This is a genomic window from Cryobacterium sp. Y11 (assembly GCF_002929535.1).
Lineage (GTDB): Bacteria > Actinomycetota > Actinomycetes > Actinomycetales > Microbacteriaceae > Cryobacterium.
The window spans coordinates 11356-52625 of record NZ_PJJO01000044.1 but is presented as its reverse complement, the minus strand read 5'-3'; the positions used below and the strand labels follow the sequence as shown (position 1 = coordinate 52625).

Genomic DNA, 41270 nt, shown 5'->3' with positions numbered 1-41270 from the left:
CTGATCGTAGTGCCCTGGACGCTGCAGGGACCGACCCGGCGTGGCGGGAGCATCTCGCCGAACGGTATGAGTATTTGGCGATCCGCCTCGACGAGCGCGGCGCGAGTGTCGCTGCCGAGCAGCCCGTCTGGGCGGCGCAGCTGGGCGACGTCCCGGCGGACAGCACTCGCCGCGACGCGTGGGTCAAGCTCGCCGCGGAAGTCGATGTGTTCCGCGACCGGTATAAGGTCGACCCGGCAGAGGCGCAGGCGATCCCGGTGGCGTATCGGGAGCGTGCGGTCGGCGCTGAACTCGCTGCCCGCGTGACGGCGCTGCATAAGTCGCAGGCTCTCAGCACGCGGCCGACCGCGACGGGTGACGACCGGCAGCGTGCGGCAGCAGAGGCTGCCGCGGCCGCGCAGAAAGCGCGTGACGTCGTCACGGCGCGGACGGTCAGCCCCGCTGCCCCGCAGATAACCAAGCCCCGCACGGCGCTCGACGTCATGCGGGAGGCGAACCGGGCTAAAGCCCAGGCGCAGCAAGACGCACAACGTAAGGCCGGGCTAAACGTCACGAGTCGCCCAAACACCCGCGCCGATCAGGCGACGCCGCGGCCCGAAGATTCGCGCACCCGCAACGACGACCGTGAGCGTTAGCCGATCGGTGGGTACCTCAGCGCGCAGGATTTGGACTGAGATACCGGCATAGGCCGGGATGGCGAACAACGCCTCATACCCCATCAGAGCCACAACGATCGGGCTGGTGGAGGCCATATTTTGAGTCAGCGTTAATATCGTCGCTCACTATCGGTTAGCCTGACCCTGTGCGCGAGAGTCAGCTAACAAGGGAGTCAGTCGATGAAGAAGCTTCACATAACGATAGCCATTGCGGCGGTGAGCGTATTGACGCTCGCTGGTTGCACCAGTGGAGAATCGGCCGAACCCGTCCTCGAAATCACCGAACCGACCCTCGGGAGCGTTCCGGCGGGTGTCCTTGATGGGCACACGCTCACCTTCGCCGGCGACGGTGGCAGCACGCAGGACGGCATGATGTCGGCCTGGTTCAACCCCTTCGCAGCGACGTCCGGCGCGACCTTCAACCAAGACGCACCGCAGACGATGGCGAAGATCGAATCGCAGGTCGACTCGGGAAACATTCAGTGGGATTTCGTCTCGAGCTACGGTGATCAAATCGAGCGCGAATGTGGCGTGCTCTTTGAAAAACTCGACATGTCGAAGCTTGATGTCTCCGCGATCCCAGAATCAATTCCCTTGCTTGAATGCGGTGTGCCTTCCATCGTGTACGGCGTCGCGATCACCTACAACACCGAGACCTTCGGCGAGGACGGTCCGGAGACCTGGGACGACTTCTTCGACGTTGACAAGTTCCCAGGCAACCGCACTGTCTACAACGGCGACGGCAATATTGACGCCCCAGTTGTGCAGGGCGCGGCCATTGCCACCGGTTGGGACCCGAGCACCCCGTTCACCGCCGAGTGGGCAAACAAGGGCCTCGACAAGATTCAAGAAATCGCTGACTCTATCGTCTTCTACAACACTGGTGCCTCCGCGCAGCAGTTGCTCGAGTCGGGTGAAGCTGTGATGGGCGCAGTCTGGACCGGGCGCATTCTCGCCGCCGAGCAGAATGGCGCCCCACTCGCTACCAACTGGGTCGATTGGATCTCGGTGATTGACTACTTTGCGATCGTCAAGAGCACGGAGAACCTCGAAGCTGCTTACTACGCCATCAACTATGCGCTCGGCGCGGAGCAGCAGGCCGGTTTCACTGAGGCCACCGGCTACTCGCCCGCGAACATGAACTCGAAGCCCAAAATTGAGGAATTGACCGAGTCATACCTCGTGACCGCACCGGATAAGGCTGACGAGACAGTGCCCGTTGCGACCGAGTTCTGGGCCGACGCCGACACCGTCTCGCCGCTGCAGGACCGCTGGAGCTCCATCATCGCCGGTGCCTAGGGCGCATCTGCCACCTCACGCATAAGTTGGTCCTCGTTCGCTCACAATCGTCTTGCGGGCGAGGACTAGCATCCCAGCCCTGTTCAATGACGAAGAGAAAACGATGCCAGCCCGTACTGATACTTCCCAGTTCTCGACACTGAGCACCAGGGCGATTGCGGTTCAGTCCGAAAGCGAACCCAAGAAACGTCAATGGGTTTCACGGGACACCCGTCGACTCATGTTGGCGCTACTACCGGCCTTCCTAGTGCTCGCCGTCTTCTATTTCTACCCGATGCTTACCGTGCTGGTGGCATCCTTCACAGACCCTAAACCCGGCTTACAGAACTTCGAATGGTTCTTTAGCCAGTCGGTCAACGTCGGCGTGCTCTGGCGCACCATCTACATCAGTTTCTGGGTCATGGCCATTTGCGTTGTTGTGGCCTATCCCTTCGCTTATTTCATGACCATGGTCAAGCCTTCTACCCGCAGTCTGCTTATGCTGATGGTGCTCATCCCATTCCTCACCAGTACCGTTGTGCGTACCTTCGCCTGGGTACTACTGCTGCAGGATAGCGGGCCGATTGGGTCGTTCCTATCGCTGTTTGGGGTTGAGTCACTCGGCATAATGCGTACGCCAACGGCCGTGCTCATCGGAATGGCGCAGGTGTTGCTTCCCTTCGTGGTGTTGCCGATGTTCTCGACCATGTCCCAGATTGACCGACGCCTCCTCACCGCTGCTGAAAGCCTCGGAGCGAAGCGTGTAAAAGCATTCGTCACCGTGTATCTTCCGCTTTCATTGCCCGGCGTGGCCGCGGGGGCACTACTCTGCTTCGTCATGGCGCTCGGGTTCTATATCACCCCCGCGATGCTCGGAAGCTCGCGTGAAACCTTCCTTTCCACCCTGATCCAGGGGCAGGTTCAAGGCCTCGGACAGTGGGGACACGGCGCTGTGATCGCACTCATGCTGCTGGTTGTAACGCTGGCCATTCTGGGAGTTTCCGCGCTTCTGGGCCGCGCGCGCGGCAGTGCGGTCTCGGACATGGTTGGAGGGAGCAAGGCATGAACGAATCAAAATCATCAACACGCATCGTTCTCAGCATCTTTGCGGTCATCACCTCGATTTGGTTGGTCGCCCCCATGTTTGCTGTGGTGCCGATCTCGTTTGCCGAAAACGCAAGTTTTCAGTTCCCGCCGCAGGGCTTCTCCACTCGCTGGTATGAGTCCTTCTTTAGCGACCCGAGTTGGTTGCGGGCCCTCGGGAACTCAGCGCTCATCGGGTTGCTCGCCGCTATTGTTGCAGTGCCGCTGGGCACCATAGCCGCACTCGCAATCAGCCGTTCTACGAGCAGACTCGCGAATGTGGCGCAGATGCTGATGCTCACCCCGATGATCGTGCCAGTAATCATCGCGGGTGCCGGTGTCTACACGTTCTTTCTCCAGACCGACCTAGTTGGCACAATATTCGGATTCGTCTTCGTGCACGTGTGCCTGGCTCTTCCGCTGGTGATGATCGCGGTGAACGCGAGCTTGGCCGGCTACGACAGGTCACTCGAACTTGCTGCCGCCAGCCTGGGCGCAAACCCCCTGCGCACCTTCTTCACGGTGACCGTTCCCCTAATTGCGCCCGGAGTTGCTGCAGGCTCGGTATTCGCCTTCGTCACTAGCTTCGATGAAGTGATCGTGTCGCAGTTCATGGTGAGCCCCGCATTGCAGACCCTACCGATCGTCATGTACTCGAGTGTGACGCGTTCCACCGATCCAACTATCGCAGCGGTGGCCACGCTCATCCTGGTTTCGGTGCTCATCGGTTTCTGTTTCTACCGCTTCGTCGTCGTGCCACTCTCTCAGCGCCGCGGAGCTAAGGCGTAATGACTGCGCCCACGCCAACTGGCATCACAGGCACTACCCAGGACTCCGGTCACGGTGAAGGAGAAATTGTGAAAGATTCGAACATTTTGAGCCTGCGCGGACTAACTAAGCGGTACGGGGACGCGGTGGCGCTCAACAACGTTAATCTCGACATCCGGCGTGGTGAGTACCTGACCTTCCTGGGCCCGTCGGGATCTGGGAAGACCACGACCTTGAATCTCATCGCTGGCTTCATCGAGCCGACTGAAGGGAGCATGCTGCTTGAGAACAAGCCGCTTGAGAAACTTCAAGCGCACGAACGCAACCTGGGCGTGGTGTTCCAGCACTATGCGCTCTTCCCCCACATGACAGTGCGGGCCAACGTGGAATACCCGCTCAAGCAGCGCAAAATGTCCAAGTCTGACCGGAAGAAGGCGGTGGACAAGGCGCTCGAAGTGGTGCGGCTCGAAGGGTACGAGGATCGGTACCCGCGGCAACTCTCGGGCGGTCAGCAGCAGCGCGTGGCTCTGGCGCGTGCAGTGGTGTACACCCCCCCGATTCTGTTAATGGATGAGCCTCTCGGTGCCCTGGACAAGAAACTCCGCGAGTGGCTCCAGCTCGAGCTTCGTCGCATCCACCGCGAACTTGGCAGCACCTTCATTTACGTGACGCACGACCAAGAGGAAGCGCTGGTGCTTTCCGACCGGATTGCAGTGTTCAATGAGGGGGAAATTGAGCAGATCGGCACACCCCGGGAACTCTACGATGCACCAGTCGCCCTGTTTGTCGGGCGTTTCATCGGTGAGTCCAGCATATTCAAGGGAATCTACGCCGATGGCAAGGTGAAAGCGGCCGATTATGAGCTTCAGGTGGAAGGATCCATTTCTACGGATCGTGCTGCGGTGCTTATACGCCCGGAGAACATGCAGATCTCGCACCCAGGTGGCGGTGACTTCACCGAGTCCGCGGTCAACCGGATCGCGGGTGAGATCCAGGACATGGTTTATCTGGGCCCCGCGCGCAGATACAGCGTGATCACCCCACTTGGGGAAGCAATTGTTCGCGTGCCGGAGCGTGTTGCCGCCGCTGCACAGATCGGCGACAAGGTATTGGTTGGTTGGGATCCGGCGGACGCGGTGCTCCTGGTGGACACCGAACCGGCCGAACAAGTTAAATGACTGTTCGGACCAACTTCATGGAGCACAACATGATCAACGGTAATGTGTCGCACTGGTGGACCCAGATTGGAATTCCAACACCGCGTCCCGCGTTGGACGGGAGTCTTGAAGTCGACGTGGCGATCGTGGGTGGCGGGTACACGGGCCTGTGGACGGCGTACTACCTCAAAAAGGCCCGTCCGGATCTGCGAATTGCCATTCTCGAGAGCCGTTTCTGCGGTTTCGGCGCCTCGGGAAGAAACGGCGGTTGGCTCACCAATACGGTGACCGGCGGTCGACTGCAGTACGTGAAATCCCACGGGCGAGATGCCGCTGAACGATTCCAGCTTGCAATGAATGACACCGTCGATGAGGTGATTGCCGTCGCGAAGCGAGAGGGGATCGACGCCGGTATCGTCAAGGGCGGTAACCTCGAGGTGGCGTACGCGCCAGCGCAGCTCAGACGTCTAAAGGCCATGTACGACTCGGAGCAGACTTGGCGCGGAACCGACTGGACCTGGCTGAGCGCAGAGGAATCCATGGCTCGCGTGAACGTGGCAGGCACGCTCGCCGGGATGTGGCATCCGCACACGGCCAGGATCCACCCGGCACAGCTGGCGAGGGGACTTTCGCGCATCGTGGAAGACCTCGGTGTTCGGATCTTTGAGGGGACTCATGTTTCGGAGATTCGTCCGCGGGAGGCCGTGACGGAACGCGGCACGGTACGCGCCGAGTCGATCGTCCGTGCCACCGAGGGGTTCACTGCGGGGATCAAGGGTCTGCGACGAGAGTTGCTACCCATGAACTCCTCGATGATCGTCTCGGAGCCGCTGAGCGTCGAGCGGTGGAAAGCCATTGGTTGGGCAGGGCGCGAAGCCCTGGGCGATATAGCGCACATGTACATGTACGCGCAGCGCACCGCTGATGACCGCATTGCCTTTGGCGGGCGGGGGGTGCCCTACCGCTGGGCGTCGCAGACCGATAAGGACGGCTACACGCAGCCGGTGACGGCCGGGACTCTACGCGATCTGATGGTGCGTTTCTTCCCTGTCTTGCACGATGTTGAGATTGACCACCTGTGGTCGGGAACGCTCGGCGTGCCGCGCGACTGGGCTTCTAGTGTTGGTTACGACCCCGTGACAGGGCTCGGCCACGCCGGCGGCTATGTGGGTACCGGGGTGTCGAACACAAATCTCGCGGGGCGCACCCTTCGTGACCTCATCTTGGGTGAGCAAACGGAGCTCACCGACCTCCCGTGGGTGGACCACTATGTGCGGAAATGGGAGCCGGAGCCGTTGCGTTGGATCGCGACCAAAGTGATTTACGGCGCCTACGGCGCTGCCGACCGTCACGAATACCGGGGCAAGCCACGCACCTCGAAGCTTGCGACTCTCGCGGATATCGTATCGGGACGCATCCACCAGCGTTAACGGCAGAAGGGGTCTCCTGACCGATCCTTGGGGAGTGTCTCATAACAGTGCGCCTGGCCGGCGATGTGGGAGGCGTGCCTTCACGACGTCGGCCGGTTCGCGATGAAGCGATGTTCGATCAGCTCCGTGGAACCGCGGACGGGTCAGACGAGCGCGCCGAGTTAGCCGCTCACCGCCATCGCCGCCAAACGGCCGCAGCGCAGAAGAAAAATCAATCAGAGTGTCTCAATGACTTGACGGGCGCCGCCGTAGACGCGGTGTGCGGCGGCGTCCCAGAGGGTTTGCCAGCCGTCTTTACCGAATGCGTCGATGGCTTGGGCTCGGGATTGGAAGTAGGCGTTGAGGATGATGCCTATGGAACCGTAGTACGAGTAGACGGAGGGTAGTTCGGGCCAGCGCACGATGTTGGCGCTTTCGTCGAGCCGCCGCGTCCTTCGTGATCGCGCCTGCGATGCGCTGGAGTGTCCGAAACGGTAAAGTATGCGGCTACAAAATAGTAAGGTATGAACACCCGAAACAGTAAAGTATGAGGCCCCGAAATGGTAATCTAGGCTGATGGACTACTCGCCGCGCATCGTTGATGCCGAACTGACTGCACTGCTCGATGGGCTTCCCGCCGTAGCCCTCGACGGGCCAAAAGCTGTCGGTAAGACGGCCACGGCCTCGCGCAGGGCCGCATCTGTCATCCAACTCGACGACCCAGACCAACTCGCATTGCTTCAGGCTGACCGGGAGCGGATAGCTCGGTTGCCCAGGCCTGTCCTCCTGGATGAATGGCAGATGTATCCAACGATTTGGGACACCGTTCGTCGGGGCGTTGACCACGATTCGCAGCCCGGTCAGTACATATTGGCGGGAAGCGCGAGCCCGGCGATGGCCCCCGCGCACTCCGGTGCCGGCCGCATCGTGCACCTGCGAATGAGGCCCATGGCGTTCTCTGAACGGCAGCTCATCCCGCCAACCGTGTCAATGAGGGATCTCCTCTCAGACGTGCCAGCAGCGATAGCGGGTGACAGTTCGTTGACGCTCGTGGACTACGCGTCCGAGATAACGCGGTCCGGGTTTCCGGCGATTCGACTCCAGACGGAGTCGAATGGAGCGGCGACACTCGACGGCTATCTTGCGGCAGTCGTTGAACACGATTTTCCCGAGGCCGGCTATACGGTCAGGCGGCCAGCAGCACTTCGAGCGTGGCTGGCGGCCTATGCCGCAGCCAGCTCCACGACGGCCAGTTACGACAGCATCATCCGTGCGGCGACTCCGGGCGAGGCGGCCAAGCCTTCAAAAGCCACGGCGCAGGATTACCGGGAAGTGCTCACGAAACTGTGGCTGTTGGATCAGGTTCCCGGCTGGCTCCCGAGCCGGAATCGCCTCGCCGGGCTGGGGCAAGCGCCCAAACACCAGCTGGCCGACCCCGCATTGGCCGCGCGCCTGCTGCGCGTGTCAGCGGATGCCCTCATCAGTACGGCCGATATTGGCCCGGCTGAGCTGCGGGATGGGCCGATGCTCGGCGCTCTGTTTGAATCCCTGGTCACGCTCAGCGCGCGCGTCTACGCGCAAGCCGCTGGGGCATCCGTTCATCATTTGCGCACCCACCGCGGAGACCGTGAAGTAGATCTCATCATCGAGCGACCGGACGGTCGTGTGGTGGCGCTTGAGGTCAAGCTGTCGGGGACCGTTGAGGACAAGGACACCCGGCATCTGCGATGGCTGGCCGGTGAAATCGGCCCCGACCTCGTCGATGCGGCGGTCATCACCACGGGAAAAGTGGCGTACCGGCGAGCCGACGGCATTGCAGTCATTCCGCTGGCGCTGCTCGGCCCGTGAGAACCGGGCGGCAGAGGGCGGCATGGCCCTGAGCAGAGCTCGCCACGAAAGCGGGTAGATCGTCGCTTGAGCCGGCGGCAGCTCGAGAACCGGGCCGCGTCGTTGCCCAAGCTGATCACCGAGACCCCGCAGAAGCGGGTCGACGCCGAGACGACGATCACCGAGGTAGATGCGCGTGTTGGTGACTCAGGTCATGCCGTCGACCGCACAATAAGCTCCGGTGGGAGGCGCTCGCTTTCGACCACTTCCTTGTCGAGCAGCAACAGGAGCTTGTCGAAACCCAAACGTCCCATCTCGACCATGGGCGAGCGCACAGTCGTAAGGCTGACTGCTTCTGCAATGGGAGTGTCGTTATAGCCGACCACCGCGATGTCTTCTGGCACTACAACGCCGAGTTTCTGCAGTGCTCCGATCGCGCCAATTGCTGCAAAGTCATTGACGGCAAACACCGCTTCGGGGCGGACGGGGGCTGCCATAAGCTCGGCAACGGCGCGTTGCCCGGCCGGCGCGTCGAATCCCGTGTAGTAGACGTCAACATCCGAGCCGCCGATGCCATGTTCCTCCAGCACGTCAAGAAAGCCAGCAACGCGGTCGACCGTGGTCGAGGCGTACCGTGCCCCCGCTATCACGGCGAATCGCCGCCGCCCGGTTGAGAGGAAATGTGAGGCTGCTAGCCGTCCGCCGGTAACGTCATCGCAGGTGACGGAAACGTGGCCTGCTTTCCGACGCGAAACAAGCGTGAGGGGCACACCGCGTGCCGCGAGTTGGTCGAGAAACGGCGAGTCGATGTGCGCGTCACCAAAAATCAGTCCGTCCACGCGGCGAGCTAGGAGCGACTCGGTTCGCGAACGCTGACGGGTGGGATCGTCGAGGGAGTTAGCGACCACCGTCATCCGTCCGCGCGTCTCGGCCGCCGCGTCGATGCCTTCGTAGATAGTGGCAAGCACGTAATCCTGCAGGCGCGGAACGATCACCCCAATGAGGTCGGAGCGCGAAGTTCGCAGGGAGGCCGCATGTGGATTGCGGGTGTAACCGCGCGCGCTGGCCAGTTCATGGACGCGGCGAATGGTTTCGGGGGATGCCCACTTGGAGTCTGTGCCCGGTTCGGCGTTGATGATTCGCGAGACAGTCGAGACGTTGAGTCCCAGTTCCCCGGCGAGGGTTTTTAGCGTGGCGGGCTCCGTGGCGTTCATGGTGAAGCTCCGATTCTCTGCAGCGAAGAAGGCAACAGGCTTGATGAGGTGTTGCGTGAACGGCATTCCCTGGAATAGTATCAACACACCATTAGGCATACGTTTGCGGCATACGTTTGTGTACCTACTTAAATGGCGGTCCCGGCAGCATTGCCTGGCCGAATTATGTCTGGTTACGAGGGAGTAGCAGCGAAGTGGCACACATTGCAGTTCTTGGCACAGGCGGTACCATCGCATCCAGGTCGCACGGGGCCGCGGGCGTGATCGCCGAGGCCAGCGCGGCTGAACTCGTCGCAGAGCTTGGCGGCGAACACGCCGTTTCACGGCGCGACATCGTTACCCTCGGCAGCTACCAACTCACGCTCAAAGATCTACGCCTTATCGCGGAAGGCGTGGCGGCGGCCGCGAACGAACCAGATGTTGACGGCATCGTTGTCACGCACGGAACTGACACCCTCGAGGAGACTGCTTTCCTGCTCGACCTCGTGCACAACTCGTCAAAACCGGTCGTGATCACGGGTGCGCAGCGCACGCCCGACTCCATAGCCCCCGACGGTCCGGACAATATCGCCGAAGCCATCGCCGTCGCCGCCGACCCCAGAATGCGCGACCTCGGGGCACTCATCTCGTTCAGCGGCACCGTGCGCACGGCACGCGGCGCCCGCAAAAGCCACACCGTTGCGGCGTCACCCTTCACCGGTGGCACCGAGGTGGCACACTTCGCTGGCGCGCGCCTCGTGCCAACCGCATCCACTCTGCACCGCACCCCCCTCGATCTTCCACCCGAGTCGTTCGACGACACAGTGGTGGACATCGTGAGTATCTACCCGGGCGCTGAATCGGTGCTTCTCACGGCTGCTCTTGAGCGCGCCGCTGCCGTGGTCATCTCGGGAACAGGCGTCGGTAACGCCGGCCCAGGCTTCGCCGAGGTGGTTCAGACCTCAGACCAACCCATCGTGCTTTCTTCCCGAGTGCCCTGGGGGCCTGTCGTACCGACATATGGGAACGGCGGAGGTATCGACCTGGTCGCAGCAGGGGCTATCCCCTCGGGCGATCTGAATCCTTACCAGTCGCGAATTCTTACCGCGCTGCTGATCTCACAGGGTCACACCGGAGCAGATTTCGCCGCACGCTTCACTCTGCACCGGTAATAAACCAACTCAAAAAACTCACCGCACCTATCGCGACAATCGGAGTCAATATGTCAAAGAAGATTTATGTCAGCATCGGAATCGATGTCGATGCCGTTGGGGGCTGGCTCGGTTCCTACGGCGGAGAAGACTCACCCGGTGACATCTCGCGGGGACTCTTTGCCGGCGAAGTCGGCGTACCGCGCCTACTCAAGCTCATGACCGACCGCGACCTGGCCACCACCTGGTTCTGGCCCGGCCACTCCATCGAAACCTTCCCTGAGCAATTCGATGCAACCGTCGCTGCAGGCCACGAGGTGGGTGTACACGGTTACAGCCACGAGAACCCCCTCGCCATGACCCGCGAACAGGAAACCGACGTACTCGACCACTGCCTCGACCTATTTGTGAGCAAAACAGGCGTCCGCCCCGAAGGGTATGTGGCCCCGTGGTGGGAATTCTCCACCGTCACCAACGAGATCCTGCTTGAGCGCGGCTTCCTCTACGACCACTCCCTCATGCACAACGACTTCACGCCCTACCGCGTGCGCGTTGGCGATAGCTGGACCAAGATTGACTACAACGCTCCCCATGCCACCGACTGGATGAAACCCCTCGTGCGCGGTGACGAGACCGACCTCATCGAGATCCCCGCCAACTGGTACCTCGATGATCTGCCTCCCATGATGTTCATCAAAGGGTCGGCCAACAGCCACGGCTTCGTGAGCCCGCGCGACATCGAACAGATGTGGAAGGACCAGTTTGACTGGGTCTATCGCGAGATGGACTATGCCGTCTTTCCCATCACGATTCACCCCGACGTCTCCGGACGTCCCCAGAACCTCCTCATGATCGAGCGTCTGATCGAGTACATGAGCAGCCACGATGGTGTGGAATTCGCCACCATGAAAGACATCGCCCGTGATTTCGACCTGAGGTTCCCGCGCTAGGCGCGGCCTCTCCACTTCAAGGAAATCCTTCTCATGACCACATCTCCCGAGATTACAGACGCCCAAAAACAGGCTAAATCCCCGCCGAAGAACCAGCCGGTAGCCCCCTGGGACGTGCCCATCACGAAGAAGACCATCACCCAGGTCTCCATCATCTGCTTCATCGCGTGGGTCGCCTCGGTGTACGACTACACCCTGTTTGGAACATTGCTCCCGGTAATCGCCGCAGACTTCGGCTGGGATGCCGGACAAGCCACCATGATCAACACGTTTGCCACAGTGGGCGTGTTTATCGTCTCGCTCGCTGTCGGCACCATTCTGGACCGCCTGGGCCGCAAGCGAGCACTCATCATTCTGATGATCGGTGGCGCAGTTGCGTCCGGTCTCACGGGGCTGGTCATTGGGGCTGTGAGCCTCATTATCGTTCGAGCCTTTTCGGGTTTCTCGATGTCAGAGGAGGTTGTCAATGCCGTGTACCTCAACGAAATCTACAAGAAGGCCAAAAGCCGCGGCTTCATGTTCAGCCTCGTGCAGTCCGGTTGGCCGGTTGGTGCACTGCTGTCGGCTGGCCTCTCGGCCATTTTGCTCCCCCTAATCGGATGGCGCTGGAGCTTTCTGTTTGCCGCTGTCCTATCGCTAATCGTGGTTGCCCTCGCTTCTCGACTCCCGGAGTCACCGACCTTCGCCGCAATGAAAGAGGTGCGCCGGCGCCGTGAAACTGGCGACATCGAGGGCGCCAAATCACTCGCTGCCGAGCACGAGCTTGAGGATGCCAGTCACTACAAGACGGGCCTGAAGGATGTTTTCACCAAGGACCTGCGGATGAATACCATCAGCCTGTCGCTCGCCTGGTTCTTCAACTGGGTTGCCATCCAGGTGTTCTCGGTGCTGGGCACGACGGTGCTCATTGAGGCGAAGGCAGTCTCGTTCGACAACGCCCTACTCATTCTTGTAGTTGCAAATGCAGTGGCATTCCTCGGCTACATCGCTCATGGCTGGGTGGGTGACCGCCTCGGCCGTAAGCTCACAGTTGCCATCGGCTGGGTGCTCGGCGGGGTCTCGTCGGTGGTCATGCTTTTCGGGCCGAGTGATGCTGCGTTTGTCATCACGTTCTACGCGATCACCCTCTTCTTCCTCACCGGACCGTACGCGGCACTGCTCTTTCACATGGGTGAGTCGTTTCCGGCCCACGTGCGCGGCATGGGTACCAACGTCGCTCACGTCATGGCCCCCGTCGGCGGCATCGCCGGTTCGTTCTTCCTCGGCGCCTTCCTGCTCGCGGGCGTTGACATGATGTGGGCCGCGTTCTTCACCGGCTCGCTGGGTCTGTTTCTCTCCGGACTATGCATGCTCGGCACACGCACAACCAACCGGTTGGGCGACCACAAGAAGTCACAGGAGCACACAGCATGAGCGTCCAACGCGACGATAATCTCGACGGCAAGGTAGCCGTCATTTCCGGCGGCGCTAGCGGCATCGGACAGGCCCTCGCCGTTGCCTACGCCAGGGCAGGCGCGCACAGCGTGATCGGTTACTTCGCCGGCGATCCGCACTCGAAGACCCAGACCGAGGAGCTGGTGGCCGCCGCCGGAGGCCGCTGCCTCACAGTTCCCGTCGATGTGCGGGACTACGAGCAGACGGAAGCCCTCGCGCAGGCAGCTGTTGATACGTTTGGCCGGCTCGACATCGCGGTCGCCGCGGCAGGTGTCCTTCGACGCACGTCCCTCTCCGAGATGACCGACACAGCCTGGGACGACATGATGGCTGTTGATCTCTCCGGTGTTATGCGGGTCTTCCGCTCGTGCTCAGCTCGGATGACCGAGGGCGGCGCCCTGGTCGCCACCTCGTCGATCGCTGGCGGTGTCTACGGCTGGGCTGAGCACTCGCACTACGCGGCCGCCAAGTCGGGCCTGTTGGGGCTCTGCCGTTCACTTGCCGTTGAGCTCGCACCACAGGGAATTCGGGTGAACACAGTCATTCCGGGCCTCATTGAAAGCCCTCAGTCGCTCGACGCCAAGAACTCTCTGGGCAAAGCGGGACTGGATGCCGCAGGGGCGGGCATTCCGCTTGGCCGGGTTGGCAACGTGGACGAGGCAGCCCGAGTTCTCCGCTTCCTCACGAGTGACGATTCCGCCTACATCACCGGTCAAGAGATCATCGTCGACGGCGGCCTCACGATTCGGTGGCCCAGCTGATGACTGGCTCGAATACCCGAGCAGGCCAGCTCGCCGGAAAAGTAGCCGTGATAACTGGAGCCGCGAGCGGCATCGGCCAGGCCATCGCCGCGCTCTATGCCTCCGAGGGCGCCACCCTAGCGCTGCTCGACCGCTCACTTGAGCGCCTCAGTGACAGCGTTGCGCTGTGCGAACAGGCGGGCACCACCGTCTCGGCGCACGTCGTGGACGTGACCGACTCCGACGCTGTTCGTCGCGTCATGGCGGCGGTCGTCACGAGGCACGGCGGCATCAATATCCTCGTCAACAGCGCGGGCGTACTCGACGAGACGCCCCTGCTCGAAATGTCAGAGGAGACCTTTGACCGCACGATAGCGGTTGACCTCAAGGGAATCTTCACCGCGTGTCGCTGGGCCGCACCGGAGATGGTGGCTGCTGGTACTGGCGGGCGAATCATTAACATCGCGTCGCAGCTCGGTCTCAAGGGTGGGGTTGGGCTCACGCACTACGCCGCGGCGAAGGCGGGTGTGATCGGATTCACTAAATCTCTCGCCCTGGAGCTCGCGCCACACGGTGTGCTCGTCAACGTCATCGCCCCGGGGCCCATTTTTACACCGCTCATTGACGGCCTCTCAGACGAGTGGAAAACCGCCAAGCAGGCGGAGCTCCCCATCGGACGATTCGGCTATGCCAACGAAGTCGCCCCAACTGCACTGCTACTCGCGAGCGACCCCGGCGGTAACCTCTACACGGGCCAGACGCTCGGGCCTAACAGCGGCGACGTGATGCCCTAACGGCGGGACGGGCGAAAGGTAACAGACATGTGCGGAGGATGCCCCGGAGGCAGCCTGATCTCCCCCCTGAGCGCTCACGTGACTCTTCGGGGCATCAAAGCGCAGGTTACCCACGAGCTCGCTCGGCGCTGCGCCCCACGTTTTAGGGTCGTCGTATTTGGCAACTCGTGGGTTGTCAGTGGCGCAACGGGTAAGCAGACAGTATGCACTTCAATCGAGGATGCGGCGTTTGCTGTTTTGGAGGGGGTGCGTGTTGCGGGGGTGCCGGCTGTGGTTGCTCAGGCGTTTATGCGCGTGGACGCCCCGCCGGTGGATTTGGGTATCTCGGGGATGCTGGTGTGCGGGCCTTGCGGCCCAACGAATCTCGCCGCGACCATCTCCACAATGCCGAGAAGCTCGCTGCCACCAAAATCTCCCGGTGTCCCGTCGTTCCCTGCCCCAGAGACGCTCACCCCGTCTGAGCTCGTCGACTGCCTACTTTGGTTTGCAGCGACCCACCCGGCTGCGATTCGTGAGTAAATATTGCCCGGCTGACCCGCTCGTCACGCAGCGATATGAAGGTGGCGAACCCAAAAGAGACGTCCCGCTCATGAGCGAGCGGCTGCTTTCCGCGCGCTGCTACTCTGAGCCGTGTTCGTGTAATTCTGCGTCGGACACCCAGGTATTGGCCAAGTCGTACCCCTCTGAAAGGCTTTTCCCTCACTGAATCCGTCGTTCTCGCGCCCACCACCCTGGCCTGGATCACCCGCCTGATCGCTTCTGACACCACCAGCCGCACTTCCAACCGGGAACTCATCGACGTGATCGACGCGGAGCTGCGGGCGCATGGGCTGAAGCCGCATCTCGTACCCAATGCCGACGGCACGAAGGCCAACCTCGTGGTCACGATCCCGGCCCACGACGGATTAACGACGGGCGGCGTGATGCTCGCCGGCCACACCGATATGGTTCCCGTGGACGGGCAGGCGCGGAGCAGCGACCCGTTCACCGCCGAGCTGCGCGAGAACCGGCTCTAGGGCCGAGGCGCCGCCGACATGAAGGCGTTTAACGGTGTCATTCTGGCGCTGTTGCCCGAATTTCTGGCCCGGCCGCTGGCGATGCCGCTCTACCTCGCCTGAACCTACGACGAAGAGGTGGGCTGCCACGGCGCCATCACCCTGCTGGCCGACCTGGCCGCGCGGGGCATCCGCCCAGACATCTGTATGGTGGGCGAGCCGACCAGCATGCGCGCGGTGTCGGCGCACAAGAGCAGCCACCTGTATCGGGTGAGTTTCACCGGGCTCGCCTCACACTCCTCCAACACATTCAATGGCGTTAACGCCATTGAATACGCGGCCAGGGCTATCGCGTTTATTCGCTCGATCGCCGACGAGCACCGAGTGAACGGCCCCTTCGATCCCAGCTTCGAGGTGCCGTACACGACCATTAATGTGGGCACAATTTCGGGCAGAGCTGCTGTGAACACGGTCGCGGAGCGCTGCGATTTTGAATGCGAATTCCGTGCGATTCCGGGAGTGTCCACCTCGGCGATTTCTTTCCGCGTCGAAGGCTTCGTGCTCGGGGAACTCCGCCCCGCGATGCGGGCCGAACAGGCAATTGCCGACGTGTCGTTCGCTCCGGTCGGCGCCGTTCCCGCCCTGAGCGCGGCCGGAACCGGCTCTGCGCTGCAGCTGGTGCACGATCTGACCGGAACCAGCTCGGAGAAAACCGTCGGCTACGGCACCGAGGGCGGGCTGTTTCAGCTGGCCGGAATCGACACACCGTGGTCTGTGGCCCGGGAAGTATCCGCCAGGGTCACACCGCCAACGAATACATCGACCTGGCGCAAATCAGCGCCTGTGACGATTTTATGCGCGCACTCGCCGGGAACCTCGCGCACCAGCACTGACCTAATCACACGCCCCTTTCGCACAGAAAGAATGTCCATGAGCAACGCGTCAGTAGTCCCCGCTGTTTCCGGCACGACCCCAATGGATGGCCCCGACCGCGTCGAAAGACGGCGACAGGCCCGCAAGGCGGTGGTGGCCGCATCCATTGGTAACGGGCTGGAATGGTTTGACGTGATCGTTTACGGCAGCTTCGCCGTGACCATCGCGAAGTTGTTCTTCCCCACGGCCGATGAGACGGCGTCGCTGCTGCTGGCCTTCGCGTCGTTTGGCGTGTCATTCATCGTGCGGCCGCTCGGTGGCATCCTGATCGGGCGTTACGCGGATCGTGCGGGGCGTAAGGCGGGCATGCTCGTGTCCATCTCGGTGATGTTCCTCGGCACGCTCCTGATCGTGCTGGCCCCACGGCCGCCACGATCATTCTCGTGGCCCGGTTACTGACGGGCTTTGCCGCGGGCGGAGAATTTGGTACCGCGACCGCGTTCCTGATCGAGTACGCCCCGCAAGGTATTCTACGGAAGTTGGCAGGTAGCCACGCAAGGCGCGGCGATTCTGCTGGCCGGGCTGTTTGGTTTTGTCCTGAACAACTACCTGAGCCAGCAGAGCCTGGAAAGCTGGCGCTGGCGCGTTCCGTTCATCTTCGCGCTGTTGATCGGGCCGGTGGGTTGGGTCATTCGCTCACGGATGCAGGACACTCCGGAATTTCTGACCATGACACCGTCGACGTCACCGCTGACGGAGACCTTCATCGCGAACGGCGGACGCCTCTGGACCAGGGTCGGGGTCGGGGTCAAGGTCGTGGCGCTCGCGTCGGTGAGCGTGTATATCGCATTGTTCATGCCCACCTACGCCATCGCCAATCTGGGCATGCCCACCGCGGCGGCATTCGTCTCCACGCTGGTGTTCGGCGTGATCATGAGCGCCGGCTCGCCATTCATCGGCAAGCTCGCCGACCGGGTGTGCCCGGCCCGAGTGATGAACTGGGTCGCCGCGGGAACACTCGTACTCGGCGTTCCCCTGTTCATACTGCTGAACCAATCGCCCAACCTTGTGACCATGATCGGCATCGAGCTGGTTCTCGGCGTGCTGGGCGCGGCATACTTCGCGCCGCTGCCGGCGATCATGTCGGCCATGTTCCCGGTGCAGATTCGCACGACGGGGCTCTCGCTCGGTTACAACATCGGCGTGACGGTGTTCGGTGGATTCGCACCGTTCATCCTCACGTTCCTGATCAGCACCACCGGGTCGCTGCTCGTGCCGGGGTACTACGTTGTGGCGATTGCGGCACTGTCGCTCGCGAGCATCGTGGTATCACGGCGGGTATTTCAGCAGCGCTAGCCGGGGCTGAGTGCCGGGAGTACGTGCAGGACTCCCGGCCATCCTCCGAACTTCCTACGTCAGGGTGGGGTGAGGCAAGTAGCTCAAGCAGGTCCGCTGCCGTCCCCTCCGACGGGCCGGGGGCCACACCGCGCCTGTGCTGCGAGAAGTTGACACCTGTGATGTCAGCAACGAACAGCCTCAGTCGTTAGGTTTCGCGCTGGAGTAGTGGACCGTTGGCATTCACACGGCCGCTTGATGTGACCAGTTTCCTACGTCAGGGTTGGGTGAGGCCAGTAGTTAACAGCAAGTCCGCCTTATGACGTCGGGCGAGAACCAGGAAACCACCACCATGTCCAGCCCGTCTTTGATCGCCGTGCGCGACGATAGTCATATGAGTAGTCCCGGACCCCGAGCCGGCGGCCCGACCTCGAGAAGGTCGTTTACCCCGACGTAGAAACTTGATCATCTGGCCGCCTGAGAGGCCGCCATCCAGAACAGCGCGGGTGGTGGGTATTTACGGGAGCAGGGGATCTATTCCTCGCAGATCACCAAATGGCGCAAGCTCCGCGACGCGGGCGTGTTGGCGGGCAAGAAGCCCGGCGACAAGATTGGCCGGTTAACTCCGGAGCAGGCCGAGATCGCACGGCTGCGCCGCAAGTTGGAGACGACGGACCGGCGTCTGGCGAGAACGGAGGTCGTCTTAACAATTATGGGAAAAACACACGAGCTGTTGGAAGATCTTTCCAAAAGCTCGCGGGACGAACCCCCGCACACGAAGCCTTTATGGTCGCCTACCGGTAGATCACGACCGCCAGCTGGTCCACCCGCGACGCCGACGAAATCGTCGGCGTCGCGGGGGCCACGGCGACTCGGAAACCCACCGTTCCTCTGCCTGTTCCGGCGCCTGCGGTGGTGCCGGCGAACAAGCTGAACCGGGTGGACCGGGCCCGGACTCTGGACCTGGTGAATTCGTCCAATTTTGTTGATTTACCGCCGATCCAGATCTACGCGCAGCTGCTCGATCAGGGCGGGCATCTGGCGTCTATCTCAACGATTTACCGGATCCTGACCGAGAACAAGCAGGTCAAGGAACGCCGAAGGTTGGCCCGCCACCCGCCACCCGGCACGGGCGATCCTCGAATTGGCCGCGACGGGACCTGGTCTCGTGCTCAGCTGTTATGCCGATGTCGGCATAAGTCGTGAGAGATCACAGACCGCCAACTTGCTTTTTCTGCCTAAAGTTTCTGTTCCTTCAACAGTTAGAGACCGGGGCGGAGAGTGGCGTACGGTTGTTAAGGCGCTCCAAAAAAATCCGCGGATACGTCAGTACAGTGCTCTTATCACGAGTGCATTACCTTCCGCTACATGTGCTGAAGTCGGGTCAGTCGCTCCGAACCAGTTCTACGGACAGCTCGTGGAGCTGGCGGGACAAGTCCGCGGCGCGGCCTGCCAGCTGAGAGCGGGTCGGGCGGTCGTTGGCGTGTTCCAGCGCGGAGGCGATAGCCGGCGCATCGGCGTCGACCACGTCGAGGTCAAAAACTACGCGGTCGGCACGGTGCCAGGTGGAGAACATCTCGATGGGCACACCATTTTCGTCAAGACTCGTACCTTCGAGCAGTAGCAGCGGCTCCCCAACACTGATCTGCAATAGCTGCGCCAGGCTCTCCGTGGCGGCTACAGCGCGCACCTGCCGGCGGCCAGAGACGAACGACACGCCCAGGCGAGATCGCAGAACGGTGTGCAGCGAGGCATCCGTCAGCTCGACGGCCGTGAGGCCGGCACCAATCGACAGGGGCAGCCAGGTGTGAATGACCGCGAGGGGGCCGGTGCCGGAAGATCTCAGGCGTCGAATACCCACGACCTCAGCGCCGCCCAGCGCCGCTGATGCAGCAGCATTCTGCTCGGGCGCCAGTGTGAGCACGGCCGTGAAGACGTCAGCGCCCTCGGCCGAGATCTGGGTAGACAGGCCCGACATGCGCTGCACGAGTCGATGGTGCTCACTGCGCGGCGACACCACGCTGCCGCGCCCGCGCCCGCGTTGCACGAGGCCTTCAGCGCTGAGCGCGGCGAGTGCCTGACGCACGACCGAGCGGGAAACGGAGAACCGTTCCTGCAACTCCGCCTCGGTCGGCAACTGCGACCCGGGCGGCAGTTCCCCCTTGACGATATGGGAACGGATGATTGCCCCCACCTGGCTGTGCAGCGGACTGCCGTTGGCGGCATTGATCGCCCCGGCGGGCACTTCATCTAGCCACATCACTCCATCGTAGGGCGCAGGGTGCCATCGCCCCGGCCGCGCGGTTCTGCGCGGACCGGGCATCCGCTCGGCTGGCCATGACGGTTAGGCGGCCTGCGCGGCCCGCCACACGTGGTCCCACCCGGGCGCGAGCGCTGCGGCGCGTTCCAGCGACAGCACGAGGCTGGCCTCGCGGGCGATTCCCTGACCGGCGATGTCGAACGCGGTGCCGTGGTCAACCGACACGCGCACGACCGGCAGCCCGACCGTGATGTTCACGCCGTCGTCACCGTAGACGGCCTTAAAGGGTGCGTGACCCTGGTCGTGGTAGCAGACCACGGCGAGGTTGTACTTTCCGCGAATGGTCGCGGGAATCAGGGCGTCCCCGGGCAGGGGGCCAACGACGTTGAGCCCACGAGCCCTGGCCTCGGCGACGGCCGGTGCCAAAACGTCGGCATCTTCATTTCCAAAGAGCCGATTTTCGCCCGCGTGCGGGTTGAGGCCGGCGAGCCCAATCAACTCATCGGGCTTTCCCATGGATTTGGCGAAGGCGCCAGCCAGTTCTAGCACCGAAAGGGTGCGCTCGATCGTGATGTTCTCGATCGCCTGGCGCATCGACACGTGCGTGGTGAGGTGAAAGAAGTACAGGTCCCCGGCCGAGAGCACGAGGGAGAAATTCTTCACCCCGAACTCGTGAGCGAGCAGCTCGGTGTGGCCGGGCCAGTTGTGCCCACCGGCGTGCATCGCAGCTTTGTTCAGCGGCGCCGTCACGATTCCCTGCACCTCGCCCGCGCGGGCGAGCCGGCAGGCCTCCACCACGAAACGGTAGGAGGCATCGCCGGCCGCAGCACTGAGCACGCCCTGCTCGACGTGTTCGAGCGACGGGCCGGTCTGCAACAGCTCAATTGTTCCGGGCTCGTTACGGGCGTCGGCCACATTAGCGATCACGCGAATCGCCGCCTGGTCGCCGCCCACATTGAGTACGCCGCGGCGCATCGCCGCCTCATCGCCGATTACGACGGGAACGCACCGGGTGCGAACGTCGTCGTGACCGAGCAGTGACTTGGCAGTAATCTCGGGACCGATTCCGGCCACGTCTCCAATGGTGACCGCAAGGATGGGAAGCGTCATGGGTGTTCTCCTATGTTCGGGCTGATAGAGGGGCTGAGCACGTGGTCGGCCAAGAGTTCGGGAAGGATGTCCGCAATCGACGAGGCGACACCGAAGCCGCCAGCCTTGGTGACGACAGTGAGGCCGTCGGCGAGGCCGCCGTCAATTAGGCCTACCGGAATTCCCTCGCGAATGGCATCCGTCACCACGATGGCGCCGGCCTCGAAGTGCTTGAGCACGGCCCGCGCGCCCTCGCCGCCCATGAGTACTAAAGCGCCCACGGAACGGTGTGCGAATACCGCCGCGGTGATGGTCGCGAGCCCGTCGGCGATAATTACGGCCGCCGTTTCGGTTGCACTCAGTGCAGCGGATGCTGCGGGCCGCTCCGATGGGGTTGCCACGATCACGATCGGGGGAAGATGTGGTGCCGTCGCTAGCTCCGCGGCAATCCAACGGCCAACCGCACCCGGCTCCAGCAACATGGCCAGGCTCGGCGCAAATGTGCGCACATGTTGCGGCGGGGTGCTGCCGACCAGATGATCGTACTGAGACCGGGAGACATCGTGCAGCGAACTGACCACGACGACTACGCGCGCTGCCCGCACCCGCCGTGACTTTGCGGCGACGGCCAGGTCACGGCACCAGACCTGCGAGAGCGCAACCGCAAGCCCGGCACTCCCGGCAGGAACGACCTCGGCTCCGAGCAGGGCCACGGCTTCGGCCAGTATCATCAGGTCAGCATCCGTCGCCGCGTCGACCGTGACGACGCGGGTCTGGTTCCGTGCCGCGGCGCGCAGTTGTTCGGCGTGTTCCAGGGGCGTTCCCTCGTCCAGGGAGATGTGCACGCTTCCCGGCACCAGCTCCGCGAGCAAATTCGTTGTCACGGGCGTCACCGGATCGGTGCCAACGGCCGTCGTCTCCACACCCTGACCATCGACCAGAATCCGACCGTTCTGCACGGTTCGTTTCATCGCCGGATACGCGGGGCAAACAACAGCAAAAGCTGCATCGTGGAGCTTGCGCCACGCGGTGAGCGCGCCATGAATTTGAGCGTGAACCGAGCCCCGCATGGTTGAATCGATTTTGAGCAGGAGCCGATTAACACCAGCATTCCCGAGCGCCTCCGCGGCCTCCGATGTGCTCATTCGGGCGAGCTGCGCCGACTGAGCGCGGGCGTCGGACACCACCGCGAGAACCGTCCCGTGGCCGCTGGCTCCACTGTCGGGCGCGGTCAACGCTAGCCGGGTGCGCCATCCGTCGCGGGCAAATTGCACCGCCGAATCGCCGCCACCGGTGAGGTCATCGGCCACGATGCCTACGGAAACATGGTCGGCACGCGTTCCGCCGGCCCGTGGGCCTGGCTCCGGATTTTCCACGGCATGCAGAAGGGGCTCAACCATGGTGGCGGGCGTGATCGTGGCGGGTCCGGTCGGTCATGAGTGTTCGACCGCGTGCACCGGAACAGTGCCAACGGAGGTTTCGGCGTCCGGCTCGTTGGCGACCAAACCACCTTCTCTTTTGAGCACCCAGGCGGCCAGCAGCGGCGCGAACACCGCGGTGACGAGTACTGCGGACGCGACTTGGGCCGTTGCGACCTCAACAAAAGGCGCAAAGGTGGGGTCAGCTAGGGCGATGATGGCCGGGGTGGCGATCGCGTTGCCGGCCGTGGTAGCCGAAGCGATACCGATGCCGGACTTGTTACCACGGCGCAAAATGAAGCGGTAACCGAGATAGGTGAGCGTGCCGGTAAGGAGGGTGGCGATGATGCCCACGATGATGCCGGACAGTCCCCCCGTCAGCACGTTCTGCAGGTTAATGCCGGTGCCCAACGCGAAGGCGAAAAACGGAATGATCATGTTCGGGATCGGGCGCATGATCTCGGTCCACTTCTGGTCGAGATTACCCACGATGACGCCGATCAGCAACGGAATAATGGCCGCCAGAAGCAGTTGGAAGGGAATGTTGGCCAGGCCAGCGACGCCGAGGAAGAGCATCGAGAAAAAGGGCCCGTCGTTGATGGCGGAAGCCATGTATGCCCCGCGGTCGCGGGCGTCTCCGTAGCGCCCGGTAAAGGCAAGCCAGAGACCACCGTTGCTGTTGTCCATGGTCACGAGCAGGGCGAGAATGGAAACGCCCAAAATTCCATCGATGCCAACGATCTGGGCGAGGAGCACGACGATCGTAGCCGGAATAATGGACTTGCAGAGCAGCAGAACACCGGAGGTAGCGAGCACCGGACCGGATGTCTTCAGGGTGATCTGCATCCCGGTGGCGAAGATCAGCAGGCCAATCAGTGGAAGCGCACTGGCCTGGAATAGCGCGGTGGTGAAGTTGCCCATGCTGAGAAAGCCAGGGAAGAACGTGCCAATGACAGAGCCGAGAATAAGTGGAATGAGCATCAGTCCCCCGGGAATGCGGTTCATGCCATCAAACAAAGGCACTCGGCTGACGATTTTGGATCCGGCTACCATGGCGAATCTCCTTAGCTAGGGCTGCGATGCCCGCGAATTATGTGTACGTACACAATGTACCTACTCTATCCGGCCAAGTCTTGGCGTCAAGCCGTCTTTGCCCGATGCGGCGGACGGAGCTATGCCTGATCTTGTCATTCAATCTTTTGTTTGAGGATGAATCATAAGCTTCGGTCGTTTTCGATCCATTCCCAGTAAAGATCCGCAAGACGCCGCACAACAAGGTAGATGGTGTAACTTCGACCTGTTTCGCATTGCACTGCAGGCTGAAGTCTTGCTCGTGGAGACGGTTCGCGGTCGTCCACGCGGTACTGGGTCGACGAATTTTGTCTGTGCGCCCGCGCGAGGGCGCGGGTGGATTTAGTCGTCCATCGTAACGGCGACATTAGGTCCCCTGTTCGTCGGGATCTAGCAGCGCCAGCAGTGCGGCCGTGAGTCCCGGATCGGTGACCGTCTGACGCTTTCGGCCCGCACCGGGCTAGCGAACCCGAGGCGAGGCGGCGGGCGCCGCCTCGCCTCGGGTTCGCTGGGTTTGCTCCCTGCATCGTTGGCGATTCGTCCTTCGAGGCTCCCAATCGGGTGGCGTCCCTAGAAAGGAACGCCCGAGTATAGGAGAACGTTGGAGTACGGCGTGAACTCGCCGGAGCGTACCACCGCGCGGGCCTGGTGTGTCTTCTGTTTGAACTCGGTGTGCGGCACGAACTCCACTGAAACACCCACTTCGACCAACCGTTTCGTGATTGCCTGCAACATTTCGGGGCTATTCTCGACCATTTCAAGCGAAACTATGGCCTTCTCGACAACGAACTCCGCCAGAACCGTTTCCAGAACATCCAGAAAGGGCGGTGTTCCGGCTCGGTACGCCAGATCGATTCGCTCGACTGATGAGGGAATGGGAAGACCGGCATCGGCCACGACGATGGAGTCGGTGTGCCCGCATTCGGATATGACTCGCGCAAGTTGTGGGTGCAGGGTGCCGTTGTTGCGTCTCATTGTTTCCTCGTGTTTTTTAGGTTGTACTACTCGCCTGAATGTGGTCTGCTGAAGGCAGCACTGTACTGACGAGCGGGGCATTGTCTGCACCGCCCGTCAGCGTCGTCGTGAGTGGCGCTCAGCCGCGCGGAAGCGCGTTACCGTCGGCGTCGAGGTAGTCGCGCCACGACCGTTTCGGGGTCCAGCCGAGCATACGTTGCGCCTTCGCGCTGGAGATTCCCGAGGAGTCAGGCCGATCAGTTGATCGAAGTTCGATCTTGTCACCGTAGTACTTGTGCAGGATCTCACCGAAGTCCCATCCACCGACATTGTCCGGCGAGGCAATGTAGAAAACCTCATGCCCGGGCAGGTCGGATTCGGTGGCCAGCACAATCGCGTCCGCCAAATCATAGGCGTCGATGTAGCTCCACAGATTTGGGCTAAGCACCGAGGCGTCGCGCACCTGCGGCCCAAGGTTTTGCTCGTAGTTGCCCTCGTTCTGAACCCAGCTCGGGCGAAGGGAGATGCAACGGATATCCGACCGCTCGACCGCAGCGTTCATCAGCTGTTCGCCGAAGTGTTTGGATAGTGCATAGGGATCTTGCGGGTGGGCCGGGTGTTCCTCGTCGACCGGGGCGTAGTCGGGCAGGAAGTCCCGCTCCGGAAAGAAGAAACCGGGGACGGTCTCGCTGGAGATGTTAACGAAGCGCTTCACTCCGAACCGTACGGCCGCTTCAAGAACGTTGAATGTGGCCATCAGGTTCGTGCGGAACACGACATGGGCGGGGTTGCCGGTGGGCTCCGGGATCGCAGCCACGTGCACGACGGCATCGACGCCCCGCACGACGGCGAACGCCTCTCCGGCATCCGTCAGGTCGGCCATCTGGTAGCGGGCCGTTCCTTCGGCGCGTCGCTCAAATCCCGGGCGCGTTAAGTCCGTCGCGAGGACGTCGTGTCCGGCGTCCAGCAGCGCTTGGGTGGCGGCACGACCGACCTTACCGTGGGCTCCGGTGATAAGTACCTTCATGATTGCTCCTTCTGTGCTGCAATGTTATGCGCGTCCGTTCGACGCGCTGTTGTGATGTGTGCGTGTCAGTTGCGCTGTTTGCGCCACATGTTCAAAGCGACCGCGCCCACGATGATTACCCCGCTAAATACCTGCTGCCAATATGCGGAAATTCCCAGGAGGATGAGCGCGTTCTGGATCAGCAGGAGCAGTGAGGTTCCGAGTGCTGTTCCCAGGATTCCTCCCACTCCGCCGAAGAGGCTTGCTCCGCCGATAACGGCTGCCCCAATAGCCAGCAACTCGTATCCGTTCCCCGCAGCGGGCTGACCCACGCTCAGTCGCGCGGTTTCCAAGATCCCTGAGACGGCGGCGAGGGTCGAGGCGATGACGAAGACCGAGATCTTCACGCGTCGGACTCGAATGCCCGACAGCTTCGCCGCTTCCTCATTTGATCCGACAAAGTAGACATGGCGACCGAATGTGGTGCGGGTGAGCACGAGGTGTGCCGCGATGGCGACGATCGCCGCGACCCAAACCGGTATGGGAATGCCGAGATAAGCGCCCTGTCCAATGAACAGGAATTCGGACGGAAAACCACTGATCGTCGAACCGCTGGTAATGCCCAAGGACAGCCCTCGGGCCACAGCTAACATGCCGAGCGTCACGACGAAAGAAGGTATGCCCATGTACGCATTGATTGAGCCGTTCACGAGTCCCACAACCGCGCCCCCGACTAAGGCAAGAAGTATTGCAACAATCGGCGACATCCCCAAGTTTACTATGAAAACGCCGGTCAGGACGCTGACAAACGCGACCACGGACCCAACAGAGAGGTCAATTCCACCGATCAGGATGACGAAGGTCATTCCTACGCTGATGATCAGGGCAAGACCGATCTGCCGTCCGACAACCGTGAGGTTTCCGGAGGTAAAGAAGTACGGAGAAGCCCACGACAGGTAGACCACGAGGAGAATCACGACCGCGGCGAGGGTTGACTCGCGTGCGGTGACAATCTTCTTCAGCCCTTTGAGGGTCTTCTGACCCAGCGCCACACGCGTAATTGCTGGTGCGAACTGCTTGGTGCTTGACGCATCGTGCGTTTCTTGCTTCACGAAATCTCCGTTGCTTGTCATGAACCGTCCTCCTGTACTCCCGTGGCCATGGCCATGACCCGCTTCTCTGTTGCCTGGGCAGCATCGAGTTCGCCGACGCCGTAACCCTCTCTCATGACAAGGATGCGGTCGGCGATTCCCAAAACTTCAGTCAGCTCGGAAGAGATGACCAGCACAGCGACGCCTTCGCCGGCGATCGTACGGATCAGCTGGTAAATCTCCGCCTTCGCTCCAACATCGACCCCGCGCGTGGGCTCATCGAGGATGAGCAACTTAGGGAGTCGAGCAAGCCAACGAGCCAAAACCACCTTTTGCTGGTTCCCGCCGCTCAAGGTGCCGGCGGCGACTTCGATAGCCGATTCTCGTAGGCCAAGCTGCTTCGCATATCTGCGAGCGAGCTCTCGATCCCGGCGTTGCGACACAACGGACAACCGACTAATCCTAGGCAAGGAGGCCGATGACATGTTCTCTCGAACGGATAACCCTAGGAATAACCCTTGGTGTTTCCGGTCCTCGGGCACGAAACCGATCCCAGCAGCCATTGCCTCATTCGGCGTCCGCAAGGCCATCGGCTGTCCTGCAATGAGAATTTCGCCTCGGCGGCGTTTGACCGCACCAAAGATTGTCATCGCCGCGTCACTTCGACCGGCGCCGATCAATCCGGCCAGGGCAACGATCTCTCCCGGTCGGACCGCAAAGCTCACGTCGTGCAGCAGCGACCCGGAGCTGAGTCCCCGCACTTCGAGCGTGGGGGTCGCCGTGTGGTCCACGGGCACGGTGCGGATTCCGTAGAGGTCTTCCAGTTCGCGGCCAACCATCATCTGGACGATATCGTTCGGGCTGGTTGTTTGAGCATCGCACACGCCAACAACCGATCCGTCACGCATGACCGTGATCCGATCGGCGATCTCGAAAATCTCACGCATACGGTGCGAAACGTAGATCACGCTCACGCCGGTGGATCGGAGCTGGCGTACAAGCGTAAGGAGGGTTTCCACTTCTTCTTCGGTCAGCGAAGAGGTTGGTTCGTCCATCACGACCACGCGAGCGTCGACGAGCAGGGCCTTCGCAATCTCAACCATCTGGCGCAGGGCAATGTTGAGGTTTCCGACGATCTCGTCTGGCGAGATGTTGATTCCTAGGCTGGTCAGGAGACGACTGGCGCCACTCTTCATCGCGTTGAAATCAACGGTCCCGAAACGAGTCTTCGGCTCCCGACCGACGTAAATGTTCTCGGCAACGCTGAGGTCATTGGCCAGGTTGAGTTCCTGATAGATGACAGCGATTCCGTGAGCCTGCGATTCACGAGGAGAATGGACCTGTACGACTTGGCCGGATACCTCAATGACGCCTTCATCGGCACGTGCCGCGCCGGCGAGTATCTTCAAAAGCGTGCTCTTGCCGGCACCGTTTTCCCCGACGAGAGCCATCACCTCTCCCGGCTCGATTGACAAGCTGACATCGCGAAGTGCGGTAACGCCTGGATACCTTTTCACGATGCCCCGCATTGCGATGAGCGCGTGCTCAGCCATTGCTGCTCCCTTGTATTTGGTACGGGTATGGATCAAATGCGGGGCCGGCAGATTCTCCGCCGACCCCGCATTGCTCGTGAAAGTTAGTGCGCGATCTTCTGAAATTCCGACAGAGTGTCCGGAGTGACCGTCACGACGCCGGTGTCGACCACGAAGTTCTTCTCCAACTTGGACGACTTGTTGTGGAAGTCAACCAGAATCTGCAGTGCCTGTGCGGTCATTCCGAAGGGCTTCTGCGAGATGAGCGCATCCACGCAACCGCCGTTCATGCCCTCAATACCCTGCGGAACGACGTCGAAGCCCACGGCCTTAACGGTTCCGCATTTGTCGGCCGATTTCAGTGCCCCGGCAATACCGGGAAGGTCTGAACCGCCTATGCCGATGAAGCCGGCGAGGTCCGGGTTGGCCTGCAGGATCGTCTCGGAGGCTGTCTGTGCGGTTGCGATAGATTCACCGGAAACCTGGGTAGCTACCAGCTGGATATCGGGGTGCTCCGCTAATGCTTTCTTGACTCCCTCGAGTCGCTGGTTAAGGTTGACCGCGCTCAAACTGCCGATCACAACGGCCACCTTGCCTTTATTACCGACGCTCTTGGCCAGAGCTTCGCCTGCCTGGACGCCGGCAGCGACGTTGTCCGTTCCGATGTAGCCCAACACGTCACTGTTCGGAACAGGTCCATCCCAAGCGATGATCGGGATGCCGGCCGCCGTCGCCTTGGCGATGTTGTCAAGAACGCTCGCGGGGTCATTGGGCGAGATGGCGATCCCTGCGGGTTTGGTGGCGAGGATCGAGTCGAAGATATCTACCTGTGCGGCGGCATCGTCTGTGTCGGGGCCGAGGAACTTGGCTGTGACGCCAAGTTTGGCCGCTTCGTCTTCCATGCCTTTGCGGGCGTCCACCCAATAGGGATTGTTGAGGGACTTGGGAAGGAATACGTAGACCGGCTTGTCACCGGTCGATTCCGCCGCCGGACTGGTTTCGGTGGTCGCGCTGCAGCCCGAGAGGACGAAGGCTGCCGTGGCGATCATAGCGGCTGCCAGGGTGATTTTTCGCATTACTACTCCTTTGTAATCAGTGCATAAAACTGTTGCCGTGGGTATTGCTACTCCTGGTGGACACCGTTTCTCGATTCTGCCCACTTATGAATCACGATTCGTTGTTCTTATAGGCCCGCTCCCGAGTGGTTGCCGCGCAGAATACGGACCGCGTCCGCGAGGGTGGACTCATCCCCGACATTGCCAGCAAAGACGATATACGGGAGGCCCTCCAAGCCCCGCCCGTTGCCGCCTTCGTGAACCCAGACCGAAACGATTCCCGGGAACAACTGTCCGATGACTGTTGCGCGCCGAATTTCAAGCCCATCTGTGGCCACGTCGCTTGAAGTGATTCCACCCTTGGCAAGTACCCATTTCAGCGGGACTTCGTCGACGGCTCTCGCGGCCAGCGCGACCAACGCGTGCGATACGGCTTGGGCGATTACGAGGCTGGAATGACCCGAGTCTCCCTTGACTTGCTGTCTACTTGATACGAGCAGCGCATCGGTTCGTTTGAGGGCTGCCACCAAGGCATCACCGCATCGGGCCATTTCGACGTCGGCCTGCGCCGAGTCGAGTAGTCTCGGAACGTCCAATTCGATGGTTGCCAGGTCGGCGACATCTCGCTTCAACCGCGAGACCTGTCGGGTGGTCAACTCAACATGGGAGCCGACGACTACCAACCCGTTTCCTGGACGCTCTCCAGAGGCGAAGACCTCAGCATGCGAGAGCGGTGCCCGACCTTTGATGCCGAGCCGCGACGCGACGAAGGAGGGGCCGGTGCGGCTCAGTACCCGAGTCCCGTCTGCTTCCGCCAGGATGAGGCCCAGGACGACTACATCGAGATCTGCCTCATCCACCGCATTAACAATGATCGGGGCTGCATTTTTGCAGCTGCGGATAACGTCGCGCACGCGTTCCGCCCCACCAACCCGGATATCTTCGAGGCTGAGGCTGAGAACACTGTTCGATGAGACGGCCGCGTGCGTTTTCTCCTGCACGTAGTCCCGCAGGTTGGAACTGGTGAACCCGAAGGTCGCATCCTGCGCGTAGTTTGTCTGGCCGACCGGTAAGAAAGAGGTTCCGGTACCGACATAGTGGACGTCGTCCTCGGTCACCCTTCCCGCCGCAATATACGCGGGGGCGATGATCAAAGCGTCGTAGGGCCTACCCGCTGAACGAGCGAGATCGATGAGCACGTCCGTTTCCAAGGGGTAATGCCCGCGCAGGGTTGAGTCGCTGCGTGTGATCAGCGTGTAGTGCGTGCCCAGCTCGGTGGCGACTCGGTCGATGACGTCAGCGACGTCCCTAATGGTGGCCTGGGCTTCATCGTCGTTCAACCCTCGGGTGTTAGTGAGGATGAAGAAGCCGTTCGCGGTCTGGTCAAAAGCCCAGCGAAGATCGTCAGGGGTCCACCCGGTGAGTACAGGGACGCCCTGAACCGACTGACTTCCCGTCGGATCGTCATCGAGCACGATCACCCAGGTTCGGGTGGTGGCATTCGCTTCGCGGATCTGCAGGCGGGCCTCGGGGAGGCGCAGGACGGGAGGTCCCGCGGCCAACAACTCGTCGGCATCCCTCACCTTCTCGGTGAGGGCCTTCGACTTCATTCCCCGAGTTCCGCGAAGCGCTGGGCCAGATATTCCACGCCGATGCGGGGGCTGGACAACACCGAAAGCTTCGTCTGCTCGTGCAGGCTGGCCGCAAGACGATTCATGGATGCCTGGGACAGGACGATCATGTCGACACTTTTCGCCAGATCCATGGCCTGTTCGGTCACCATTTCGTCGTGCTTCGCGCGGTCTCCCGACATCAGCACATCGAAGGCACCGCTGCACAACCGCTGCTCAATCGTGACCGTTCGCCCGATCTCCGCTGCCCTCGCGGAAATGAGGTCAGAAGTCGGACCGAGCGTGGTGGGGACCGTGGCCAGGACACCGATCTTAGTGCCCTGGCGGGCTGCCTGAATGGCCATAGCCTCGTCGATCTTCACGATGGGCGTGTGAACGCTTAGCGCAGCGACGTCCAGTGCCGGGCCCAGCGATGAGCACGCTGAGAAAATGATATCGGCGCCGGCCGCTTCTGCTGCCTCCGCAAGATGCGTCATCCGCAATGCGCTATTCGCCGAGATCCCCTGCTCGCGAACGACCGTGGCGAGGACATCAGAGTCAACGAAGTGGATGACCTCGGCATTCGGAATTAGTTCTGCGATGAGGTTGTTGATCGCCGGCTCGACGGAGACAAACACGAAGCTGGTATGCAGGATCGCAATCTTCTTTGACACGAAATCTCCTTTGAGGTAAGACGCGGGACGTCTGATGACTTATCATTATCGAAGGGCGCGAGCTTGTCAATTCGGAAAGATAACAATTCTGAATCGGCAGCCACGGCAGCCACCGGGATATCGTCACCGGCAACGCGCCGGGCGGAGGCAGCGGCCCGAGGGGGCGAGGAAGACCCAAAACCAAGCGGGCACGGCGGCGGCAGTTACACGCTCAAGCCGCCCACGACAACTACGGTGACGCCCTCGGCGATAAATGCGTTGACGACATCTTTAGAGGCAGAATTGTCCGTGACGAGGTTCCATGGCAGTGGAAGGCGAGCCCACGCATGGAACGGGGTCTTGCCCAGCTTGGCCCCGTGTGCAAGAACGTAGATCTTTTCTGCCCTCCGCGCCATGAGCTCCTTGAGCCTGGTCTGTTCTAGGTCGGCCTCGCAGATACCCTTGCCGGGCGTAACGGCGTCGGCGCTGAGGAAGACTCGATTGAACGTCATGCGTTCCAGCGCGGCTTCCGTCAGTGCCCCTAGGAAACCTTGGCTTAGCCGACGCAATCGACCTCCAAGGCATTCGACCTGGATGCCGCTGACATCGGCTAGTTCCTGGAGCACGGTCAACCCCACGGTCGCTACGCGGAGATCCCTGGCCGAGCGTAATTCATGGGCGACGGCAGCGACGGTTGAGCCGGCATCCAACAGCAGGCTCTCGCCGGGCTGCACTTGGGCCGCGGCCCATCGTGCGATGGCGCCCTTTTTCTCGTACGCCGCGCCCATACGCTCCCGTAATGACGCTTCGGGGTGCGCGACGAGACCGAGTGCGCCTCCGTATGTGCGGGCGAGTTTGCCCTGTGTGTTCAATGCCGCGAGATCCCGGCGGATTGTTGAAGCCGTGACGCTGAAGCGGATAGCCAGATCCTCTACGTTGGCCGCACCCGCCGTGGTGGCCAGGCGAACGATCTCCTCACGGCGGGTTCCCGAGGATGTCATGCAGGCACGCCCGGACGAGTCGCCAACTCGGCTGCCTGATGCAGCGCTTCGGCCATGCTTGCCAGGTCCGCAATGCCCTTTCCCTCAATGTCAAAGACGGGACCGTGAGCCTCTGACAGGCACCGTCGCAGAGCATTCAGCCGAGCGGAAGCATCCCCGGCGTCCAGCCGGCGGCTGTCGGAATCAAGGACTACAAAGGTGTGCTCGGGATGCTCAACCTCCGCGTCAGCCGGGTCAGCCGGGTCATCCGGAGTCAGCAGTACTCGTGCCGCACTAGGCGGTGCCTTGCATGCGTCGCGCGGGGTCTGGTGAGTGAATTCCATTACGGCCGTTACCGTTTTGGCGGCGCCGGAAAGATCAGCCGCAATCGCCACGATGCGCGCCATTCTTCACCTTTCCGGTGCCTTCTTGCCGTTCACGTTTACAGTACTTCTGCGCACATCACGCTACTTAGCTTGCGTGTTTCGCGCAATCATGGCATGGTGATTCACAGAAGTAGACTGGCTGAAGGAAGTACTCCGATGTACGGAACGCATGTCGTAGGCATTGGCCTGCCCATTTCTCACGTTGCCCTCGGTACGATGACATTCGGAGACACGGTCGATGCTGCCCTGGCTGCCTCGCTGGTCGATGCTGCTCTGGATGCGGGCATCACCGTGATTGATACGGCCAACGTGTACGCCGGTGGAGCGAGTGAGGAAATCCTGGCCTCACTCCTGCCCAAGCGCCGCGAGTCCGTTCTGCTTGCGTCCAAGGCCGGCATGCCGAATCCTGACGTCGGAGAGCACTCCCCGCTCTCCGACGCTGGTCTACGCCTCTCTGTCAACGGTAGTCTTCGCCGCTTGGGGGTCGAGCGCATCGACCTGTTCTATCTCCACCAGCCGGACCGCACCACTCCTATGGAGGAGACCATGGGCGCGGTCGCGGAACTCGTTCGGCAGGGGACGATTGGTGCCCTAGGAGTCTCGAATTTCGCGGCCTGGCAGATCAGCGAACTCAATCATGTCGCGGATGCCATCGGCACCCCGCGTCCCGTCGTCGCGCAACAACTCTACAACCTGGTGGCCAGGCGCATCGAGGAAGAATATATTGAGTTCGCCGGCGCGACGGGCCTGCTGACCATGGTGTACAACCCGCTGGGCGGAGGCTTACTTACCGGAAGCCACCGGTTCGCCGACCTGCCCACTGAGGGACGTTTCGGAAGTTCGAAGCTGGCGGAAATGTACAAACAGCGGTACTGGGATCCCCAGCTCTTCGCCGCGATCGACTCCCTGGCAAAGATCGCTGACGGCGCCGGTATCACGCTCATCGATCTGTCATTGCGTTGGTTGATGAATAGACCGGGCGTCGGCGCTATCCTGTTAGGCGCTTCACGGATCGAGCAGTTACATTTCAACATCCTTGCGGCTGAGAAGGGACCGCTGGCAGCGGATGTGATCACTGCGTGCGACGCAGTGGGGTTGACGCTTCGAGGCCCCATGGCCAACTACAACCGTTAGACGCGTTATCCCTCAGTCGAGAACATCACGCACCACCGCAATGGAAATGAGAATCAATGTCCACCACTCCCTCAATCGTCCTCAATAACTCCGTCAAGATCCCCCAGCTGGGCTTCGGCGTATACCAGATCGAGCCTGGCGACGTGCGCGCTGCAACCAGCCGCGCGTTGAAAGCTGGCTATCGCCACATCGATACCGCGGCGGCCTACGCCAATGAGGCGGGAGTGGGCGAGGCCGTACGCGCAAGCGGGATCCCGCGCGACGAAATCTTCATCACGACCAAGCTCCGCAACGCCGATCAGGGGTATGAGGGCGCGCTCAGGGCATTCGAGACGAGCCGCAAAGAACTGGGGCTCGACGTCGTCGATCTGTACTTGATCCATTGGCCTTACCCGCGCCACAACCTCTTTGTGGAAAGCTGGAAGGCGTTGGAGAAGCTCTATTCGGATGGTGTCGTTCGCGCCATCGGGGTGTCGAATTTCCTCCAGCCTCACCTCGATCGGATCCTGGCGGAGGGTGACATCGTTCCTACTGTGAACCAGATCGAGCTGCACCCAAGCTTCCAGCAGGCCGAGCTCACTGAATACTCCGCCGCCCGTGAGATTGCCGTTGAATCGTACAGCCCTCTCGGCCAAGGCCAGGACCTGACCGGTGCGATCGTGCGGGGCATCGCCGAGAATCATGGGAAGTCACCTGCCCAGATCGTGCTGCGCTGGCATCTGCAGCGCGGATTCATCGTCATTCCGAAGTCCGTGAGCGAGCAACGCCTACAAGGTAATATCGATGTTTTTGATTTCTCGCTCGCTCAGGAGGAAATTGACTCGATCAATGGGGTCGAATCCGGACTGCGGACCAGCGGCGATCCGGCCACTTTCGATTTCCCCCAGATCTAGCGGTTCGCGCGTCCTGAGAGCGTCTCCAGGGATGCCGTGGTGAATGCCCGCACCGTCCCCCGCCAAAGATCCAGGAGCCCCAGAAGGTTCTCCCCGTCCTCGCGGTGAGCAAGAATTTCCATCTGCAGCATGGGAAAACTCCGGTGCGCAGTTCTGTGTTGAAGTTCACCTTCCCCACCCCACGCGCCGGTGCCTGTGCCAGGTCCTCGACGGCCAGTCCGGAAGCTCCGTGGAGCACAACCGGGGAGTCGGTTCTGCTGGTGATGTCATCCAATACATCCCAGCGGATCCGAGGCTCGCCCGCGTATCGTCCGTGCACATTGCCGATCGCAACAGCGAGCAGCTGCGCCCCGGTACGGGCCACAAAGTCGGCCACCTGGTCGGGACCGGTGAGTCCGGAGGCGTTCAGGGAAAAAGCTCTGTCCTCGTCCCCGGCTAGTCCCCCCAATTCCACCTCCAGCACGATTCCGGGGTCGTTTATGGCGTTCCGTGCCGCACCAACCAGCTGATGTTCTCCTCGTAGGTGAGGGCCGAGCCATCCACCAGGACGGCGTCGGCGCCTGCGGCCACTCCAGCCAGGATGGTAGTGATGTCGCTGGCATGGTCAAGCTGGATGGAAACGGGAACCGAGGCAGCGTCGGCAAGTCCTCGCAGGGCACAGATGAGTCGAAGCCCGGTTGGCGAAGTGGCCGTCTTGGGTGCAACGAGCAGGATAACCTCCGCCCCAACGCGTTCCGCGGTTTCCACCACGGCCAGCGCCGTCGTGAAGTCGTAGCAGGTGAAGCGAGCACCGCACCTCCGCCGACGAGTGCGGTCCGGACGAGAACGTCGAGTTGAGCGCGCATATGAGACTTCCTTTGCGTTGGATCAGAACCGTTTGGATGGTGCGAGAACCTTGATGATGGCCGAATCATCTGCCGCGCCCAGGCCGTGCGCCTGGCCCAGCAAGTAAAGCTGTTCCGCGGCAGCGGCCAGCGGGGAAGGTAAGCCCGCGGCGCGCGCGGCGCGGCCGACGATCCCCATGTCTTTGACAAAGATGTCCAGCCGACTGAGCACCTGGGCACCATCCTCGTCGTACGCTTGGAGGATACGAGGGCCGCGGTTGGACAGCATGAAGGAGCCAGCAGCCCCGGCCTCAAGCGCCTCGAGAGTCCTGGCTTGGTCCAAGCCGAGGGAATCCGCCAGCGCCAGCGCCTCTGCCGCTGCCGCAATGTGCACACCGCAGAGCAGCTGATTGACTGTCTTCATCGACTGGCCGTCCCCGGGCTTGTTTCCAACGACAGTGAGCGTGGAAGCGAGGCATTCCAGAACGGGCCGCGCTTGTTCCAACGCCCGAGGTTCGGCGCCCACGATGACGAGCAGGTCGCCTTCGCTGGCCCGCAATGGTCCTCCGGAAAGCGGAGCGTCCACGAGGGCAACGTTCAGGTCGGCCAATCTCTCCGCCGCCAGGATCGCGTCCGTGCCAACGGTGCTGGTTAGGACGACCACGGAGCCAGGCGATAGCGCTTCGGCCACTCCGCTTGAACCGAAGAGCACATCATTAAGTTGCTCGCCGGTCCTCACAGCGACTAGGATAATTTCAGCTCCGACGACGGCGGCCGCAGCGGATTCGAACGTCTTTACGCCAGCATCGGCTGCCAGACGTCTCTGTTCTTCATGAATGTCGAAGCCGTTGACTCGGAAATGCTGGTTCAGTCGCGTGGCTATGGGGAGGCCCATCGCGCCCAAGCCCAGAACGGTGACGATGGCCCGACTGGCCCGACTGGCCCGACTGGCCCGACTATCGATCGGCGTTTGCATAGTGACATCTCCCGAAGATGGATGGTTGAAGGCGCTCAAGTTCGTCCTGCACGCGTGTCTGACATCTTATCTTTGGTAAGATCTAACTTTAGGCGGGTAAGTACGCAATTGCCGTACCCGTCGCGTGTTTGTTGAACAGGAAATTCCCGGAAGGAGAGCAAGTATGGCACGTCAGTCATTGGTGGGAATGGTATCGGATGACCTCTTGAACCGGATTGTGTCCGGTGAATTTCCGCCTGGGTCCACCCTGCCGGGCGAGCTCGATCTCACGGCGCAGCACGAGGTCAGTCGCATGACGGTCCGCGAGGCCGTCAAAACCTTGGAAGCCCAGGGCGTGGTCCGGATCGAGCGTGGCCGCGGCACCTACGTGAATGAGTTGCGGCGCTGGACATCGATGGGGGCCGTCCTACGCGCAGCCGCGGATGGCGAGAAGGACGCCACAGCGGCGGTTCAGCTGATCGAACTACGCCGCATGCTGGAGTCGGGTGCCGCCGAACTCGCCGCCACCCGCATTACTGCGGAAGACCTTGCGAGCATGCTCGAGCACATGACAGCAATGGGCGAGGCCCACGTGGCCAACGATGTAGGCCGCTTTGTCGAAGCGGACCTCGCATTCCATGACGTGATCTTGCACGCCTCGGGCAACATATTTGTAGCTGTCCTGTTCGCACCGCTTTCACACGTGCTTTCAGCAAGGCGCGCCCAGACCTCCAAAGTTGTGCAAATTCAGGCGAACGCCCTCCGCGAGCATGCCCAAGTACTTGAGGCTCTAGCCTCCGGTGACCCCGAGCGGGCGCGACTCGCGATGGACAGCCACATGGCTCAGACCATGAGCGATCTCAAGACCTACGTTCTTCACATCTGAATCTTTGGATCGACGGTTGACCATCTACCCGCTCCTTGGCGCCCGCGTTTCCCTTGAATCCGGCTTCCAGCCCAGCGAAGGGTACCGCCGCCGCGGATGACGGTGCCCTGATGACTGGTGGAGTCCAATGCCTCTCTGAGGAGACGACCTCCTTCTGCCCAGCTACTGTCTACCTATAACTCCTCAACGAGCTCTCCGACGTGGGTCTACTCATCATCGAGCTATGCCGACTTCCTCACCAACCGAGAACACCGCTTTCCCACACTGATCGCTCCCCAATCGGGCCCAGCTACTGGGTCGGGGCCCTCCCGGATCGTGTCGCCGCGGATTCGATCGTGAACCGGCTGGCGAGCCGATCCCGCAACACCAACCTGGGCACAGTCGACATGCGTAAGCTCCGCGCCGACCAAGCCCGCGCCGACAAGAACCTCTGGGAATAGCCACAATTGGCCGTGCTTGCGGCGGGCCATAACTCGCTGCCAGTACCACCTACACAGAAATGAAGTATCATATCGCCGGATGCATGGGTGAACAGATGAGCCTGATGCTTGCGCCTAGGCGGGAGCAGAGTCGTCGTATCTCCGAAATGACCCATGGCGTGCTGGAGCCCGCCATTCGACAGTATCGAGAACGGACGAATCAGATGGCGACGACCATCACCGCGCAGCTACCAACCCTCACGGTGCCGAGGCCCACAACATCAGTAATAAATTTCGGCCGGCACCTACGTCAGGGTGTGGGGTGAGGCCAGTAGGTCAAGCAAGTCCGTCGCCGTGTCGTAGCGGCGTGCTGCCGAAGTGTTCTGCAGACCACTCGACATCAGTGGGATCGCGACGGCATCGGAAACGGTGGCCCCGCACGGAGATACCCACTGGTCACCATAAATGGATCTCGGACAACGCGGGGCTCCCGGTGCTCTCCGTCTGATCGGCAGCTGGCAAAGACCCGATTCGCACGAAGCGACTCAAGCGTTGGCCAGAGTGCACGTCGATGCCAGTCCACCAGCGCCGATGTCGCCGCAGCCGATCGAGTCACGTAGGCGGCGCGGGGGGAGACCATCAGCGCCGTCAGCTCCTCCACGGCGATGGGATGCTGATACCAGCAGGGAGAAGCCAGAGGGTCGGATCATTCAGAGTGGCCAGGTCGCGGGCATCGAGCCACGACACAAAGTCGCCTAGCTGTTGCCAGAGTGTCTCTGATTCGGCCGCAGGAAGCTTCGCCCAGACGTAGGGCCCAGCATCCGTTCGAGACTCATACATGTCGAACAGGTCTGGAAGTATCGTTTCGATATTGGTCAGCCGGGCGTCCATCCCCGCCGGGCTCTTAGGGTCTACTTCCCCATCGGTCATGACGTAATCCCTTCCTGCCGGAGTGACCAGTGCTGTGATTGCCGGAGCTCATCGGCGTCCGGGCGTTTCCACCACGGTGTCAGGGCCACGATCGCCTCATATTCCCGGTAGAGCAGCAGGGCGCTGCCCGGCGGGATTTGGCGGATGTCGTCGATCTTCATCCGACGCTCGTCCCGTTCACTCATCGACGTCGACGAGGAATCGCGGCGGCCACCATGACGCTGCATGGACGTGCTGGTCTGGGCTACCAGATGAGTGCCAATGAGTTTGGAGATCTTCTCCAGGAACACTTTATCGGCTAGGCCCCCGAAGATCAGTTTCGCCGCCGCCGACTCACAGATGGTTGTGGCAGCATCCGGCCCCCACTTGCCGACGAGCTGGCTCATCGAATGCACGAAGATCCAGGTGTGCAGGCCCCGGTCGCCGCCGTCCCTCATGAGGTTGGGAAGTTGCGGTAGCGGCGACACGTTGGCGACCTCATCCAGCACGAGCGTCAGCGGGCGGGGTAAGCGCCCCGCCGCCGTGTGCTGGGAGACCGTCTTGGCTTCGTCGATGATCGCCGCGACCAGGGCCGTGATAATCGGCGCCGTCGAGAACTCACGAGAATCATCGACCAGGCAGTACACGGTGTCGGTCGAGACGACGAAATTATCGGCCAGGAAGGGGACATCCGGTCTTTCACTGTCGGTCTGTGCCGGTGGGCAGAGCAAGTTTAGTACTCGCGCGTCCGTGAGGCAGGCCGTGATCCGCGACAACGTCGTTTTGGTATTGCCGATCGTTTCGGGAGCATCTTCCCGGCACCACTGATCAAGCTCGCGCGCCCAAATCGCCCCATTCGGGGATCGCTCACGGAGGATGCGGGAAGGTTCATGGTCGGTAAAGTCCTGCGCCCACCACACGACGTCGCGCATATCTCCGCCCGCGACTGCGCCGCATCGGGATTGTCGCAGCCCGGCACCATGTCCCAGCGCGCCTGCTGTGGCCACCGGGTAATACCGTCAAAATCAAACACGAACACGTGACCAAGTTCGCTGCGTTTTTTCACGGTGACCCGAAACACATTCGCTTTCGTCGATGTCGCCACGATACCGGCCGGGGCATCGAGGATACGGCCAATCGCCAGATAGGAGCTTTTACCCCTCGAGGTGGTGCGATCGTGCAGACCGTGTCCTCCTGGCGGATCGTGACGGGCCGCCCGGACGGACGCGCGAACGGAACCACCGTCGCCACCCCGGTCGCACGGACCCGCCTGTCCAAGTCCGGCCCCGTTGGCAACGCTGCCGGACGGCGCCGGCCGCGGCGATCCCAGAGCACAAGCGCGGACACTCCGAGGGCAGCACACACCATCAGCCAAATTCCACACCAGAGGCCGAGGACCCGCCCGTCCGGTTCGGTGAGCCCCCGAGTGGTGAAACCTTCAGAATTGTTCGTCAGCGTCATCACCACGGTCTGCAGCGTCTGATCAAACCGAAAGATCCCAATCCCGGTTCCGGCCGACGCAAACATGAGGTGCAGCACCAGGGCGGTGCCCACGATGATGCTCAAGAGCAGCCGTGGCGGCTGTCCGTGCGCTGCGGTTCGCGGCGCAGCCATGGCTACAGCTCCGCGGCGACGGCGGCGCCCGCCCGCCCGCCCGCAGCCACGCGTTCTGCGTTGCTGATCCGATGGCGTCAAAGCGGAGGGCGCCGCCGTGCAACGCCCGGTCGACGGGGTTGGTCACCGCGATCCGGGCCAAGCCGGTGAAGCCGATCGCGAACCGTTGGGCATCCGCTCGGGTGCCCAACGTTCCGACTGCGCTACCACCACCACGGCCAACCGTGCCAACTGTGCCGAATGCTCATCCCGGGCGTGCAGCGCTTCCATGAGGAGCGCCCGGACTCGGCCGGCTCCCCCAATGCCGTCGTCGCCACGACCAGCTGGTCGGTGTGTCGATCATGCGTAACCACTGCGGGGCGGACTCGTCGTTTCCGGAGTCGAAAAAGTTCATCCGAAAATACTTCGCGGCCACCCGGTAGAGTGCGTCAAAATCCTCCTCTGTGAGGCGTTGGCCTATGGCGAGCAGCTCCGGGTTCGGGCCCCGCGGACGGGACCCACACGTTTTCCTGCATTAGTAACCTCCGGTGGTCTGTCGTGCCGGCTCGCATTACCGAAGTGCGCGCATCGCTCGGTCGTGTCTTCGGCCAAGACATCGACCCCTTGCCCGCTCCCCCGGCCGGATAGTAAACCGAACGCGACTGGGCTGTTCCGCATCGGCCAACTCGTGCCGCTCCGCGACACCTTCTGCGAGCTGTGCGCTAGGCGGCGCCCCGTCGATGGCTGGATCAGCACTGCCCTCCCCTGCGGCAAGCGACCACCGTCTAGAATGTTGTCAATACAAACAACACGTGTATTACACGTGTTGTTTGTATTGACAGTAAGAAAGTGTTGTAAACAACACCAACAACACCAACAACACCAACAACACCAACAACACCAACAACA

35 protein-coding genes and 4 pseudogenes are annotated in these 41270 nt (G+C 61.7%); 19 read left to right on the top strand and 20 right to left on the bottom strand.

Annotated features, from left to right (window positions below; genetic code table 11):
- The 6 genes and pseudogenes from CXY75_RS19655 to CXY75_RS02560 form a co-directional block, all read left to right on the top strand.
- Positions 1 to 635 (top strand): annotated as a pseudogene (locus CXY75_RS19655) (hypothetical protein); the annotation flags it as partial.
- Between the two features lie 201 nt (positions 636 to 836).
- Positions 837 to 1955: an extracellular solute-binding protein gene (locus CXY75_RS02580; protein ID WP_104081297.1), complete on the top strand. Its 1119-nt coding sequence runs from the start codon at positions 837 to 839 to the stop codon at positions 1953 to 1955.
- A 220-nt stretch (positions 1956 to 2175) separates the two neighbouring features.
- Positions 2176 to 3000: an ABC transporter permease gene (locus CXY75_RS02575; protein ID WP_104081296.1), complete on the top strand. Its 825-nt coding sequence runs from the start codon at positions 2176 to 2178 to the stop codon at positions 2998 to 3000.
- The gene (locus CXY75_RS02570) at positions 2997 to 3806 is read left to right on the top strand and encodes an ABC transporter permease (protein WP_104081295.1); all 810 of its coding nucleotides are present in this window, start codon (positions 2997 to 2999) and stop codon (positions 3804 to 3806) included. Before CXY75_RS02575 ends, CXY75_RS02570 begins: the two co-directional genes overlap by 4 nt.
- A 68-nt stretch (positions 3807 to 3874) precedes the next feature.
- Positions 3875 to 4963, top strand: a complete 1089-nt coding sequence (locus tag CXY75_RS02565; protein WP_233201682.1) for an ABC transporter ATP-binding protein — start codon at positions 3875 to 3877, stop codon at positions 4961 to 4963.
- Positions 4964 to 4992: 29 nt separating this feature from the next.
- The gene (locus tag CXY75_RS02560; RefSeq protein ID WP_104081302.1) at positions 4993 to 6372 is read left to right on the top strand and encodes an FAD-binding oxidoreductase; all 1380 of its coding nucleotides are present in this window, start codon (positions 4993 to 4995) and stop codon (positions 6370 to 6372) included.
- A 215-nt stretch (positions 6373 to 6587) separates the two neighbouring features.
- Here the strand turns inward: CXY75_RS02560 and CXY75_RS20310 are convergent, their stop codons facing one another.
- Positions 6588 to 6854: a TraM recognition domain-containing protein gene (locus CXY75_RS20310; RefSeq protein ID WP_255411754.1), complete on the bottom strand. Its 267-nt coding sequence runs from the start codon at positions 6852 to 6854 to the stop codon at positions 6588 to 6590.
- Positions 6855 to 6927: 73 nt separating this feature from the next.
- Here CXY75_RS20310 and CXY75_RS02550 point away from each other — a divergent pair, with 73 nt between their 5' ends.
- The gene (locus tag CXY75_RS02550; protein ID WP_104081292.1) at positions 6928 to 8199 is read left to right on the top strand and encodes an ATP-binding protein; all 1272 of its coding nucleotides are present in this window, start codon (positions 6928 to 6930) and stop codon (positions 8197 to 8199) included.
- A 191-nt stretch (positions 8200 to 8390) separates the two neighbouring features.
- On the opposite strand, the gene CXY75_RS02545 is transcribed toward CXY75_RS02550, so the two are convergent.
- Positions 8391 to 9458, bottom strand: coding sequence for a LacI family DNA-binding transcriptional regulator (locus CXY75_RS02545; protein ID WP_233201680.1), 1068 nt, complete (start codon positions 9456 to 9458; stop codon positions 8391 to 8393).
- Between the two features lie 128 nt (positions 9459 to 9586).
- Here CXY75_RS02545 and CXY75_RS02540 point away from each other — a divergent pair, with 128 nt between their 5' ends.
- From CXY75_RS02540 to CXY75_RS02505, 9 genes and pseudogenes are all read left to right on the top strand, one after another.
- A complete protein-coding gene (locus CXY75_RS02540) occupies positions 9587 to 10543 on the top strand; it encodes an asparaginase (RefSeq protein ID WP_104081291.1) in 957 nt (318 codons plus the stop codon).
- Between the two features lie 50 nt (positions 10544 to 10593).
- Positions 10594 to 11472, top strand: coding sequence for a polysaccharide deacetylase (locus CXY75_RS02535; RefSeq protein ID WP_104081290.1), 879 nt, complete (start codon positions 10594 to 10596; stop codon positions 11470 to 11472).
- Between the two features lie 33 nt (positions 11473 to 11505).
- The gene (locus CXY75_RS02530) at positions 11506 to 12885 is read left to right on the top strand and encodes an MFS transporter (protein ID WP_104081289.1); all 1380 of its coding nucleotides are present in this window, start codon (positions 11506 to 11508) and stop codon (positions 12883 to 12885) included.
- Positions 12882 to 13667 carry an SDR family NAD(P)-dependent oxidoreductase gene (locus tag CXY75_RS02525; RefSeq protein ID WP_104081288.1) on the top strand — a complete coding sequence of 262 codons (786 nt, stop codon included), beginning with the start codon at positions 12882 to 12884 and terminating at the stop codon, positions 13665 to 13667. Before CXY75_RS02530 ends, CXY75_RS02525 begins: the two co-directional genes overlap by 4 nt.
- Positions 13667 to 14440, top strand: a complete 774-nt coding sequence (locus CXY75_RS02520) for an SDR family NAD(P)-dependent oxidoreductase (protein ID WP_104081300.1) — start codon at positions 13667 to 13669, stop codon at positions 14438 to 14440. The genes CXY75_RS02525 and CXY75_RS02520 overlap by 1 nt, the downstream gene beginning before the upstream one ends.
- Before the next feature lie 800 nt (positions 14441 to 15240).
- A complete protein-coding gene (locus tag CXY75_RS20010) occupies positions 15241 to 15456 on the top strand; it encodes a hypothetical protein (RefSeq protein WP_199182338.1) in 216 nt (71 codons plus the stop codon).
- 117 nt (positions 15457 to 15573) lie between these two features.
- Entirely contained in the window at positions 15574 to 16767 is a 1194-nt protein-coding gene (locus CXY75_RS20305) for a peptidase dimerization domain-containing protein (protein ID WP_233201679.1), read from the top strand.
- 96 nt (positions 16768 to 16863) lie between these two features.
- Positions 16864 to 17664: pseudogene (locus CXY75_RS20300) on the top strand (MFS transporter); the annotation flags it as partial.
- Between the two features lie 894 nt (positions 17665 to 18558).
- Positions 18559 to 18849, top strand: a complete 291-nt coding sequence (locus CXY75_RS02505; RefSeq protein ID WP_146069337.1) for a hypothetical protein — start codon at positions 18559 to 18561, stop codon at positions 18847 to 18849.
- A 178-nt stretch (positions 18850 to 19027) separates the two neighbouring features.
- On the opposite strand, the gene CXY75_RS02500 is transcribed toward CXY75_RS02505, so the two are convergent.
- The 14 genes and pseudogenes from CXY75_RS02500 to CXY75_RS20000 all read right to left on the bottom strand — a co-directional run bounded on the left by CXY75_RS02500 (position 19028) and on the right by CXY75_RS20000 (position 32769).
- Complete coding sequence (locus tag CXY75_RS02500; RefSeq protein ID WP_104081286.1) at positions 19028 to 19903, bottom strand: GntR family transcriptional regulator; 876 nt, start codon at positions 19901 to 19903, stop codon at positions 19028 to 19030.
- Positions 19904 to 19987: 84 nt separating this feature from the next.
- Entirely contained in the window at positions 19988 to 21013 is a 1026-nt protein-coding gene (pdxA, locus tag CXY75_RS02495) for a 4-hydroxythreonine-4-phosphate dehydrogenase PdxA (RefSeq protein ID WP_104081285.1), read from the bottom strand.
- Complete coding sequence (locus CXY75_RS02490) at positions 21010 to 22392, bottom strand: four-carbon acid sugar kinase family protein (RefSeq protein ID WP_104081284.1); 1383 nt, start codon at positions 22390 to 22392, stop codon at positions 21010 to 21012. The genes pdxA and CXY75_RS02490 overlap by 4 nt, the downstream gene beginning before the upstream one ends.
- 33 nt (positions 22393 to 22425) lie before the next feature.
- Complete coding sequence (locus CXY75_RS02485) at positions 22426 to 23463, bottom strand: 2-keto-3-deoxygluconate permease (RefSeq protein ID WP_199182337.1); 1038 nt, start codon at positions 23461 to 23463, stop codon at positions 22426 to 22428.
- A 238-nt stretch (positions 23464 to 23701) separates the two neighbouring features.
- A pseudogene (locus CXY75_RS20925) lies at positions 23702 to 23941 on the bottom strand (ISAzo13 family transposase); the annotation flags it as partial.
- A gap of 110 nt (positions 23942 to 24051) precedes the next feature.
- Positions 24052 to 24456 carry a D-ribose pyranase gene (gene rbsD, locus CXY75_RS02475; RefSeq protein ID WP_104081283.1) on the bottom strand — a complete coding sequence of 135 codons (405 nt, stop codon included), beginning with the start codon at positions 24454 to 24456 and terminating at the stop codon, positions 24052 to 24054.
- Between the two features lie 118 nt (positions 24457 to 24574).
- Positions 24575 to 25462, bottom strand: coding sequence for an NAD(P)-dependent oxidoreductase (locus CXY75_RS02470; protein WP_104081282.1), 888 nt, complete (start codon positions 25460 to 25462; stop codon positions 24575 to 24577).
- Positions 25463 to 25527: 65 nt separating this feature from the next.
- Positions 25528 to 26574: an ABC transporter permease gene (locus CXY75_RS02465; protein WP_104081281.1), complete on the bottom strand. Its 1047-nt coding sequence runs from the start codon at positions 26572 to 26574 to the stop codon at positions 25528 to 25530.
- Complete coding sequence (locus CXY75_RS02460; RefSeq protein ID WP_104081280.1) at positions 26571 to 28085, bottom strand: sugar ABC transporter ATP-binding protein; 1515 nt, start codon at positions 28083 to 28085, stop codon at positions 26571 to 26573. The genes CXY75_RS02465 and CXY75_RS02460 overlap by 4 nt, the downstream gene beginning before the upstream one ends.
- Before the next feature lie 83 nt (positions 28086 to 28168).
- Entirely contained in the window at positions 28169 to 29140 is a 972-nt protein-coding gene (locus CXY75_RS02455) for a sugar-binding protein (protein WP_104081279.1), read from the bottom strand.
- A gap of 107 nt (positions 29141 to 29247) precedes the next feature.
- On the bottom strand, positions 29248 to 30729 hold the full coding sequence (locus CXY75_RS02450; RefSeq protein ID WP_104081278.1) for a four-carbon acid sugar kinase family protein: 1482 nt from the start codon (positions 30727 to 30729) through the stop codon (positions 29248 to 29250).
- Positions 30726 to 31403, bottom strand: a complete 678-nt coding sequence (locus tag CXY75_RS02445; RefSeq protein ID WP_104081277.1) for an aspartate/glutamate racemase family protein — start codon at positions 31401 to 31403, stop codon at positions 30726 to 30728. The genes CXY75_RS02450 and CXY75_RS02445 overlap by 4 nt, the downstream gene beginning before the upstream one ends.
- 203 nt (positions 31404 to 31606) lie before the next feature.
- Positions 31607 to 32383 (bottom strand): DeoR/GlpR family DNA-binding transcription regulator, encoded by a 777-nt coding sequence (locus tag CXY75_RS02440; RefSeq protein WP_104081276.1) that lies wholly within the window; start codon positions 32381 to 32383, stop codon positions 31607 to 31609.
- A complete protein-coding gene (locus CXY75_RS20000) occupies positions 32380 to 32769 on the bottom strand; it encodes a hypothetical protein (protein ID WP_199182336.1) in 390 nt (129 codons plus the stop codon). The genes CXY75_RS02440 and CXY75_RS20000 overlap by 4 nt, the downstream gene beginning before the upstream one ends.
- 135 nt (positions 32770 to 32904) lie before the next feature.
- On the opposite strand from CXY75_RS20000, the gene CXY75_RS02430 reads away from it, so the two are divergent.
- A complete protein-coding gene (locus CXY75_RS02430; RefSeq protein ID WP_104081275.1) occupies positions 32905 to 33882 on the top strand; it encodes an aldo/keto reductase in 978 nt (325 codons plus the stop codon).
- Positions 33883 to 33938: 56 nt separating this feature from the next.
- A complete protein-coding gene (locus CXY75_RS02425) occupies positions 33939 to 34775 on the top strand; it encodes an aldo/keto reductase (protein ID WP_104081274.1) in 837 nt (278 codons plus the stop codon).
- On the opposite strand, the pseudogene CXY75_RS02420 reads toward CXY75_RS02425, so the two are convergent.
- Both CXY75_RS02420 and CXY75_RS02415 read right to left on the bottom strand, forming a co-directional pair.
- Positions 34772 to 35620: pseudogene (locus tag CXY75_RS02420) on the bottom strand (class II fructose-bisphosphate aldolase). The gene CXY75_RS02425 and the pseudogene CXY75_RS02420 overlap by 4 nt on opposite strands.
- Before the next feature lie 22 nt (positions 35621 to 35642).
- Positions 35643 to 36575: an NAD(P)-dependent oxidoreductase gene (locus CXY75_RS02415; protein ID WP_104081273.1), complete on the bottom strand. Its 933-nt coding sequence runs from the start codon at positions 36573 to 36575 to the stop codon at positions 35643 to 35645.
- A gap of 163 nt (positions 36576 to 36738) precedes the next feature.
- Between CXY75_RS02415 and CXY75_RS02410 the strand changes: the two genes are divergently transcribed.
- On the top strand, positions 36739 to 37440 hold the full coding sequence (locus tag CXY75_RS02410; protein WP_104081272.1) for a FadR/GntR family transcriptional regulator: 702 nt from the start codon (positions 36739 to 36741) through the stop codon (positions 37438 to 37440).
- A gap of 1067 nt (positions 37441 to 38507) precedes the next feature.
- Here the strand turns inward: CXY75_RS02410 and CXY75_RS02395 are convergent.
- Both CXY75_RS02395 and CXY75_RS02390 read right to left on the bottom strand, forming a co-directional pair.
- Entirely contained in the window at positions 38508 to 38789 is a 282-nt protein-coding gene (locus CXY75_RS02395) for a hypothetical protein (RefSeq protein ID WP_104081270.1), read from the bottom strand.
- Complete coding sequence (locus tag CXY75_RS02390) at positions 38786 to 39700, bottom strand: type IV secretory system conjugative DNA transfer family protein (protein WP_104081269.1); 915 nt, start codon at positions 39698 to 39700, stop codon at positions 38786 to 38788. The genes CXY75_RS02395 and CXY75_RS02390 overlap by 4 nt, the downstream gene beginning before the upstream one ends.
- Positions 39701 to 41270 lie beyond the last annotated feature (1570 nt).

What these genes read in the sequence shown, in the direction of transcription:
- CXY75_RS02570 (WP_104081295.1), top strand. Translation starts at nt 2,997, where the DNA reads ATGAACGAATCAAAATCATCAACACGCATCGTTCTCAGCATCTTTGCG.
- CXY75_RS02410 (WP_104081272.1), top strand. Translation starts at nt 36,739, where the DNA reads ATGGCACGTCAGTCATTGGTGGGAATGGTATCGGATGACCTCTTGAAC.
- CXY75_RS02465 (WP_104081281.1), bottom strand. Translation starts at nt 26,574, where the DNA reads ATGACAAGCAACGGAGATTTCGTGAAGCAAGAAACGCACGATGCGTCA.
- CXY75_RS02395 (WP_104081270.1), bottom strand. Translation starts at nt 38,789, where the DNA reads ATGACCGATGGGGAAGTAGACCCTAAGAGCCCGGCGGGGATGGACGCC.
- CXY75_RS02545 (WP_233201680.1), bottom strand. Translation starts at nt 9,458, where the DNA reads ATGCCGTTCACGCAACACCTCATCAAGCCTGTTGCCTTCTTCGCTGCA.
- pdxA (WP_104081285.1), bottom strand. Translation starts at nt 21,013, where the DNA reads ATGACGCTTCCCATCCTTGCGGTCACCATTGGAGACGTGGCCGGAATC.
- CXY75_RS02575 (WP_104081296.1), top strand. Translation starts at nt 2,176, where the DNA reads ATGTTGGCGCTACTACCGGCCTTCCTAGTGCTCGCCGTCTTCTATTTC.
- CXY75_RS02455 (WP_104081279.1), bottom strand. Translation starts at nt 29,140, where the DNA reads ATGCGAAAAATCACCCTGGCAGCCGCTATGATCGCCACGGCAGCCTTC.
- CXY75_RS02530 (WP_104081289.1), top strand. Translation starts at nt 11,506, where the DNA reads ATGACCACATCTCCCGAGATTACAGACGCCCAAAAACAGGCTAAATCC.
- CXY75_RS02485 (WP_199182337.1), bottom strand. Translation starts at nt 23,463, where the DNA reads ATGGTAGCCGGATCCAAAATCGTCAGCCGAGTGCCTTTGTTTGATGGC.
- CXY75_RS02430 (WP_104081275.1), top strand. Translation starts at nt 32,905, where the DNA reads ATGTACGGAACGCATGTCGTAGGCATTGGCCTGCCCATTTCTCACGTT.
- CXY75_RS02580 (WP_104081297.1), top strand. Translation starts at nt 837, where the DNA reads ATGAAGAAGCTTCACATAACGATAGCCATTGCGGCGGTGAGCGTATTG.
- CXY75_RS02440 (WP_104081276.1), bottom strand. Translation starts at nt 32,383, where the DNA reads ATGACATCCTCGGGAACCCGCCGTGAGGAGATCGTTCGCCTGGCCACC.
- CXY75_RS02450 (WP_104081278.1), bottom strand. Translation starts at nt 30,729, where the DNA reads ATGAAGTCGAAGGCCCTCACCGAGAAGGTGAGGGATGCCGACGAGTTG.
- CXY75_RS02560 (WP_104081302.1), top strand. Translation starts at nt 4,993, where the DNA reads ATGATCAACGGTAATGTGTCGCACTGGTGGACCCAGATTGGAATTCCA.
- CXY75_RS20000 (WP_199182336.1), bottom strand. Translation starts at nt 32,769, where the DNA reads ATGGCGCGCATCGTGGCGATTGCGGCTGATCTTTCCGGCGCCGCCAAA.
- CXY75_RS02500 (WP_104081286.1), bottom strand. Translation starts at nt 19,903, where the DNA reads ATGTGGCTAGATGAAGTGCCCGCCGGGGCGATCAATGCCGCCAACGGC.
- CXY75_RS02535 (WP_104081290.1), top strand. Translation starts at nt 10,594, where the DNA reads ATGTCAAAGAAGATTTATGTCAGCATCGGAATCGATGTCGATGCCGTT.
- rbsD (WP_104081283.1), bottom strand. Translation starts at nt 24,456, where the DNA reads ATGAGACGCAACAACGGCACCCTGCACCCACAACTTGCGCGAGTCATA.
- CXY75_RS02550 (WP_104081292.1), top strand. Translation starts at nt 6,928, where the DNA reads ATGGACTACTCGCCGCGCATCGTTGATGCCGAACTGACTGCACTGCTC.
- CXY75_RS02425 (WP_104081274.1), top strand. Translation starts at nt 33,939, where the DNA reads ATGTCCACCACTCCCTCAATCGTCCTCAATAACTCCGTCAAGATCCCC.
- CXY75_RS02390 (WP_104081269.1), bottom strand. Translation starts at nt 39,700, where the DNA reads ATGCGCGACGTCGTGTGGTGGGCGCAGGACTTTACCGACCATGAACCT.
- CXY75_RS02490 (WP_104081284.1), bottom strand. Translation starts at nt 22,392, where the DNA reads ATGGTTGAGCCCCTTCTGCATGCCGTGGAAAATCCGGAGCCAGGCCCA.
- CXY75_RS02520 (WP_104081300.1), top strand. Translation starts at nt 13,667, where the DNA reads ATGACTGGCTCGAATACCCGAGCAGGCCAGCTCGCCGGAAAAGTAGCC.
- CXY75_RS02470 (WP_104081282.1), bottom strand. Translation starts at nt 25,462, where the DNA reads ATGAAGGTACTTATCACCGGAGCCCACGGTAAGGTCGGTCGTGCCGCC.
- CXY75_RS02460 (WP_104081280.1), bottom strand. Translation starts at nt 28,085, where the DNA reads ATGGCTGAGCACGCGCTCATCGCAATGCGGGGCATCGTGAAAAGGTAT.
- CXY75_RS02525 (WP_104081288.1), top strand. Translation starts at nt 12,882, where the DNA reads ATGAGCGTCCAACGCGACGATAATCTCGACGGCAAGGTAGCCGTCATT.
- CXY75_RS02415 (WP_104081273.1), bottom strand. Translation starts at nt 36,575, where the DNA reads ATGCAAACGCCGATCGATAGTCGGGCCAGTCGGGCCAGTCGGGCCAGT.